The organism is Terriglobus sp. ADX1 (genome assembly GCF_036877645.1).
Taxonomy (GTDB): Bacteria; Acidobacteriota; Terriglobia; order Terriglobales; family Acidobacteriaceae; genus Terriglobus.
On record NZ_JAEDXV010000007.1, the window covers coordinates 114,538 to 172,208 of the forward strand.

Genomic DNA, 57,671 nt, shown 5'->3' on the forward strand with positions numbered 1-57,671 from the left:
CGGCATCGCCATGCTCGATCTCTCGACTGGCGAGTTCCGCACCACGGAGTTTCGAGGTGCAAACGCGGTCAATCTCGCGCTGGAAGAAGTCGCACGCAATCGTCCGCGAGAAATCCTTTTGCCTGCCGGTCTGCATCTGGGCAGTGGTCAGGCTGACCTGAACGGCGAAGACGATACCGAGGCAGACCTTCTCTCGGGTGTCCGCACACGCACTCCGGTCGAAGATTGGGTCTTCACCAGCGAGTACGCGCTGCCGTTGCTCCAGAGCCATTACCGCGCGCATTCACTGGAAGGCTTCGGGCTTGCGGGTAAAACATCCGCCGCCATTGCGGCTGGTGCGTTGCTGCATTACCTGCGCGCAACCAAGCACGAAGAGATCGAGCATCTCGACGTACCTCGTTTCTACGAACGCACGACATGCCTTGAGCTGGACGCGGTCAGCGTGCGGAATCTGGAACTCGTCGAACCTCTGTTCAGTGGAGAGAATCAGCAAACCACGCTCTGCTACGCGCTCGATGCCTGCCGCACGCCCATGGGAAAGCGACTGCTGCGTGCGGTCATTCTGCGGCCATCCATTCATGCAGAGGAGATTGAAGCAAGGCACAGCGCCGTCGCGCAGGCGAAGCATGATCTCGCTGCACGCGAGCGTCTGCGTCGCGCTCTGGAAGGCGTGCTTGATCTGGAGCGATTGCTGGCGCGTCTTGCGCTGGATTCTGCAGGCCCGCGCGAGGTTGTTGCACTTGGCCGCACGCTCGCCACACTCCCAGCGATTCACGAGGCACTACAGTATCTGCAGGACGGCCGCTGGTCGACACTGAAGAACAACTTCGATACGCTCATCGACGTTTGCACACGCATCGCGCAAGTGATTGTGGAAGAGCCACCGCTGCGGCTCGGTGAAGGCGATGCGATTCAACCCGGCGTGGATGCGGAACTGGATGAACTACGTGGCCTGTCACGCAGTGGACGCGAAGCCATCGCAGCCATTGAAGAACGCGAGCGTGCACGCACTGGCATTGGCAGCCTGAAGGTTCGTTTTAATAATGTCTTCGGTTACTACCTTGAGATCACCAAGGCGAATCTCGCCAATGTGCCCGCCGATTACGAACGCAAGCAGACGCTGGTGAATGCAGAGCGATTCACCACACCGGAGCTGAAGGATTACGAACGTAAGATACTGACAGCGCAGGAGCGGCTGGGAGAAATAGAGCGTCGTATCTTCGCAGCGTTGCGTCGTGAGGTGCTCGACGCCGCACCACGCATGCGCGACACCGCTCGCCGCCTTGCAGAGATTGACCTTCTGGCAAACTTTGCGCACCTTGCCGCATTGCGTGGATGGACACAACCGGAAGTGATTTCGGACAGCACCGTGCTTGAGTTTGCAGAGGCACGTCACCCTGTCGTTGAACTGCGACTGGAAGAAAACGGCGCAGGCCGCTTCATCCCCAACTCTGGCTATCTCGACAGTGATAACGGGCCATCCCTTGCACTCATCACCGGCCCCAACATGGGCGGTAAATCAACCTATCTGCGCATGGCCGCACTGCTCGTCATCCTGGCTCAAAGCGGTTCCTTCGTTCCTGCTGCGTCCATGAAGCTGGGTCTTGTCGACCGCATCTTCACACGCATTGGCGCAAGCGACAACGTGGCGCGTGGCCGCTCTACCTTCATGGTGGAGATGACAGAGACGGCCGCTATCCTGAACTCTGCAACGAAGCGGAGCCTTGTCCTGCTCGACGAAATGGGGCGCGGCACGGCCACGTATGACGGCCTTTCGCTAGCGTGGGCCACAGTCGAGCATTTGCATGAACGCATCGGCGCACGCACGCTGTTCGCAACGCATTATCACGAGCTCACACTGCTCGAAGAGAAGCTATCGCGGCTCAAGAACCTCCGTGTAGCCTGCCGCGAAACACCACAGGGCATTGTCTTTCTGCATCACGTGGAGAGCGGTGCAGCAGACCGCAGTTACGGCATTGAAGTTGCCAAGCTTGCGGGCCTACCGCGTGAAGTCATTGCACGCGCACGCGCCGTGTTAAAGATGCACGAGAAGGCAGAATCTGCATCCATTGCAGCGGCCGGACAAGCCGCGCAGCCAACAGCACCGCCTATGCAAATGACTATCTTCACGCCGCTTTCACAGCGCGTTGTGGATCGTGTACGGGAGCTCGATGTAGACCGCATGACGCCCATGGAGGCGCTACAACTGCTGGCCGAACTGAAGCGGGAGATTGCCGAATGAAGACACAGAAAGCGATGATCGTGGCTGGTGTTATGAGCGGCACGTCTGCCGATGGCGTAGATGTTGCACTGGTCCGCATTACACCGACAAAAAATGCCGCAAAGCCACGGCTGAAGCTACTCTCACACACGGCATTCGCTTATCCGAAGAAACTTCGTGAAGCCGTGCTTGCCTCCATGGACGCGCCCGCGATAAGCACTGCTGACTTCGCACGCCTGCACTGGCGACTCGGCGAATTCTATGGCGACTGCATCACGCAGGCACAAGAGCAGAGCGGCATCCGTGCCAAACTTGCCGGTGTACATGGACAAACGATCTACCACCAGGGCACTCCAACAATGTTCTTAGGCCAACCGATGCGCTGCACGTTGCAGATTGGTGAAGCAAGCGAAGTATCCGCGCGCACAAAACTTCCAGTAGTGAGCGACTTCCGCCCTGCGGATATGGTCGCCGGAGGACAAGCCGCACCGCTAGTACCCATGTTTGATCGTGTCTTCTTTGCGCATGCCAAGCGCAATCGTGTTTTGCAAAACCTTGGCGGCATTGCCAACATGACAGCGATCCCTGCAGGCACAGACAAACTGCTCGCCTTCGACAGCGGCCCTGCATCCATGGTGATCGACGCCTGCATACAGCAGCTCTTCGGTAAAAGCTACGACCGCAATGGTGCGACAGCAAAGCGCGGTAACGTCATCCATGAAGTGCTTGCTGATGCATTGAAGCTCCCCTACTTCCATCTACCAGCACCGAAGAGTTGTGGACGAGAAGAGTTTGGCAAAGTATATGTAGAGCGTTTTATCGCTGCCTGTCGTCAGCAGAATTCGAAGGATGAAGACATCATCGCCACCGCAACGGCACTCACAGCGGAAAGCATCCTCGCAGCGTATCGCGCCATCGTATGGCCCTTCCTTGGGCAAAACGCACCGTTGGCACAGACCACGGATTACATCGTTGCAGGCGGCGGTGCAAAGAATGCAACGCTGATGAAAATGTTGCGCGATGGCCTTGAACCTCTCGGTATCACGGTCAGCATCGCAGATGACTTCGGCGTGCCATCACAGGCAAAAGAAGCCATGGCCTTCGCGCTATTGGCGTGGTTGCGCTGGCATGAGCTTCCCGGCAATGTCCCCTCCGCAACAGGCGCATCGCGTCCCGCAATTCTCGGCAGGATCACTCTGCCATGAAGAAGCTTTTCACCACGGCAACTCTCGCATTAGTACTTCTGCCGCTCATGGCATGTCATGAAAAAGCTGACCGCGACACAGTTGTCATTGACATTGAAAGCTCGCCCACCAACCTCGATATCCGCATCGGTTCCGACGCACAGGCGGAACACATCGGCGCACTGCTCTTCGACTCCATTGTGCGCAAGGACGAGCACTACAATCTGCAACCCGCGATTGCTACCGCATGGGAGTGGCGCGATCCGCTAACACTTGTGCTCCACATTCGCGATGGCGTTCACTTCCACGACGGCAAACTGCTCGACGCTAATGATGTCGCATGGTCCATCGACTCCATGCACAACGGCGCAATCACCACGGCCAAAAGCGGCAACTTCGCCAGTGTCGATCACGCAGAAGTTACTGACGCTCACACCTGCATCGTTCATCTGAAGAAGCCTGACGCCAGCCTGCTCTTCAACATGAGCGATGAGCTCAGCGCCGTCGTGGAAAAGGACGCAGGACAAAACATGGGCGATCATCCCATTGGCACCGGCCCATTCCGTTTTGTTAGCGAAGAGCAGGACAAGGAAGTTGTTCTCGAACGCAATCCAAACTACTGGGATGGCGCTCCCACCATCCCGCGTGTGCGTTTCGAGATTGTTCCCGACGCGATCACACGCGCGCTCGAATTGCAGAAAGGATCCGCCGACGCGGCTTCCAACGCGCTCACGGGCGACATGGTTGCCGTGATGCAGAAAGATCCTCGCCTCGTTGTGGAAGCAAAGCCCGGCTCCATCGTCCTCTACATCACGTTCAACGCAACGGACCCGCAGTTACGCGATCCGCGCGTGCGGCAGGCATTCGCCTATGCAGTCGATCGACCTGCAATCATCCAGGCGCTCTATCACGGACAGGCGGAGTTGCAGGACACACTACTACCCAACCGCCACTGGGCAGCACCAAATGCAAACGATTCCCTCACCCGCTATGTGCACAACGTTGCAAAAGCGAAACAGCTTTTGGAAGAAGCGGGCTATCACCCGGACAAGAACGGTACACGCATCCATCTAACGCTGAAGAGCTCCACAGACGACACCATGCGCCTCCTGGCTGCCGTGGTACAGCAACAGGTACGCGATGCAGGGATTGACTTATCGCTGCGTCAGAATGAATTTGGCACGTTCTACTCCGATGTCACCAAAGGTGCATTCCAGATGTACGTGTTGCGCTGGGTAGGTTCCAACGAAGATCCTGACATCTTCCGATACGCCTACAGCTCCGCAATGATGCCGCCCAGAGGTTCCAACCGCGGTCACTACAGCAACCCGCGTGTGGATGCCTTAATTGCGCAGGGCGCAGCGGAAACTGACAACACAAAACGCCGTGGTATTTACCTTGAGCTGCAGCGCATTCTGTCGGAGGATGAACCGACACTGGTGCTGTGGTCCCCCGATAACATCGTGGTTCACACCAAACGTTTGCGCGGTGTCGTTCCTGCATCGGCGGGCAGCTTCGGCTGGCTTCGGACAGCCACGCTGAACTAGCCCGTCCGTTTGACTCAATCGCAAGTGTTTCGTACACTTAGAAAGTCAGTTGAGACGCGCAAGCGACTCGCTCACATAGCCATACGGAAGCTCTTCCGTATCTGTGTTGCCCTCTCGTTCAATGGTAGGACCGACGACTCTGACTCGTCTAATCGGGGTTCGAATCCCTGGGGGGCAACCAATAACTTTGCCGCCGGCCCGCGATAATCGCGGGTTTCGTGTTTCTGAGACATTTCCGATGGAGTCAGACTAAGGTACCCGCAGGTGTGGCACCTGAGCAGGTGTGCAATTTGCGAGATTTTGGCCGCCGCCCTGTAGAAGACCTAATGAGAAGGGCGCAGCATTTTGAATGCTGCGCCCCCTACTTTATAAATTTGTTTCTTGTTTAGTTCATGACAAAGGCAAACAGCTTATCGCCTGCGCCAATCAGTACATATTGATGGCCGTCCAGCATATAGGTGATCGCGCCATTCGATAGGCCCGTACCCAGTTGCACATGCCATAGTGATTTACCTGTGGTGGCATCCATCGCAATAAAGTTATTGTTCGGATCACCCGTGAACAGTAGGTTGCCCGCTGTGCTCAGCAAGCCGCCTTTACTTCCCGGAGTTTCCCAGGTGTGACTCCACTTGATCTTGCCCGTGCGGTAGTCCAATGCTTCAAGAATCGCCTCTGACCAATGTCCATTCTGTTGACCGCCCCAGCCTTCAGGTCTGTTGGTGTCGTCATAGATGTAAAACATCGAATACGAGTGCGTTGCGTTTACATAGAACAATCCCGTTGCAGGGCTGAACGATGGTGGCTCCCAGTTCACGCCGCCCGAAGCGTCCGGTGCCACAAGAACACCGGGAATCTGCGGCTCTTTTGCCGTGTCAGGAATCGGTTGTCCCTTTGCATCGAGTCCCTTCACCCAGTTCGTCTTCACAAACTCTGTGCTCACGAAGTTCTTGCCGGTTTCGCGGTCCAATACGAAGAATCGCCCGTTTCGACTCGCCTGTGCCAGCAGTTTGTGATGCTTGCCATCCATCATGCCATCGAACAAAACAGGCGTTTGAATTGCATCCCAATCGTGCGTGTCGTGTGGTGAAGGTTGAAAGTACCAGGCCATCTTGCCTGTATCGGCATGCAGAGCCACTATCGATTCCGTGAAAAGATTGGCACCCGCGCGTGAACTTGCGTTCAACACCGGTTGCGGATTCCCCGTGCCAATGTAGAGAAGATTCAACTCCGGGTCATATGTTGGAGGAATCCATGTCATACCACCGCCATGCGCCATTGCGTCTGCATTTGGCCATGTCTCTGATCCCGGCTCGCCCGGTTTCGGCACCACAGACCAGTGCCACTGCAGCTCGCCCGTCTCAGGATCGCGCGCTTCCAGATATCCAGGCCGATCCAGATCGTCACCGCTCACGCCAATGATCACATGGTTCTTCACCACCACGGGAGCGACCGACGCATAGTACATCTGATCAAGATCACAGATCGACTGGCTCCACCGCTTCGTGCCATCGGCAATATTCAGCGCAACCAGGTTGCAATCCGGGGTTTCAAGATAAAGCGTGTTGCCGGAGACTGCAGCGCCACGATTACCAAGGTGGATGCCTCCCTTGGTTGTCCACATGAAGTGCCACAATTCCTTGGAGGTGCGTGCATCCAGCGCCCAGGCGTGGTCGGCCGTGGTGATGTAGATCACTCCATTCAGCACAATGGGAGTACCGGCAAGTCGCCGGACCATACCTTCGCCAAGGTTCGGCATCTGATACAGCCATGCAAGGCTCAACGACTTCACATTTTTATCGTTGATCTGCGTCAGCGGGCTGAAGCGGCGACCGGAATAATCTCCGTTGTACGTGGGCCATGAATCTGGTGCTGGATGAACGATCGATGCCGGATCAAGTCCAGCCCCCACCTTCGCTTCCTGCGCGGTGGTATGGAGAGAGGTCAAAGCAAACAGGGTAAGCAAGAGCGTCTTAAAAAACTTCATTGCAAAGTCTCCAGGTACGACACCACGTCATGAATATCCTTGTCGGTGTAGACATCGAGAAGCGCCACATGCGCGGCGTACGGATCATTCTTCTCTACCTTGAGATCTGGACTGCGAGTGAAGCTGTAATACTGCCCTGCGGCGTCGCGCAACGAGACGTTGTAGTCGTCAATGTTTGTTGGCACGCCGGTCACCTTCGACCCCGTGTGAGTTGTCACGGTAACGGTCGGCACCTTGATCTGCCGCGAAACCGATCCCTGTTTGGTGATCGCTCGATTGTCCGGGAACACCACCTTTTGTTGCAGCGCAAACGGCGCATACTTTGAAGCAATGTGTGCCAGGTCACCCGTAACGGAATGGCACTTCGCGCAGCCCCCAGCGCCTTCAAAGTAGGCCTTACCTGCCTTCGGATCGCCTACAAGAATATTCAACGCGTGATTGTAGGGTCCTGTGCGCAACGTATCGCCAATCTGCTGATGCAGATAGTGAGATAAGTTAACGACTTCTTCCTTGGTCAACTGCACCGGCTTCACCTTTGGGTGTCCTTGGTCAAGAAACGGCCCAATGGTGCTGCCGTAGCGGTCGTGCAACACCAGAACCGAACGCACCAAATCCGGTCCGCGTTCGCTGCCGCGCGCATTGGTTCCGTGGCAGGTAATGCATTGCGCAATATAAACCTTCTTACCCAGCGCCGCGAGGTCTTCATCCACAACCTGCTTATCGTCAGATCCAGCCTGATCGATCAAGCTGCGCCTACGTGGTGGTTTGGCTTGCCCCGCCGGTATTGGCCTCGTGATGCCGGTAACGACTTCGCCCGGACCTTCAGGAAACGTCGAAGAGAGATAGGTAACAATCTGATCGAACTCGTCATCATTGATCTTTGCGCCACGCGCGATCATGTTCGATACGGTTGTGCCCCATGCCTCTTTGCTCATCCTTCGGCCGGTGAACATCTGAACCGCATGGCAGCTTGAGCAGACGCGTTGCACCGTATCGCGATGCGCCCCATTCGGCAACGGCGAGTTTGCGGCCTGGCCCTTCGCCGCCATCGGCAGCAGGCCTGATGCCAGCAGAATTGCAAGACGGATTGATTGCCTGACCGCAGTCAAGCAACCAAACTGGCCCAATGCATGTGTTGTACGTGACGACATACGACCCCAACTGTAGAACATAAATAGAGTGATGAAATCAGTGGTTCACTTGCCCTTTGCGGGCATATCTCCAGAAAGAATAAGGCCAAAACGTCGACGCATATCTTTCAGGTAATCTGCATCGCCTGAGGCGAGTTCAAGTGTTGCCGTCCCCTGATAGCCAACATCCTGCAGCGCAGAGTAAATCGCCGTCCAGTCGATATCGCCGTCTCCTGGAGATACCCAGCGAGCCACGTTACCGCCTGCGGCCTTATCGTGGTGGAACGTAAAGTCCTTAATGTGCAGCTTGGCAATGCGTTTGCCCAGCGTGCGAATCCAATCCTGCGGATAGCCGTAGAGTACGACATTACCTACATCAAAATAGGCGCGCACATGCGGCGAATTGAACTCGTCCACATAATGAGCAAACTCAAGTGGACTCAGCAGGAACTTGTTCCACACCTCTTCTACCGCAATCGTCACGTTCAACTGTTCTGCCAACGGAATCAGCTTGCGCAGTGCGATCTGTGAACGCGTGTATGCGTCCTTGTATGAAGTCTGTGGATTCACCACACCCGGTACAAGCAGCACCGTTGTTGCGCCCCAAAGATGCGCGTTACGAAGCGAAGTGCGCGCCCCTTCAAGACTCTTCTCCACCACGGCCGGATCAGCAGAAGAGAAGGGATACTTCCAGTGATCCATATTCATCACAGAATGAATCGGCAAGCCGACCTTCTCTGAGGCATCCTTCATCGCCTGCGCATCCGCATCATTCGACGTGGGGCATTCGATCTGCTCGAAGCCACAGTCCTTCGCAAGCTGAAATCGCTGCAGAATCGATAGATTATCGGGCAGCATGTTGTACTCCACTGCCATGTGAATGGGCAGTCGAGTATTCGCCCAGGCGGGCACGGAAGACATCACGGTCATTGCGGCAGCGGTCTGCAGAAAATTTCGGCGAGTCATCATGAGTGGCTACGATATTCGCATCTAGAGGCGGCTCCGGTAAACACAATTCTTTAGATGTCTTGAAAAAATGCCGTCCTGCCGATGTGGCCTTTCTTCCCCTCAAAACGCTTATGAAAGGACGCGTTGCACTATTTCTGGTGCAATTCTCTATTCCAAATATCCATTTATTTAAGAAACTGAAAAAACAAATTGATCTTTATGGCAATCCCGTATTAGATGTTCCTCATCACCGTCACAAACATCTCACCAGGACTTTTGCTTTAGAGAGGCGCCGCATGTTCTTTCTCAATCGTTCTCATAGTTCCCCCTCCTTTTGCTGTTTGGGCAGATGGTCTGCCCTACGCTTTTTACTCTTAGCCATCTTTTTATTTGCATGGGATATATCAGGGAGTGCTCAGGCAGTGAACGCGACGTTGCGCGGCACTGTCATGGACTCCAGCGGTAGCGTGGTGGCGAAAGCCAAAGTAGAGCTTTACGAGCCGTTGACCGGTCAGAAAGTTCGCGAAACCATCTCGGCTGACACAGGTGATTTTGAACTCAACGAATTGAAGCCCGGCACCTACGAGCTTCGTTGCAGTTCATCTGGTTTTAAGCAGTTTGTCGCACAAAACATCATCCTTGATAGCGGCCAGATACGCCGTGTCAATCCGACGCTTGCACTTGGTGAAGCCAGCGAAGAGGTGACTGTCTCAGCAGGCGCAGCAGTCATCAATACCGAATCCTCCACGCTCGGCGGCCTGTTTACAGCAAAGCAGCACGACGAGTCTCCGCAGGTCACGATCTATCCTTCCACCTACGCCATGCTGACGACGCTCTCTGGCGTACAGGGTGGCACGGGTTCTCCTATTGCAAATGGCATGCAGCAGCAGCAGCAGTCGCAGACCTTCGACGGTATTGCAAATGATCTGCAGGGCAATCAAAGCAATAACGCCAATCTCTTCGAGCAGGTTTCGGCTTCGCTGTTCAATGCGCCGGCAGAAAGCGCTGTCCCGGTGCAGATCAACCTCGTAACCAAGCGTGGAACCAACAAATTCCACGGCAGCGCCAGCTACCGTCTCTACGATTCGGTCTTCAATGCGCGCGGCTATTTCAACACCGTAAAGACACCTTATCTTCAACATGAATGGAACCTTGAAGGCGGTGGTTACATCTGGCGCGATCGCACCTTCTTCTATGGTGAGTGGTTCGCTCAGAAAATTCCTTTGGGTTACCAGACGCGTGCAAGCGTTCCGCTTGCTTCGTGGCGCACCGGTGTCTTCTCCACAACGATCATCGATCCGCAGACTGGGCAACCCTTCCCCAATAACACCATTCCCGCGAATCGCATCAGTTCAGTGGCTAAAGCCTTCCAGGATAACTATCTGCCGGCTCCGAACATTGGTTCCTCAAGCAGCCCGGTTAACAACTACGTCTTTAGCTTTCCTTTCAATACCGATCTATATCGCGGTGACTGGCCGATGGCCCGCATCGACCACCAGTTGACGAAGAAGAATTCGTTTTTCGTGCGTTGGCTCATGCGTCAAACTCCTTATGTGTTGAACAACGGTCTGCCTGTTCTGGTGTGGACGCGCAACCGTCGCCACCAGCAGTGGGCCGCTGGTGATACGCATCTGTTTACACCGCAGATGGTGAATGAGTTCCGCTTTGGCTACTCTACCGACTACATGGTGGACGGACAAACGAACGCAGGACAGACGCCGCCCGATGGTGCGCAGATTCTTGCCAAGACTGGCCTGCAGGGATCGAACCCCGGCAACAGCAAGGGCCAGGGATTCCCCAGCATCTCCATCACGGGACTCACCGCGATGACAGATGTTGCGGGTGGCACCAAGGCAAACAACCACATGACAACGTTTGTGGACACCTTCACATGGCAAAAGGGACGTCACGTGATCAAGGCCGGTGGATCGGTTGTTCACTTCAGCAACTATTACGGCTTCGTCAATGACTACGGCACGTTTTCGTTCACTGGTACCTACACTGGATCACCTTACGCTGACTTCCTTCTTGGTCTGCCGCAATCCAGTCAACGCACAAATCCGCTCAGCGGTCGCACGCAAACGCTGAACGAGTTTGGTTTCTTTGCGCAGGACTCGTTCAAGATTTCTCCGAAGCTAAATCTCGACTATGGTGTGCGCTGGGATATCTATGGCACGCCAAACGCAACCGATCACCTGATGTACAACTTCGATCCCGCGACAGGCAACGTCATCGTTGATCCGGGTGGAATCTCGAAGGTGAGCCCGTTCTATCCCAAGACGATTTCGGTACAGTCGGGTGACGTGCGCGCTATTGTCGATAAAACCAACATCGCTCCGCGTGTCGGTGCGGCTTACCAACTTAGCAGCCACTCGGTTGTACGCGGCGGCTATGGCATCTACATCTCGCGCCTGGGATCTTCGGGCGGCTTTAACAACTTCCTTCCCATCAATCCTCAACTTGGATCCACCGGACCGTTTGCGATCAGCGAAGTCTATAACAATGGCGTAAACGGCTGTGTGTTTTCCTTCCCGAATCCCTATCCCACAAACTGCGGGGCAACGCCTCCCAGCCAAAGTGTCTCTGGCTATCCACGTCAGACGGAGCACGGCCATATCCACCAGTTCAGTGCAACCTACGAGATCGAGCTACACCAAACAGGCTTCCGTGTCTCGTACGTTGGTTCCAGAAGCACAGGACAGAACTACTCCGTAAACATCAACAAGCCAGCCCCCAGCACAATCACCTGGACGGCATCGCGTAATCCTTATCCTCAGTTTGTATCCACAACCATGGTGCGCTACAACGGCAATGCCAACTTCAATGGCCTGCAGTTCGACGTACGTCGCCGTGTCGGCTCATTTACCTTCACAGCGAATTACGCTCTGTCCAGCAGCCAGGCAAACTACCTCAATACTGAAAATCCGTATGTCGTCCCTGGGCGTTATGCAAACGATGGACTCACACGTCGCCACTACAGCGCAAGCACGGTCACGTATGCGCTTCCGTTCGGTCACGGCAAGCGGTATCTGAATAGCGCTGGTGGAGTTACCGACCATGTGGTGGGCGGTTGGTCTACCAACGTGATCACATACCTCGCATCGGGCACATGGTTCTCCCCGTCGTACGCGGCGAACTCATCCACCCGCGCGTTGAACGATCCCTCTGGTACGAACACATTGGGCGGCCTGCCGGATCTAGTCGGCGATCCGAACAACGTCCCTGGAGGCAAGTCGAAGACCAACTGGTTCAATACAGCAGCCTTCGCAATTCCGCAGTTGGGTAACTTCGGCAATGCGCTGCCAAACAGCCTGGTGGGTCAGAAGCTGTATCAGACACACCTATCCTTCGTGAAGAGCACAAACATCACTGAGCGCGTGAAGTTCAACTTCGTCACGCAAATCTCTAACCTGTTCAATCACGCGCAGTTCGTAAACCCTGGCGGCAGTATCAATACGGCTGGCGGCAACCAATTCACCAGCCAGATTGGAACCTTTGGCGGATACGAAGTGGCCACACCTCGCAACATTACCTTCCAGGGCGCCTTCGTCTTTTAACCCGGAAGGTGAATTCAGCAGTAGTTTGAAAACTCAACAGGGCCTCGCATTCCATCGCGAGGCCCTTATTATTTATGTGGTTCTGTAGCGCACCACCGTACCGCGCAAGCTGCGTCTCGCATTCGAATCCCTGGGAGGCAACCAAGCATCTGTCTTCCTAGTACACTCACACGCGGAGTCAGCATGAAAAAGATTGGCTTTCTTTCCTTTGGCCACTGGACGCCTTCGCCTCAATCGCAAACGCGTTCCGCAGCGGATGTTCTGTTGCAATCCATTGATCTGGCGATAGAGGCCGAGCGGATTGGCATGGATGGGGCTTACTTCCGCGTGCATCATTTTGCGCGGCAACTCTCCTCGCCCTTCCCTCTTCTTGCAGCCGTTGCAGCACGCACACGCAACATCGAAATCGGCACTGCCGTCATCGACATGCGCTATGAAAATCCACACTACATGTTTGAGGACGCAGGAGCAGCCGATCTGATCTCTGGTTCGCGGCTTCAGTTAGGCATCAGCCGCGGATCACCGGAGCAGGTCATGGATGGATGGCGATACTTTGGCTATGAGCCGAAGGAAGGCGAAGACGATGCGGCCATGGGTCGACGTCACACCGAAGTCTTTCTGCAGCTTTTGCGCGGCGAAGGTTTTGCTCGCCCCAATCCGCGTCCCATGTTCCCGAATCCGCCGGGACTTCTGCGCCTGGAGCCCTTCTCAGAAACCTTGCGTGAACGCATCTGGTGGGGCGCTGCGACCAATGCCACCGCTGTATGGGCAGCCAAATTGGGGATGAATCTGCAAAGCTCAACACTGAAGTTTGACGAAACAGGCGAACCATTTCACATACAGCAGGCAAAGCAGATCCGCGCCTATCGCGATGCATGGAAGCAGGCTGGACATACTCGCACACCACGCGTCTCCGTGAGCCGCAGCATCTTTGCTCTAACCAACGATCTGGATCGCTCCTACTTCGGACATGACAGTAACTCGCAAGACAAGATCGGCTTTCTGGATGCGTCCACCCGCGCGGTATTTGGTCGCAGCTACGCAGCCGAACCAGAGAAGTTGGTGGAACAACTGCGACAGGACGAAGCGATTGCAGAGGCAGATACGCTACTACTTACCGTGCCGAATCAACTTGGCGTGGAGTACAACGTGCATGTTATGCAATCGATTCTGACTACCATCGCACCCGCACTCGGCTGGAGGTAACGCCCTACTCCTCCCGCAGAACTTCCAGCGGCTTCTGACCGAGAACGCGATAGCTTGCCAACCATCCCGTCAGCACAGTCAGCGCCATAACGGCGATAAGCGAAAGCACGTTGACCCATCCAAGGAAGTGATAATCCAGATCGAGCCGCGACAACACCACGCGCACCGTGAGGTTTGCGAACACAAGTCCGACTAAACCAGCGATCAATCCGAGCGTTGCAAACTCAATGGAGAAGATCGCGGCGATGCGTGACCGCGTTGCCCCCAGCGTCTTCAACACCACTACTTCGCGCATGCGCCGATAACGCGTGCCAGCAATGGCACTCGCAAGAATGACCAGTCCCGCGAAGATAGAGAATCCTGCAAGAAACTGAACGACCAACGACACCTGCAACAGCACGCCACGCAACGTTTCCATGGCCTGCGCAACATTGATTACAGTGACCGTGGGGTACTTCGCAAATAGCGCACGTTGCAGTTCGCCTACATGTGCAGGATCGGCATGAGCTCCGCCGTAATACACCACCGGAAGCCCAGCCAACGCAGACTTTGGCAACAAAAATTCAGAACGCGACCATGCGTGCTGACCATCGGATTTAATGATGGCCGTAACTTCGGCGTTGATGGGATGGTCTGGATCGCCCGGCGCTCCAAACAAAATGTATGAGCCAAGCTGCACATGCAAACGTTCTGACATGCGCTGCCCTATCGCCACCTGCGGATGCGGATCGCCGCTATGCCAAAACTTTCCGCCCACTACTTTCGTACCCGGCGGCATCTCGTCCACCCATGTCAACGAAATAGATTGCAGCATACGCTTCGGAAAATTCTCCAGCTTCAATTCCGAAGCCTTTACTCCATTGACAGCGATGATGCGCGAAGCCACAACAGGCAACATCTCTGGCTCTCCCTGCACACCGGGTTGAGCTTTCAGCAACGCCGTTACGCCCTCCACTTCCGTTGGCGCAACGTCAATGAGAAACACATTTGGCAACGTGGGCCGCGTAGACAACTTCAGTTCTTTCACCAGCGCCTGCGAAAGAAAGAAGACACTGGCAATCTGCATCACGCCCAATCCCACTGCAGCCAGCAACGCGGCCGAAGGATTGCCCGGACGATAGAGATTCGCTAAACCATGCCGCACCACTGGCTGTAGCGACGCACGCGTGCTCTTCAGGAATCGCCGCAGCAACGCAAGCACAACGGACGATGCGATCAGCAGCACCACCAGCACCGCTGCGAGTCCTATCGTGAAAACTCTGCCTACCACTTTTGAATCGGACAGCGTTGTCGCAATCAGCGTGATGCCCAGCAGGATCAAAGCACCTGCCACCACTTGAGCGAAAGAGGCTTTCATCCTGGCAAAAAGATTCGCCGCCGTTCCCTTCTCTTCCAAATCATCCACGTTGCGCCGCAGAATCAGAATGGGCCGAACGCCGCGAATATCCAGCAACGGCGGCATAGTGAACAGCAACGTCGTGAGCAGGCCAGTCACCAGCCCAGCAACAATGGCAGAAGCAGCGATGTGAAGCTCCGGCGTAATGCCAAGCAGCTTCGCCAGCAGCAGCGGCAACACAAGCTGCACACCAACACCAAGCGCCACGCCGACCGCACCACCAATCAATCCCAGCAACACCGTCTGCACCAGGTATATGCGAAGTACATGTGACGATCGCGCGCCCAGTGACTTCATGATCGCGATGGAATCCATGCGCTCCAGCAAATGCGTACGCATGGCCATAGCAACCCCAACGGCCCCCAGCACCAATGCCACCAACGAAACCAGAGACAGCACACCCGTTGCGCGGTCCAGCGCCATGGTGATGGCAGGATTCGTCTCACGGTAGTCCGTAATCTGCGCTTCCGGCAAAAAACCTTCCAGCGTTGTCTTTAGCTTGGCAACAGCACGATCATCGCGTTTGGGCAACATAAAGAGATAACGCTGCCCTGCACGCGATCCCGCAGCCAGAAGATGCGTTTGTTCCAGTTGATCCTGCGACAACAGGATGCGCGGGCCTGCAGCAAACGATCCGGAAAGCCTGTCCGGCTCACTCAACACAACGGCAGCAATGCGCAGCGTGGCATCGCCAAGCTGAATGCGGTCGCCCACATGCAGCTTCAAGCGAATCAGCAGATCATCACCCACAGCAACATTCTCGCCACCAATCGCCTGCCGCAACGGCATAGTTGGCTGCAGATCGACCGTGCCATAGAACGGATACTTCGAAGGATCAACAGCCTTCAACGCCACCAGCAACGGATCAAGCGAATGCTCGGCCGTGGCCATGGCCGCCATTTCCGTGACTGACGTCATCTTTGTGCCATTGGCCGTCAACGCTTCCAGTTGTTTCTGTTGTGCATCGCTTGGCTGCTGAAACATGCGGGCTGCAAGATCGCCTGCAAGAATCGAACGCGCACGCACCATCAGCGTCTGTCGAAATGCCGTGGAGAATCCGCGAACACCCGTCAATGCCGCGACGCCAATCGCTACCGACAAAATAACGAACAGAAATTTACCGCGCGAAGCACGCAATTCGCGCGAGGCGATTCGAGCGGCCGTTGTCCAGGAGAGCGCGGCCACGGATTACACCTGCTCCACGAGCTTACGTTCATCCGCAATCACTTCCCCATCGCGCACTGTCAGCACCCGCGTTGCATGCGCCGCAACCGCAGGATCATGCGTCACCAGCACCAGCGTAGTCCCTTCGCGCTGATTCAGATCCAGCAACAAATCCATCACATGGGCGCCGTTCTTTGAATCAAGATTCCCCGTAGGCTCGTCAGCCAGCACAATCGGCGGACGCAGAATAAACGCACGCGCCAACGCCACACGTTGTTGTTCTCCACCGGAAAGCTGAACAGGATAATGCTCTGCACGTTCACCAAGCCCAACAGCTTGCAGCAACTCCAGGGCGCGTGCACGGCCAGCCTTCTGCTCGTTGGCAGGTGCATTCAACTCATGCGGCAACAACACATTTTCAAGAGCAGTCAGGGTGGGAATCAGTTGATAGCTCTGAAAGACAAAGCCAATCAGCTTGCCGCGTACCTCTGCAAGTTTGTCCTCTGGCAGATAACTGATCGCAGTGCCGTTCAGAATCACATTGCCAGCAGTTGGCGTATCGAGCCCGGCCAGCAATCCAAGCAATGTACTTTTCCCGGAGCCAGACGAGCCCACAATGGCGACAAATTCGCCCGCGGCAACATCGAACGAGATGCCGCGAAGAATCTCAACCGTACGCGAACCGTTGCGAATGGATTTGCGGAGATCGTCCACGCGGATGCTGGAAGTTGCAGTCGTCGAAGTCAGGCGGTTACTCGCTTTCTGGCGGAATCTGCTATGGTGTGCAACAACGGAGAGCCGGAGTTGAGGTCGATGATACAGCGTTCCCCCTTCACACTGATGTGTACGTTTGCCGTGGCAGCAATGTTCCTATTGACGGGCTGCGAACCCAAACATCATGACTTAACGACCGGCAGCAAAAACGGCGGAGCCACGCCAACAGGCTCAATGGAAATGAAGTCCGACGCGGTTGCGAATGACGTGGATGACGGCCGTCCCGTGATCGCCTGCTTTGGCGACAGCCTGACAGCGGGCCTCGGGGTCGATGTAGACAACAGCTATCCTGCCGACCTTCAGCGCGAATTGGATAAAGCTGGCTATCGCTATCGCGTGGTCAACATGGGCATCAGTGGCGACACCACCAAGGACGCACTGGCGCGCATTGACCGCGTTCTGGCCATGAAGCCAGCAATCACGGTGGTAGAGTTCGGCGGCAACGACGGCCTTCGCGGCGTGCCTGTAGCCAACTCACGCCAGAACCTCGACGACATTCTTGGCCGCCTCACTCACACAGGCACACAGGTTGCACTTGCAGGTATCACGCTGCCGCCACAGTACAGCGCGCCTTACATCCAGCAATTCAACGAAACCTACACTGTGCTCTCAAAGAAATACTCGGTGCCGTTACTCCCCTTCGTGCTTCAGGATGTCTACGGAGTACCCGGCAGCATTCAGGCAGACGGTATCCACCCCACAGCGCAAGGCTGCAAGCAAGTGGCAAAGAACGTCTTCACCTTGATTCATCCCATGCTGAAGAAGTAACGGCAATACCTCAGGCAATGTTTACGTATGGCTGGATCAGCGTTCCAGCCACGCGCTTTCCAATACCCACCAGTTCTTTGCTGCCGTTGAAAATCCGCACCAACGGCGCATCCGAGAACTCCGGCAGATTCACCGCCATGCCGTTGCGCAGCTTCGTCTGTGAACCTTCATCCGCCGTCACCGCAGGCATCTCCGGCAGAATTGTGCGCGGATGCCGCATCAATTCCTGCACCGTGCCTGCATTTGCGGCTTCAATCAACTGCTCGCGTGTCACTGCATCGTCCAGCGTGAAGACACCCGCCTGCGTTCTGCGTAGCGACGACAAGTGCGCGCTGCAACCGGCAAGCTGCCCCAGCTCATGCGCTACCGATCGCACGTATCCGCCCGACGAAACGTGCATAGCGAAGCTCGCGGTATCGCCTTCCAATCCCGTCAACGCGAAATCATGAATCGTAATGCGCGCAGGTTTTACGGCCACTTCCTTGCCTTGCCGAGCCAACTTATGCGCCGGAACGCCACCAATCTTCTTGGCAGAAAATACCGGAGGAACCTGGTCAATCGTTCCGTGAAAACGCGTACTCAACGCACGCAGTTCCTCCAGCGAGCAGCGCAGCGGCTGCGGCTCGCCCGCTGGTTGTCCTTCAGCGTCATACGTGTCAGTGGCAAAGCCAAAACGAATTGTGCCGGTGTACTGCTTATCTGCCGCATTGAAGAACTGCGCCAGCCGCGTCCATTTGCCCAGCAACAGCGGCAAAACGCCAGTCGCCATGGGATCCAGCGTGCCAAGATGGCCAACAGAGCGTTCCCCGCTGGCACGCCGTACCAGCGAAACAACATCGTGAGAAGTAAGTCCGGAGGGTTTATCGAAGATTAGAAGGCCGTTCATTGCAACCCTCCAATTAGATCATCCTTCCACCAGGAAACCTAACGACGCGGCGGCCCACCACCGGGCCCGTGCTGTTCCTTCCATATCTCGGCAGGATCAATCACGTAAACCATGCTACCGCTCACACCAGCCTCCAGACGCTGCTTGTCCATCTGCGTCAGTTGCACAAACACATCGCCTGCGTGCCCTTCAAACACGCCATCCTCATCCAACCGCGTGCGTTGCAGATTATGCGAACGATATGGCTCCAACTTGGCCACACGATCGCTAAAAGCATCATCAAACGCCATCTGTCCGGTAAAGCAAACATGGCCGCCGCTGTACACATGCCGTTCTGGATCGCTAGCGGCTTTCTTCAATGTCTTGTCGTGTCCCAGAACGTCCTTGCCATCCACATGCACCTTCACATGAATATGCGTATCGCGCCCCTGATACCACCCCGGATACACCGTCAGAAAATCCGCGACGCCATCTCGGCCAGTGATCTGCACTCCCCGGAAGAAACGATCGTTGTCCGTAATCTCACTATGCGGAGGTCCACCAAAGCCTCCCGGCGGCGGTAGCGGCCGCCCATCCTTATCCAGCGGAGGACCAGCCGGACGGTCACCCGGACCACGCGGCGGGCCGCCATTCGGACCAGCCTCTCCCGGAGGCCCCATCGGCATCAGGCTCTGTTTCTCATAGCCGGAATAAATTCCCATGGCATCGCAATGCCAGATGTCCACCGCCGCATGCGGCAAAGGTTTGCACGTGTTCTTGTCCAGAACGGTGACGCGCAAATGCAACGGCAACCCCAGCTTGCCGTCACGAATATCGCGACGCAGCAGCTCGCTGTCGACGTAATACGGCCCCTCTTCCAACTCACGCGTCAGAGAGCAAGGCAGCGGAGCAGTCAGTGATTCCGCAATTGCCATGCCGCGTGCCAGCAACAGAGTGCCCCCGGCGGCAGCTCCGCCCAGCAGCACCTTTCTTCGTGTAAGAAACCTCAACGACGCTGAATCCAAAGCCATTACGCCAAATACTCCTGTTGCCTGTGTAAGACGTACTCCACGGCAAAAGGAGCACAGAAGAAAATACTTGAGATACATCTTGCATCTTGGAAGCGGAGAGAGTATCTAAGATATATCTCACGATATATCGTGAGAAGGAGGTATGAAATGTTTAAGTTTTCCATGCATTGCCCCGATCCTCGGGGATTCCATCGCGGAGACCGTCGTGGACGGCGCGATGACCGCTTTGCCGGAGAGTACGCAGAAGGTCACCAGGGATTCTTCCCGGGAGGCCACCACGGACGCTTTGGCGGACCTCGAGGCCCCTTCGGAGAGGGCTTCGGCCCCTTCGGCAAAGGTCGCGGAGGTTTCGGCGGCGGACGCGAGCGCCTGTTTGATAGCGGCGTCATGCGTCTGGTCATCCTGCGCGAACTGGCTCAGGAACCCGCTTACGGCTACCAGCTCATCAAGCGGCTGGAAGAGCGCATGGCGGGAGGCTATCGACCCAGTGCCGGCGTGATTTATCCCACGCTCACCATGCTTGAGGAGCAGGGTTTTACCGTCGCCACCGTCAACGAAGCAGGCAAAAAGGTCTACTCCGTCACCGACGAAGGCAAAGCATTCCTGAACGAAAATCAGGAACGCCTGAACGAGTTGGAACACCTGATGAAGGCGGCCGGACGCGGATTTGCACGCGGTCGCTCGCCGGAAATCATGGAAGCCATGGGAGCGCTGCGCGAAGCCATCGGCGACCGCATCCGCCACGAAGACAGCTCACCGGAACAGATCCGCAAGGTAGCGGAAGTGTTACAAAACGCAGCCAAGGCCATCCGCGAAATCTAGCAGCTTGAAGGAACAAACGTCCTACCAGACGTTACAAGCGACGCTCGTCATCCTGAGCGAAACGAAGTGAAGTCGAAGGACCTGCATTCTTCTCCACCACTAGAATTTCTCAGGATAGCCAAAAGAGAAAGCCCCGCACAAAGCGGGGCTTTTCTTATCGAACCACATCCAGATCAGTACGTCTGCGACTGATAAAACTCCCCAAACAACTCCGCATCCGAAGGACGATCTTCCGCAATCGGACGACTCACCCACGTCGTCTGCATGAAGTGCTTCAGCACCACATTCTCATTCGTAATGTTGCCGCCCCAAATACCGCACCCCATGCTCGACGTCATGGCCATGCCGTTGGTAAACGAACCAGAGTTGGCGCGGGACTGCGGCTGACGCACGGTAATGCGGCTCACTGGAGCCATGCGTGCAAGCTCATCAATATGCGCGTCGTTAAAGGAGTAAATGCCCACTGAATGACCGCGCCCACCCACCTTGTAAATCTGCGTCACCTTGTTCAGCGCATCATCCCATCCGCTGTACTTGAAGACAGCCAGTACAGGCGACAGCTTCTCGCTACAGAACGGATACTCCTTGCCAATGTTCGTCTCCTGCACGACGAGAAAGCGCTTGCCCTCAGGAATAGAAAAACCTGCAAGCTCCGCAATCACTTTGGCAGAACGAGCAATCGTCGGTGCCGTGCGGTGACGCTCTTCATCCCACATCACGGCCTGCAGTTTGTCTTTTTCCTCCGCCGTGCAGAGATAGCCGCCTTCGTTTTGCAGGCACTCCAGAACCTTGTCATAGACTGTCGATTCCACCACCAGATTGCCGTCGGAAGAGCAGCCGGAGCCGTTGTCATGCACCTTGCTGATGCGTGTGTTGCGTGCCGCCTCTTCCGGAATCGTGGTCTCATCAAAGACCATGGTGGCGTTGCCTGCGCCCACGCCATACGCAGGTTTTCCGCTGCTGTAGGCAGCGCGCACCATCTGCTGCCCACCAGTGGCGAGCGTCACATCGCACGACGCCATCAGTTCATTTGCCATCGGAATACAGGGCTTCTCAATCACCTGAAATACATCTTCCGGCACACCTTCGCGCTTCAACACTTCGCGCATGATGTTGACAGTTTCAATCGTTGTATTCTTGCTGGCCGGATGCGGTGCAAAGATGCAGACGTTCTTCGCCTTAATCGCAAAGATGCCCGTAACAATCTCAGTAAGCGCCGCATTCGTTACCGGAACCAGCGATGCGATCACGCCGACGGGCTTGGCATATTTAACAATGCCCTTCTCTGGAATCTCTTCAATCACGCCCATGCTCTTTTGCCGCAACACATCGCGCAGAACACCGGCCACCTTTGAGCGTTTCCCGGGACGCGTCTCCGGATCACCCAGACCGCTTTCTTCAATGCTCTTCAACGAAAGCCGCGTGAAGGTCTTCTCATTCGCCACAGCCCAGCCAAGCGCCTGGCACAGGCGATCGACCTTCGCCTGGTCATAATCCTTGATGGCGTCCAGCGCGACATTGGCACGCTTTACCATCTCCTGAATCTCAAGCTTCTGTTCTTCTGTAATAACCTTCGGTGCCATTCCACTACTCCTGCTTTTCTGAACCAGAAAGTTCGCGCGGCGCTGGGCCGTCGTATGCCACTGGCACCTTGATGCGCATCGGCTTTTCTCGTGACAGTTCTTCCGCCACCTCGGCACTCAAACCTGCAACGCGACCGACAATAAACACAAGCCGCCCCATGACCGGCGCAAATCCAAGATCGACAAGGATGGCCGCGAGAACGCCGTCAATGTTCACCGGCAAAGGCTTCACCTTCTCTGCAACCACGGCCTGCAACGCGTCCATGAACGCGACGCCTTCTTTCGCCAGGCCAAACTCGCGTGCCATGCCGAAGAGAATTTCTTTGCGCGGATCGCTGGAATGCTGACGATGCCCAAGTCCCGCCAGGCGTTCGCCCTTCGCGCGTTTCGCGTCCACAGTGCGTTCTGCTGCTTCCTTCAGCGAAATGCCCTCTGCTTTTGCCAGCGCAATGCCCTGCTGAATCATCTCCATGCATGCCATGCCCGCGCCGCCGTGCTCATCACCAATGGCCAGCACACCCGCTGCAATCGCCGACGAAACCGAACTGCGATTGCCTGAGCAAGCAAGCCGCGCCGTCGCCGCCGAGGGCGATCCCGGACCATGATCCGCAGAAGAGATCAGGATTGCATCCAGCAGCTTGCCTTCCTCTTTGGTGGGAACGCGGCCAGCATGCAGCAAAAAGATCATCTCTGCGAAGCTGAGTTTTTGCATCAGTTCGCCAATGGGATAGCCGCTGACCCAAATGTTCGATTCGTCGTATGTCGTAATGGCTGTGCGCCAAGGTTCCTGCATCGTTCTCCGCCGTCGAAGAGGGATGTCATGCAACGTGTGAAGTCGAGACTTCCGTTTCGAGGAATAAGGCTAGCACCGCAATCCTGCGAAGGCACCCTCATACCGTGGCGATACGGTTTAGAACCGCTGTAACCATCGCCTCTTCAACCCATGCGGCGCTACACTTTTGCGGGGTTGCGAACACCTTCTTCGCCACCACTCTGCATATACCGAAGAGATTCTGATTTGAGACCGCAAAATCTGACCGTACGCGAAACGTTCGTGGGTAAATGGGGAGCGCGCGAGAACACCGGGGACATGGCTCCTGTGTGGCTCTCGTGGTCCATCTGGGCCGTGGCCGCCATCTTTTACCTCAGCGGTTTCTATCAGCGCGTGTCTCCCGCCGTGATGACGGACGAGTTGATGCGCGCCTTCTCCATCAACGCGGCCAGCCTCGGCAATCTCTCCGGCTTCTACTACTACACGTACCTCGCCATGCAGATTCCCACCGGCATCCTCATCGATTCGTGGGGCGCTCGCCGCTTGCTCATCGGCGGCTCCGTTGCTGCAGCGCTTGGCACTTTCCTCTTCGCAGCAACGGATAACTTCGCCGTAGCCTGCCTAGGCCGCGCACTGATCGGAGGTTCAACAGCAGTCGCCTGGGTGACCTTACTTTCACTCACCACGCATTGGTTCCCCGCACGCAAGTTCGCCATGCTCTCCGGCCTTGGACTGCTGTTTGGCAATCTCGGCGCGCTTGCCGCCCAAGTTCCGTTACGTCTTGCCATTCAAAGCTTCGGTTGGCATCGCGTGGTGCTTGTGTCGGCAGCCATCATCCTCGGCATTGGTGTGTTGTCGTTTTTCATCGTGAAGAACGATCCCACCGACGATGGCTATGTAAGTTACGCACCGCCTGCAAAGGATGGCCCAGCCCCCAGCGGCATGGATCGCCTGCGCGGGTTCGGAAGCATCTTCCGCTATCGCAACACCTTGCTCATCTTCCTTGCGCAGGGCGGCGTCGTCGGTTCCATCCTGTCGTTTACCGGCCTGTGGGGTTCGCCCTATCTGCGCTCACGCTTCGGCTTGCAACAAACCACTGCTGCAGAAGTTTGCTCCGTCATGATCCTTTGCTGGGCCATTGCCAGCCCCATCTTCGGCGCACTATCTGACCGTATTGGACGCCGTAAGCCTTTCTATGTCGGCGGGTGTGCGGCGGCGCTCATAGGATGGGCGTGCATGTTCTATCTTCCTGGACTTACACTCCCGGCATTCATCGCAATCGCTGCATTCACAAGTGTTGCAAGCGGAACCATTGTGATCGGCTTCGCCTACGGCAAGGAATCAGTTCCCACACAATACATGGGATCTATCTCTGCGTTGGTCAATATGGGCAACATGATCGGGCCGACGCTGCTGCAGCCAGCCATCGGCTCCACGCTAGACCGCCACTGGGCTGGCGCACTGGTTAAAGGCGTCCACGTATATGACATGCACGCGTATCAGCTCGCCTTCGCGCTAATGGTGGGATGGCTTACCTGCTCCGTCGTGCTGATGAGCCTCACACGCGACACGCAGTGCAAGCAGTGCTAATAGCCTGCCGTCATTCTGAGCGAAGCGAAGAAGCCCAACACTGTCTCAACCACCGCAGATTCAACTCGCGCAAACCATTAATAAGTGAGGCCCGCTTTCGCGGGCCTCACTTATTCCGACCAAACCTTACTTCCCATTGCGATAGATATCGTTAATGTTCCAATGCCCCGGCGTGGGTGTGGGCGCATTCTCCATCGGCACCTGAATCACTGTCGGCTGATTGGAAGCAATCGCTTCTTCCAACGCTGGCCCCAGCATTTCAGCAGAAGTCACATAAATCCCACGCGCACCATAGGAACGCGCCAAGTTGGCGTAGTCAACGTTGTACGTCTCACCATTGCATTCGAACAGGCAGCCGAAGCTCCAGCCATAGTGCATCTTCTCCAGGCCAGCAATGGTTCCAAACGCCGAGTTATCCATCACCACCCAGATGCATGGCAATCCCGCTTCCATCGCCGTAGCAACCACGCCGGGATTACTACTGAACGCGCCATCACCAATCAGCGCAACCGCTACACGATCCGGCTGTGCATACTTCACACCCAGCACAGCAGCAGGACCAAAGCCCATCGTCGCAAGCCCACTCGGTGTAATGAACGTTCCCGGCACCGGAAACTTAAATTGCTGCGCCACACCGTTCTTGTTCCAACCTACATCCGTAACGATATAGCCATCGTCTGGGACAGCTTTACGCAGTTCCGCAAGAATGCGTTCCGGCCGCATCGGATATTGATTTGAGGACCACTCCTCTGCCCACAGATCGCTGAACTCCTTGCGGCCTTCCGCAATCTTCGCGCGAATATCTGAGTGATCCTTATGTTTGCGGCCCTGTGCGGCTTTCGCTAACGCAGCCAGCGCCACCTTCGCATCCGCAATCACACCAAGCTCTGTCTGATAATTGCGCCCAATCTCGGCGGCATCAATATCAATGTGAATCAAGCGAGGCTCATCGAAAGTAAACTCCGACTCCCACGAACTGCTATTCGCTTCCGCCAGACGCGTTCCCACGGCAACAATCAAATCGGACGTGCGGCACGTATCGTTCGAAACCGGAATGCCCCAGAATCCCGTCTGTCCCATCAGCAGCGGATGCTCATCCGGCATGCAGCCCTTACCCATCAGCGTGTGAGCCACCGGCACGTCCAGCGCCTCTGCCAACGCCTGCAATTCCTTCGTTGCCTTCGACGAAAGCACACCGCCACCCGCATACAAAACAGGCCGCTCCGCATTCGCAAGTGCATCCACGATGTACTCCACCGAATCCGGGTCAATGCCCTGCTTACTTAACTTCGGTGGCGTCTTGGAAAAGGAACCCTCTTTCAAATCCGCAGAGAAGATATCCATGGGAACGTCCACCAGCACCGGCCCAGGACGCCCTGACTGCGCAAGATAAAACGCACGCTCCACCGCGCGCGGAAGATCTTCCACTCGATCCACGCGATACACACGCTTGCAGAACGGCCGGTAGATCTGGCTCTGATCCGCGTCGGCGTGCAAGTTAATCTCCTGATGCGGATGGCGTCCGTAGTAATACGAAGGCACATCCCCCGCAATCACCACCATGGGGATCGAATCCAACGCGGCATTCGCAACGCCAGTCGCGGCATTGGTCAATCCCGGTCCAAGATGGCTCAGTACCACCCCCACCTTGCCCGAAGCACGCGCGTAACCATCCGCAGCGTGTGCCGCCGTCTGTTCATGCCGAGTGGTAATGAAACGCACCTTAGGATTCTTTCCCAGCGCGTCCAGCATGGCGATAACGGTATGCCCGCAAAGGCCAAAGACGACCTCTACCCCAAGCGTCTCGAGGTAATCGACAAGCTGGTAAGCCGCAATGCGGTACCCCTCCTTAGGCGGAGGAGGAACCTTGGTCAGAACGTGTCCGTAAGGCTTCGCGGGCAGAATCGGGGCGTCAGATAGGATTGGTGCCATAGCGGAAGCGATTCTACGTTCGCACAATACCCACTTCAACGCTGTTACGGTGATGCACCGTTCCGCACCGGTATTTCTGCAATACGTTACAGCCGAAACTGCACACACGTAGATATGATGTTGCGGTGCAAACCATGGCAAAGTCGAAAGAAGTGAAGGGTCAATCCGAAGAAGTGATCCGCAAGGAACTTGCAAATGTCATCCATAGCAAGTCTTTCCGGCAGGGTGAACGGCTACAACGCTTCCTCCAGTTCATCGTGGAAGAAGCCCTCTCCGGACGCGGCGATCAACTGAAGGAATATCCCATTGGCGTCGATGTCTTCGGTAAAGACACCAGCTTCGATCCGCGCATGGACCCCATCGTACGCGTGCAGGCCCGCCGTCTACGCATGCGCTTGCAGACCTATTACCGAGAAGAAGGTCAGTCCAGCGAAATTGTCATCGAACTTCCAAAAGGTGGTTACAACCCAACCTTCCGCAACGTAGGTGCAAAAGCAGAACGCCGCACACTTCCGCCAGCACTTGTCAGTCGCAACACGGCTACTGTGCTGCCGTTTGAAGACTGTTCTCCTGCCGGGACAGAACACTCCTTCTGCAACGCGCTTACTTCGGAAGTTATCTTCGCCATCTCGCGTCTCGGTTCTATCGTCGTGGTGGACAGCGCCATCGCACACGCGGAAGGTATCTCTCCCGCCGCCGTTTCTGTTGCCGGCACGGTTGCCGTTAGTAACGGTATTCGTCGCATCACCGTACGGCTTACAGACACCGTGCGCGGCCACGTCCTGTGGACAGATAAATTCGACCGCGCAATGGATAACAATTTCTCTGTACAGGAAGATGTCAGCGCACACATTGCAGAAGCCCTCAAAGCAGAACTGCTGCAGGATGTGAACCGCAGTGCGCGCGCCGAAAATCTGGCGGCACACAACATGTATCTGCAAGGCCGCTATCAACTGGCACAACGCACGGAAAGTGGCCTGAAGAAATCGCTCGAGTATTTCCAGAAGTCCATGGAAGAAGACCCCGGCTTTGCTCCCGCATACGCAGGCATGGCCGACGCACAGCTCATCATGCTGAACTACGGCGTCGCGGCTCCAGCAGAACTATGGACAAAGGTCGCATCCAACGCAGCGCATGCGGTCATGCTGGATGAAGACTCCAGTGAAGCACGCACAACTTTCGCCCACGTCAAAGCAATTCAAGACTGGGACTGGACAGCCTCCGAGCAGGAGTTCCGACGCGCCATCAGCCTAAATCCGCGCAACCCTTTCGCCCACCATTGGTACGCCATCTCCTGCTTAACACCAACGGGCCGCATGGACGAGGCATTGCAGGAAATCCAAATCGCACAAAGCCTCGATCCTATTTCGTCCATCATCGCGCGCGACATGGCGCAGATACTGCATTTCCGCCGCGAGTACGACCGTGCATTGGAACAATGCGACTACACCATCGAACAGAATCCGCACTTCTCCGCCGCTTACTGGACACTCGGTCTCGTGCAGGAGCAACGAGGCGAATTAGAAGAATCCATCGCGGCTTACCAACGTGCCATCGAACTATCACCACCGAATCCACGCGTCATGGGCTCTCTTGCCCGCACATACATCATCGTGGGACGCAAGCGAGAAGGCCTGCAAATTCTGGAAGAGTTGGAAGAGATGTCGCAGCAACGTTACATCTCACCATTCGAACTCGCGCTGATTTACTTCGCACTGCATCGCATGGACGACGGCTTCCGCGAACTCGATCTCGCCTTCCAGCATCGTTGCTTCGAACTGATCACGCTGCGAAGCGACCCGCGGTTCGATCCCGTACGCAAAGACGAGCGTTATCAGGTGCTCTTTAACAAGCTCGGCCTACCTCAGTGCTGAGCAGAAGTGCTCTCCATCAAAGGGCGCGGAGTAATATCCGCGTCCTTGATTTTTAGTGCCCACAGCAGCGCCTGGTAATACATCTCCTGCACTGCACGCTCATCCCAGTTACTGGGATCATGCCCCAGTGCCGAGTAATACACACGCCCCTTGCCATAGGTCTTCGCCCACGCCAGCGGAAAATCAGTCCCGCCGTGGTGTATCAGCGGATTACCTTGCAACTGCAAATTCGATACATCCAGCCGCAGCAGCACGCGCACATTACTCCGCGAAAACTCTTTGATCTGGTAGTACTCGTCCGTATGCGGAAACGATGCAGGTAGATGCTCCATTCCCGGAAATGCAGGATCTTCCACAAGCACCGGCGCATTCACAATGCCCCATGGATGCTCATCAAATCGACCACCAAGCATCTTTCCAAACTCCGGCCACGAGAAGAATGCCGTAGCACCCGCATGCGCAACCACAAAGCCTTTGCCATCATCATGCACAAACGACAGAAGATCTCTTCGCTGCGCTTGGGTCAGATCGATCTCGCGTACACCAAAGAAAAAGATGGCATCGAAGTCATTCAGATTCTTGCCATAGAGCAGCGGCTGGCCATCGCTACCGCGCAGAGTGTCCTTTGTAATCTCATGCGAATCGCTGCGAATAAAGGTGTCGTAAGCACCAGTCTCATAGCCCAGCCGCTCAATCACTGAGACAGCATGCGACACGGCGTCATGCTGATAACCGTTGCTGATATCAATCCACGCCAACACGCGTTTACGATGCGGCACTGCGCTGTTGTGATAGCTGTAATCGCCCGCAGCTGCAGCATTCATACCCGGACCGCTGCGCACGCCATTCTTCATACCAAGGTCAGCAGTTCCCTGTCGACTGGGCTGCTGTCCGCCTGAAGATAGCGTATACAACAAGAACCAACACACGAACAAAGTACCAAGCCGCAGTCGCCTGCACCGTCTACGATAAGTCCCGACAAAGACACTTACGGTATCCGACACAGACGACACGGCGTAACGCATCATTCACCCCATTACTTTCCAGGCAGCGCAAAAGCAGTAATCGCATCCGATGTGGCGGGTGCTTCCAGAAACGGATTGCCTCCACTCGTCACCACCACATACTGCTTGCCATCCTTGCCCTCATACGTACTCGGCACAGAACCGGCTACAGCATCCAATTTCACAGCCCACAGCTCTTTTCCCGTCTTCGCATCAAAGGCTCGGAAGCGCGCATCATCTGTTGCGCCAACAAAGACAAGTCCACCGGCAGTTGCAATGGAGCCACCAATTCCCGGCCGGCCCGTGTTTTGTTTCTCCACAGGAAGACTTTCTGTAATGCCCAGCGGCACCTTCCATGCAATGTTGCCTGTGTTCACATTCACGGCCACCAACTCACCCCATGGCGGCTGATTGCACATCATATTGGTTGAGGTGTCTTTGAAACGTCCGCCCGGATTCGTTCCACGAAACGGGCCCGAGCGAAACGCAGGAAGATTCGTACCTGCAAGTTTCGTCGTCACCGGCCCGCTTGCAGGATCGCGGAAGCCCTGAATCTGCCCCAGATTGCTGACATTGATAAAGAAGTAGCCGAGTTGCGGATTGAACGACCCGCCCGGCCAGTTCACACCACCAATCGAACTGGGAAAGTTAATGCGTCCGTGGTTGTAAGTCTCAGGAAGGAACGGCCCGCCGGACTCAAGATGATTGGTCTCAATCAGCTTGCGACAAGCAGCTTCTAACTCCGGCGTCACCGTTGCAATATCCGCCATGCTGAAACTTTGCTTCGCCAGCGGCTCCGGTTTCACAGGAAATGGTTGCGTGGGCGATGTCACTTCCTGCGGCACCTGACTCTGTGGCACTGGCTTCTCTTCCACGCCATAAATCGGCTTACCATTGACACGATCCAGCAGATATAGCAGCGAATTCTTACCAATCACCGCCACCGCAGGAATTGTCTTGCCACCCTTCTTCACATCCATCAGCAACGGCGGCGTTTCCAGATCGAAGTCCCATATATCGTGATGTACCGCCTGGAAGTGCCACAGGTATTTACCTGTGGCGGCATCCACAGCCACCACACTGTTGGCATAGAGATTATTGCCAGGACGATCGCCACCATAGGCATCGCCAGACGGCGCACCCAGCGGCATGTACGCGATGCCGCGTTTTGCATCGACGGTGATCAAACCCCACGCATTCACGCCAGAGCGCTGCTTCCAGCTATCACCTTCCCACGTGCCAAAGTTCGCTTCACCAGGCTGCGGAATCGTGTGAAAGGTCCATGCTAGCTTGCCTGTATGTACATCAAATGCACGAACATCACCCGCGGGTCCCGGTCCACCACTCTCCGTCGTACGTCCGCCCACAATGATGAAGTTTTTGTACATCACCGGCGGTGATGACAAACCATCCGAAGCATTCTTAATGCCATGCGTAATCTCTGGCGTGTTCAGATCCACAAAGCCATCCACGCCAAACGACTTGTTCAATGCTCCTGTCTTCGGATCGAGCGTGAACAGCTTCGCATCCGAAGTTCCAACTACTATCAATGCTGATGTTGTCTTATCGCCTGGGAAATACTCCACACCGCGCGTAGCCGGTTCACCGCTTGGCAAATCGTATGTCCAGATCTCTTTACCCGTAATGGGATCAAGCGCCACCACACGACCATACGGCGTACCGATGTACATCACGCCACCGATAACAATCGGAGTAACTTCAGAATTTGCGAAGTCCGTTTGCACGCGCATTGGACGCGCGCCTTCAGCAGCAGCCTGCGCGGCAACCTGATCGCCCCCCGGACGACGTGGCGGACCACCTCCACCCGGAGGCGGACCACCGGGACCACCACGCGAAGGCACACGTGCTCCTGGCTGTTTCATGTGGTACACCCATGCCACTTTCAATCCCGATACGTTCGCAGCATTGATCTGCTTCAGCGGTGAGTAACGCATGCCGCCGGAATCATGCCCAAAGGTCGGCCATTCTTTTGCTGCAGACGCCTGCTCTGCACTTCCTGCAGAACCTGTAGTATCGCGTTGTTGCGCCACGCCATGCACCGCTGGAAAAAACAGCGCACATGCCATTGCCAATGAAGTGGCGCAGAAGCGCGGAGCCTCCAACATGGATTCGTATTTCAAGCTTCCTCCAATACAGCCGTGAGCCGTCTGCACATGCAGACCAATCATTATGTTTGTGAACTACTTCGCAGGTGGTAGCGCGGCAGGTGTGGGTGGCGGCATGGGAATTGGTGTTACATCCGCATCCACCTCACCCAGCGCCCACTTGATGGCGCCAAGATAAATATCCTGAATCCGCGGGTCATCCCACGTAGACGGAGCATGCGCGAACGACGCATAAAACACGCGGCCCTTGCCATACATCTTGGCCCACGCCAACGCATACGGATAATCTGCTGCCTGCATGCCGCGCGCCGTTGCGTTGTTCAATTTCGTGGTATCAAGCCGCAACAACACACGACTCTTCTCCGGCGAAAAACCACTGCTCTGATAAAACTCGTCGTGAATCTTGAAGTCTGTGCCCAGATTCGTCATACCCGGAAACTTCGGATCGGTCACGATAACATCGCCATCTACAGAGCCCCATGGATGCTGATCAAAACGCCCACCCAGCATCTCGCCAAATTCAGGCCATCCCAGGAACGCCGTATCGCCCGTGTGTGCTGCCACAAATCCCTTGCCTGCGTCATGAATGAACCACATCAGATCAGTGCGCTGTTGTGCATCCAATTCAATCTCACGATGCCCAAGAAAGAAGATTGCATCCACATTGCAAAGACTGGGGCCACCACTTGCGGGCTCACCAGTCGTCATCTTCGGGTTTCTGGAAATGATGTTTGAGTCCGTTCGTATCCAAGACTCATACGCGCCGGACTTATAACCCAACTCCTCAATCACGGCAATGGCATGACCAATGTCATGTTGCGCAATGCCGTTGCGTGTATCGGCCCAAATCAGCAAACGCTTCTTACGCGGCCCTGTAGGCGCTTCTGCACCCGGCGGAGGTCCAGCAGGACGCATCGCTCCCGGAGGCGGCCCACCCGCTGCATTCGGTCCACCCGGACGAGGCCCGCGCACGCCTGGCGCAGGACAACCTTCTGGCACGTTCGGCGCTGCGGCCTGTGCATTGCAGTTACCTGCAACAGCAAACATGCTGATGGCCATAACGAATGTTGCTACGGACTGCTTCAACATCACTTTCTCCTTCAACACAGCAGTCGCGTCTGTAACCAACATTTTCACTGCTGAGGAACGGAGGTGATGCTAGCACGCAGGCTACGTAACAAGCCCGCCATGAACGGTATCAACACGGTAATTCCATTGACTCTAAATTCTCGCGAACCTAGCATCCCGTGCGATCGAACAAGTGCACTTCGGCCGTCTGTTTACGCCGGGATGCGTGGTTCGTTGAAGTGAGGATCAATGACAATGAAACGATACGTGAGCGCTCTTGCAATGGCGCCGCTGATGATAACCCCGGTTGCGTATTCGCAATCGTTGAATACCTCCCAAATCGTGGGAACTGTGCAGGACCAGATGGGCGCCGGTATTCCCGATGCGACGGTTATCGTCACACAAACGGAAACCGGATTCACGCGCACCGTGAAAACCAGCGGTTCCGGTTCTTACACTGAATCCGATCTGCCGTTGGGTCCGTACAAAGTTCAAATCACTGCGAGCAACTTCAAGGCCTTCACCGTCACGGGCATCACGTTGCAGGTAGGCAGCAACGCCACAGTCAATGCAAAGCTTGAGATCGGCAGCGTGAATGACACCGTGACCGTGGAAGCCACCGGCGTGCAGGTGGAGACTGTCAGCAACGGCATTGGCCAGGTCATTGATCAAACACAAGTGGTCGAGCTTCCATTGAACGGCCGTGACCCAACACAGCTCATCGCACTTGCAGGCGCAACCACAACGGCACCTGCAGGCGACCTCAACTCCAACAAGAACTTTCCCACCATCACCATCGCAGTCGCGGGCGGTCTCCCCAACGGCGTTGCTTATGTTCTGGACGGTGGCAATCACAACGATGTGTTCAACAACTTGAATCTGCCGCTCCCCTTCCCAGATGCATTGCAGGAATTCAAATCAGAAACCAGTTCATTGCCTGCGCAGTACGGCAATCACGCATCTGCCGCCATCAATGCGGTAACCAAGAGCGGCACCAACAGCTTTCACGGCGATGTCTTCTGGTTCGTCCGCAATTACATGTTCAACGCGGCGAACTTCTTCAACTACAACTCAACCACCGGTCAGAAGACGCGCGACAGCTTGAAGCGTAATCAATTCGGCGGGGTCATCGGCGGCCCTATCAAGAAGGACAAACTCTTCTTCTTCGCGGGTTATCAGGGCACGATCATCCGCTCCAACCCCGCCACCACGCTCACACACGTTCCCACGCAAGCCATGCTGAATGGCGACTTCACGCAAGCCATCAACTACAGCAATCCTGCCACCGGCAAAAACTGTTTCAGCGCAACACCAGGTTCCACCAAGCTGACAGGCCCCTTCACCAACAATCAGACCAATCCATCCAACTACAGCGCACAAGCATTGGCCATCGTCAAAGCCGGCATCCCCGTCATCTCTGACCCCAGCAACCCCTGCGGCAACTTCTACGCACCAAGCTCTGCAAACTCCACAGCGCATCACATCGTAGGTCGCGTCGATGACACGTTGAACGACAAGCAATCCATGTTTGTTCGTTACCTCTTCGCGCGTTACAACTCGCCCGTAACGGTCGATCCGAAAGACTTGCTCACAGCAAACCAGGTAGGTCAGCTTAACCAGGATCAGGCAGTTACCATCGGCCACACGTACATCATCACGCCGAACATCGTGAACTCACTGCGCATCACCGGCGATCGCACGTTGGGTTTACGTTTCCTTGCACCATTCTTTGATCCATCCTCCGTTGGTATCAACGCATACACCAACCCCGGCCTCAAAGGCTTTATGGGTATCAGCGTCACCAACGGCTTTTCGCTCGGCCAGGGTGGCAACAACCCCGGCTACTTCAACACCGTAAAGTACCAACTTGGCGATGACGTCAGCGTCGTTCGTGGAAGCCACTCCATCGCCTTCGGTGGCCAGTATCTCTTCGCATACATGAACACCGTAAACAACCGCCCAACGAACGGCGCTTACACCTTCGCAGGCACAGTCTACGGTGGCAACTCCGTTGGCTTTGCTGACTTCCTTACCGGCAACGTCAGCAGCTTCAGCCAGGGCGCAGCCGACTACGAGAACGACCGCTGGCATTACGTCGCAGCCTATGGCCAGGATTCATGGAAGGCAACCAAGCACCTCACGCTGAACTACGGTCTGCGCTGGGAACCCTACATCCCGTTCTTCAACGTCAATTCACACGCTGAAAACTTCGACATCAACCGCTTCACCGCTGGCCAAAAGAGCAGCGTCTACAACAACGCCCCTGCAGGTCTCATCTTTCCTGGCGACAAGGGGTATCCCGGCCGCTCTTACAACCAGGGCAAAATCTTCAGCGGCTTCCAGCCTCGCGTTGGTTTCGTGTGGGATCCCTCACATGACGGCACCATGAGCGTGCGCGGCGGCTATGGCATGTTCTACGACACGCCACAGATGTTCTTCGATACACGCTATTCAAACTCGCCGCCGTGGGGACAAACCGTATCGCTCACGAATGTCCCGCTCGCAAATCCGTGGTCAAACTACGCCGGCGGCAACCCCTTCCCGGGTCTGCTGACGCTGAACAGTAACACCACCTTCGTCTCCGCGGGTGTTTACGTCAACACACCACTCAACCTGAAGCCCATGTATCTGCAGCAGTGGAACCTCAGCGTGCAGAAGCAATACAAGACATGGCTCTTCGGCGCCACATACATCGGCAATAAAACCACGCATCTAACAACGTCCTATGAGCAGGACCCCGCCATCTACATTCCGGGGAACTCAACCGGTGCAGCAGGATCCTGCGGAGCAATGCCTGTTGGTTCATTGCCCAAGGCTGGAACAGCATGTTCCACCACGGGCAACACTAACGCACGTCGCGTTCTGTTCCTTGCGAACAACACACAGGGCGCTTACTACTCCACCATCGGCATGCTCGATGACGGCGGCATGGCCAACTACAACGGCATGCTGCTCTCGGTAAATCGCCGCGCCAAACTCATGAACATGGTGGCAAATTACACTTGGGCACACTGCCTCTCGGAAGCAGAGACGACCGAACTTACCGGGCCGTCCTACGTTATCCCGGGCAACCGTCACGCCAGCTACTCCAACTGCGATTCCGATCGCCGCCACGTAGCAAACGTCTCGCTCATCCTGAATGCGCCGCAGTTTAAGCAACGCATGACCAACGTAATCGCTGGCGGATGGGGACTTTCCACCATCTTCACTGCACGCAGCGGTGGCTACTTCACCGTGACCACCGGCGTCGATAACGCACTCAGCGGCATCGGCAACCAGATCGCCATTCGCAATGGCAATCCTTACTCCGCACGCACCGTCTTCGGCACGCAGAATTATCTAAACGCCTCAGTGTTCTCATCGCCTGCTACCGGAACCTACACCACAACACCGCCACTCACACTCATCGGCCCGCCGAGCTACCAACTCGACATGGCGCTAACCCGTATGTTCCCTGTCTATGAAGACACGAAGATACAGTTCCGCTGGGAAGTGTTCAACGTACCCAACGAAGCTATCTTCTCTAATCCAACGTCTTCACTAACCAGCAGCACCTTCGGTCAAATCACCAGCACCGCAGGCGATCCACGCATCATGCAGTTCGCCCTGAAGTACCTTTTCTAAACAAACGAGAAGCAAGAAAGCATAAGGCCCGCAAAACGTGCGGGCCTTATGCTTTGGTTAAGAAACTGAACTAAACCGCTGACCGCCGGATCAACGAAAGAAACTCATTCCGCGTCTGCGCGCTTTGTCGGAAGCATCCCAACATCGTCGAAGTGGACGTCATGCTTCCCTGCTTCTCCACACCCCGCATCATCATGCACAGATGCTGCGCTTCCAGGATCACCGCCACACCCTGCGGATTGATGGCGTCCACAATCGCATCGGCAATCTCGCGTGTCATGCGTTCCTGCACCTGCAAACGTCGCGCATACACGTCCACCAGCCTTGCCACCTTGCTCAGGCCGATAACCTTACCCTTGGGAATGTACGCAACATGTGCCTTACCGAAAAACGGCAGCATGTGATGCTCACACAGCGAATAAAACTCAATGTCGCGAACGATGACCATCTCGTCATAGTCCACATCAAACAGCGCACCACGCAGAATCTCCGTTGCGCTCTGTTCATATCCCTGTGTCAGGTAAGCCATCGCCTTCGTGATGCGTTCTGGTGTTTTCAGCAATCCATCGCGCGCAGGGTTCTCACCAAGCCGACGCAGCAATTCGCGATGAATATCTTCTGTGCTCGCCGCATGCAACTCCAGCGTTGGATCAGCAATGGCGGTATGTGTCTCCAAACGGCTATCTTCCATCGTTTTCAAAACTCTTTCACGCGCAGCTACGAAAGCACCGGCTGCGTCCTGTTATCTGACGGCAGATCAAAACTGTTATTCGCCGTCTCCTCAATCCGTATCGCATGAAGCCGCAACTTCCCCGCTGCATCCAACTTCGGCACTTCGTTACGGAAGATACGTTCCACTTCAATCGTCAGGTTCTCCGTGGAAGGCACAAACTCCCCGGAAAATACCAAATCGTCATTCATCGAAACCTGATCGAACCTGTCGATCAACTCGCGCTTCGCCAGCGCATCCAGCTTCGGCATATCCACCACAAAGCCCGTCACCGGATCAATCGGCCCAGCCACTGTCACTTCTACAAAGTAGTTGTGACCGTGCCCAAACGGGTTGTTGCACTTCCCATAGGTCTCGCGATTCTGTTCCACGGAAAGCGAAGGAGCGTTTAAACGATGCATCGCCGAAAAACAATAGCGCCGCGAGAAGTAAGCCAGAGGAGCCATCAGGCCTCCTCGCCGTAGTAATCGGCAAACAGGTCGTCCATCTCATACACGCGCACGCGGTGCAGCTTCGCATTCGGTATCTTCCCCTCCAACCGACGCCAGATAGCAACCGCGATGTTCTCCGTGGTGGGCACCGTCGAAGCAAACTCCGACACTTCGTGATTCAGGTGGCGATGGTCATACACGCTGACCACCTGCTCTTCCAGAATGTCTTTCAGCAGCTTCAGATCCACCACAAACCCGGTGACCGGATCCACCTCGCCACCCACCGTCACTTCCAGCGTGTAGTTATGCCCATGGCCGTTCGCATTGGCACATTTGCCAAAGACGGCACGGTTCTTCTCCTCGCTCCAATCCGGATTGCGATAGAAGTGCGCAGAAGAAAATTCGGCTTTGCGTGTCAGGTAAATCATCGTCTGTCAGTGTATTGGATGTTGGAACACTCAGAACCGTTTCACGGAATAACATCAGCCCTGACAGGCAGTTAAGTCGTGTACTCCCGCCCCTTCCAAACCACCGCCCGAGCAATCTTCACCTTTTGCCACGACCGAAACAGCAACAGCGCAAACATTGGCAACGCCACAATGCTCAGCACGCGATCCATAAACGGAACGTTCGACCGCCCCACGCGACCGAAGTACCGCACCAGCACCCGCAGCCACAGAATCGCAATGGCCAGCACCTGCCAATACACCAGATTCGGCCACACAAACGGCAGCAGCGGCAGCCCCAGCAGCAACACAAAATTAAGCAGCGCAATCAGCGCCATGAACAGCGGATTACGAAACAGCAGAGCCAGATTCTTCGTCCAGCCTTCCACCATCTCCGCCGTCGTCCGATACATCCGTGCCGACACCGCCTCCGCCGCATAACGAAAACGAATCGTATGCCGACGCTTCACCTTCTGCGCCAGTGCAACGTCTTCCAGCACCTCAGCCGCAACCGCCTTATGCCCGCCGACATCGAAATACACCTGCCGCCGCACCAGCAGAAACTGCCCATTCGCCGCCGCAATCGGGCTCGAAGGATCACTTACCTTCTTCGGCGGATACGTACTGGCAAGCTCTGAAAAGATCAGCGGCATCACCGCCCGCTGGGCCAAATTCGCATTGATCTGCTTCGGCGAATAGCTCAGCAAAGCCACGTCATGCCGCTCCGCCTCCACAATGGCCCTGTGCAGCGAGTTCGGCTCATGCAGCGTGTCCGCATCCGTAAACAGCAGCCACTTCGCCGTCTGCGCTACTTGCTGCTGCGCCCCAAGCCACAACGCCGCATTCTTTCCGGTAAACCCCTTACGCTGCGACTTCAACGGCTCCGCGCGCAGCACCTGCACCCCGTCGCGCCCCTCAGCCAGCTTCGACGCAATGGCAAACGTCTCGTCCGTGGAACTGTCGTCGATTACCAGCAGGTACCAGTGCCGCCCCAGCTCAAACCCCGGTTCGGTCTGCCGCAGCAGCGATTCCATGCAGCCGCCAATGTTAAGTTCTTCATTCCGCGCCGGAATCAGCACCGTCAGCGCGTGCGTGGAAGGCTCGTCCTCCACAATCTTTGAAGACGCAGCCACATCCCGCCGCACCGAAGCGGCCGAGGGGCTACCGTCAAAGCGAAACTCAAAATCCGGGGCCGGTTTGGTCAAATCCGGCGTCTTGTCCTGATCGTCACTCATGCGCCTTCGTATTATAGGAAGCGTGAGATTCCGCGTCGCGTCCCGTTCCCTGATTCTGTCCGCCAGCCTGCTGGCCCCTGCCCTTTTTGCGGGCTGTAACCGGGGCGACCACCCGCAACAAATCGCACAAGTCGCGCCCGATTTCACCGTCCACAACGGCGCCCAGACCATCCAGCTGAGCCAGTTCCGCGGCAAAGTCGTGCTGCTCAACTTCTGGGCCACATGGTGCGCGCCCTGCATCGACGAACTGCCCAGCCTGCAGCGCCTCCAGGCCCTGCGCCCGGACATCCAGGTAGTCGCCGTCTCCATTGACGACGACACAGACGCTTACAACAAGTTCCTGCAGCAATACAGCATCAACCTGCTCAGCGCCCGCGACGGCACGCAGGGAGCCAACCTGAAGTACGGTTCCGTCCGCGTGCCGGAGACGTTCCTGATCGACCGCCAGGGCAATATCCGCCGCAAATTCATCGGCCCGCAGGAGTGGACGAACTCCGAGATCATGAACTATCTCGACAAAATCTAGATCCGAGCCGAACAATTTTCTTACGAAGCGAAGGTTCTACGACCGAAGATCGTCATCCTGAGCGAAACGAAGTGAAGCCGAAGGACCTGCATTCTTCCCAAGCGTCTACAACGTTTCGCTGAAACCAGCGGTTCCCACGTCCCCTGGGAGACGTGGGAGCCCACCACTACTTCTCGCTCGGCGCGTCATTCGCAGGCAGGTCACCCAGCGTGTACTGAATACCCGCCAGCACATGCGTCATAATCGGCGTCATGGCATAGATGTGTTCGCTATGGCCCAGCGCCTCATAGAACACGCGGCCCTTACCCTCGCGATGAATCCAGCTCAGCGCATAGTCGCCATCCGTGCGCTTCGTCGCGGCTGGCTCCTTCGCCTTGTCCTCTGCGGACATCTTCGAGTAGTCCACGCTGGTCAGCACGTGCACATTCTTCCGGCTGAATGACTCCTGCAGGAAGGTGTAAATCTCGTCGTGCACTTCAAACTCGCGGCCATGGAACATCGCCGTCAGCGGGCTCTTGGGATCGTCAATCTTCACCCACACCGGCTGCGGATACACCCAGTGGAACTTGAAGAAGCCGCCAATCATCTTGTTGAACTCAGGCCACGTCCCCTGCGGCTTGTCGTTGGAACCGCGCGCCGGCACCGTGTGGTACGTGTCTCCCGCAGCGTGAATGCCTGCAATGCCATGACCGCTGCGTACAAAGTCCATCAGAGCTTTCTTCCGTGCATCCGTTGCCGGGTCTTTGGGATCGCCCAGGAATTCCAGCGTGGTGCTGTCGAGGAAGATGCCGTCATAGTTGGCAAGATTCGCCGCGTTGATATCAGCAGAATCGTAAGTGATGGTCGCGGTATACGCGCCCGTCTTCTCGCCCATCGCCTTCACCGTCTCCGCAGCCAGCGGAATCGATGAATGGAAGAACCCCGCAGCCTTGCACAGGATCAGCAGCTTGCGTGGCTGCTTCGGCTTTGCCGGAGCCGTCAGCGGCAGGTTATCCAGCATGGCCACATAGTCTTCCAACTGCGGCTTCTGAATCTGGACGCCATCCTTGATCGATTGCGGACGCCCCGGGCTGGGCAGCGTCTTCTCTTTCAACAGCGCAGTGGAATCCTGCGCAACGGCACAGGTAGCAAATAACAGACAGGCAACAGCAGCAAGCGGACGGATCACGGTTCCTCCAGGGATTTCGGTAACGTTCTGAACCGTATCAATGCGAAAAGCGGCGCGTCAACGCCGCTTCTCCATATCACCGCAAGATGGCGCTATTGCAGCTTCGGTCGGCCATCGCAGAATACACGGAACGAACGCCCGCCCAGGATCACCTTGTCGCCGATATCCGACTCGGCAAAAGGATCATCCACATTCTGCGTATCCAACACCTGGTGCCACGGCGTATCGCCCGGAGGCGGCGGCAACGTAAACTCCACCCCATCCGCGGCAGCATTCACCATAAACAGGAAGCTGTTGTCTTTCAGCGGCACACCATCTTCATCCGTCACGCCCAACGTATTGCCATTCAACATAAAGCCCAGCGAACGCTGCCATCCGGCGCTCCAGTCTTCTTCATGGAACTCTTCGCCGTTCGAGTTGAACCACGCAATGTCACGCACCACAGAGCCACGAATTGTGCGGTCCTGAAAGAACTTTCTGCGCCGCAGGTTCGGATGATTCTTGCGCAACTGAATCAGCTTCGCCGTGAAATCCATCAACCGTTTTCGCGGAGCATCCAGCTTCCAGTCGTACCAGGTGATCTCGTTGTCCTGGCAGTAGCCATTGTTATTGCCACGCTGCGAACGGCCCACTTCATCGCCACCGCAAATCATCGGAACGCCCTGCGATAACACCAGCGTCGTCAGGAAATTACGCACCTGCCGCTCACGCAATTCGTTAATGCCCGGATCGTCCGTTGGCCCTTCCGCGCCCATATTCCAGCTATCGTTGTTGTCGGCCCCGTCGGTATTGTTATCGCCATTCGCTTCGTTATGCTTGCCGTTGAAGCTCACAAGGTCGGTCAGTGTGAATCCATCATGCGCGGTAATAAAGTTGATCGACGCATATGGCCTGCGCCCATCCTGCTGATACAGATCGCTCGACCCGGTAATGCGATACGCGAAGTCCGACAACAGTCCCTCATCGCCCTTCCAGAATCTGCGTACCGTGTCGCGATAGCGACCATTCCACTCCGCCCACAGCACAGGGAAATTGCCCACCTGGTAGCCGCCTTCACCCACATCCCAAGGCTCTGCGATCAGCTTCACGCCCTGCAACACCGGGTCCTGATGAATCACGTTGAAGAAGCTGGACAACTTCGACACACCATCCTGATCACGTGCAAGCGTCGCCGCAAGATCAAAGCGGAAACCATCCACGTGCATCTCCGTCACCCAGTAGCGCAGTGAATCCATCACCAGCATCAACACCTGCGGGTGCATCAAGTTCAGCGTATTTCCCGTACCGGTGTAATCCATGTAATACCGAGGATTATCCGCAACCTGGCGGTAATAGGTGGTGTTGTCAATTCCTTTCATGCTCAGTGAGGGCCCCAGTCGGTTCCCTTCACACGTATGGTTGTAGACCACGTCCAGGATCACTTCGATACCTGCGGCATGCAGCGCTTTTACCATCTCCTTAAATTCACGCACCTGCGCGCCGGTATCACCGGAAGAACTGTAGCGTGCCATAGGAGCGAAATAGCTAAGCGTGTTGTATCCCCAATAATCCCGCAGTCCGCGATCTATCAGGTGCCCTTCATCAATGAAGTGATGCACCGGTAGCAGTTCCACCGCCGTAACACCCAACATCTTGAAATAGTTAATGCTTGCGTCCGACGCCAACGCCGCATACGTCCCGCGCAGCTTCTCTTCCACCATCGGATTCTGTTTTGAAAATCCGCGGACATTCACCTCGTAGATCACAGAGTCCGCCAGCAAAGTCTGCGGAGGACAGTCATCTCCCCAGTCGAACTTCGAATCAATCACGACAGACTTCGGTACACCTGCTGCAGAATCCTGATCATCCTTCTTAAGATCGTCGCCGCTGATCACGTCATACGGAAAGATCGGTGCCTTCCAATCCACATCACCCGTGAGCGCCTTGGCATACGGATCGCACAGCAGCTTCGCGGCGTTAAACCGAAGTCCTTTCTCAGGCTCCCAGGGGCCATCCACACGATAGCCATAACGCTGACCAGGCTTAATCCCTTTCACCAGCCCATGCCATACAAACGCCGTACGCTCCTTCAGCTCAACGCAATCGGTCTGGTTACCTGCCTCATCAAAAAAACAAACAGTAACAGCCGTTGCATTTTCTGAATACAACGCAAAATTTGTGCCACGCAACGATGGTGTGGCTCCCAATGGATAAGGTGTTCCAGGTAATACAGTTCGGCTCATCAACGTTCTAACTTCCTTTTTTGTCTGCGAATCCCCCTATGGGATGCAGCTTTGCGCCGAGGAGCCGTCTCCACGCTTTCCACAACAAGTCATCCGCGCGTACAGTGGTGTCGCGTCATAAACCTTCACTGCAAGGAACCCTCTCAATGCGTTGTGTTTATGTGTCTCTGCTCCTTCTCGCCTGCACTTCCCTCGCGGCACAAACAGCCGCAACAACACGCCCATCAGGAGGACCAAAACCACAAGCCATTCCAACCGATTGGAACAATCACGATGGCTACACGTCACTCTTCGACGGAACCACACTCAACGGTTGGGCGGGCGACACAAAAGTGTGGAGCGTAGAAGACAATGCCATCACCGGCCAATATCGATCACCCGAAGGCGCACGCAATCCAGAAACGTTCCTCATCCTGCAAGGCAAGGAACCCGCAGACTTTGACCTCCGACTTGAGATTCGCCTGCAAGGCATCACCGCCGACAGCGGCATCCAGTACCGCAGTTACATCGCATCACCAACGCCACCGCGACCTGGCGCACCGGCCATGCCTCAAGCCGATCCGCGTTACATCGTCGCCGGTTATCAATGCGATGCCAACTTCATAGGCAACTACACCGGACAGGTCGTCGACGGTCACGGTCGCATCATCGTTGCATCACGCAGCGAAGTCGTTCATGCAGAAACAGGCAAGCCGATGGAGCGAATCGCTGTCGTGGGCAACAAGGAAGAACTCGGCGGCTACTGGCATCCGAACGAATGGAACCAGATGGAGATCGTCGCACGCGGTCACGTTCTTACACACATTCTCAACGGCCACGTCATGGCCATCTTCATCGACGACGACACAACAAAGCTCCGCGACAAGGGCCTCATCGCACTGCAAACCGCAGGCTCCGGCACAGTCAAAATATCCTTCCGCAACCTATGGCTCAAAGATCTGCAATAAAAAAAGAGGCTGCCGGCAGGGCAGCCTCCGCTCAACATTGAATGCACACTTAGTCCGAGTAATACTCCAACCCAAGATGCGTGATCAGATCCTCGCCCATGATGTGGCGCAGCGTGTTCTTCAGCTTCATACTCTGAATGAACAAGTCATGCTCAGGATGAATGCCAGGAGCAGCATCAGGAGCCTTGAAGTAAAAACTCAACCACTCTTGAATGCCAAGATGCTTCAGGCTCGGCGTACGCGCAGCTAAGTCCATGAACAGGCAAAGATCAAGTGCCAGCGGCGCAGCCAGAATCGAATCGCGGCACAGAAAGTCCACCTTCAACTGCATGGGATATCCCATCCATCCAAAGATGTCGATGTTATCCCAGCCTTCCTTGTTATCCCCGCGCGGCGGATAGTAGTTAATCCTTACCTTGTGGAAGATATCGCCGTACAAGTCAGGATGTTTATCTGGCTGCAGGATATATTCCAGCACGCCCAGCTTCGACTCTTCCTTCGTCTTGAAGTTATCCGGATCATCCAACACTTCGCCATCACGATTGCCCAGGATGTTCGTCGAATACCATCCATTCAATCCCAGGTAACGAACCTTCAACGCAGGCGCTAGTACCGTCTTCATAAACGTCTGCCCTGTTTTGAAATCCTTACCTGCAATCGGAGCACCCACCTGCTTGGACAACTCACGCAATGCAGGAATATCGCACGTCAAGTTCGGCGCACCATTGATGAACGGCACACCCTCCTTCAAACACGCCCACGCATACAGCATCGACGGTGCAATGTCTTCATCGTCTTCAACCAATCCTTTTTCAAACGCAGCCAGCGTCTGATGCACCGGCTTCTCCGTCAGAAAAATTTCGGTCGATCCAGTCCAGATCATCACCTGTCGATCGGTCTTGCTCTTGAACTCTGCAATGTCATTGCGAATCTGGTTCGCAAGATCGCACTTATTCTTTCCCGTTTTGATCTTCTTAGGATCCAGTCGCTTTACATAGCGCTGATCAAACGCAGCAGGCATCGGTTCAATGCCTTCCAGGAACGGACGCATCTCCTCCAACTGATCGCGATCCAATACCGACGCAGTCTTCGCAGCATCGAACAGGTTGCCACCAAAGATGTCCCATCCCGTGAACACAAGATCATCCAATCCCGCCAGCGGTACAAAATCCTTGATAAGCGGCGAATGATCTTCCGTGCGCTTCCCCAACCGAATCGTGCCCATCTCCGCCATGGATCCCACGGGCTTCGCCATACCGCGCCGCACGGCTTCCACACCGGCGATCATCGTGGTGGCCACCGCGCCCATCCCCGGCATCATCACGCCCAGTTTGCCCTTCGCGGGTGCAATATCCTTCGCATTCGGCTGCGTTGCTGCCTGCTCCATCTGCTTCTCCTCAATGCTCTTCAGCAACGCGCCAAACCGCGTGCCTTCAACACCAACCTGAAGCATCTCTCCGCATTACGCAACACCGTCACAGCCCGATTTCGCTCAATAAACACAAGGGTTATCGTTAACGTCCCGTTAAGTTATCGGTATCTCATTTTCTTGAAAATTCTTTTCAGCAAGCCTCGCAAAACCCGCATGAGAAGATCATCTAAGTTTCCGAACCGGACGGCAGCGCAACCCATGATTCTGTATGTAGCGACATCCAACGCAGGCAAGCTTCGCGATTTCCGCACCGCTGCCACCGACACACCGGACTTCGATATTCAACCTCTTCCCGGCCTCGCAGACATCCCCGCACCACCGGAAGGTGAACCCACCTTCGAAGGCAACGCCCGCATCAAGGCTTCTTACTACTCAAAGTTCGCACCCGGCCACTGGGTCATCGCAGACGACTCCGGCCTGGAAGTCGATGCGCTCAACGGCCTGCCCGGAGTACGCTCCGCGCGTTACGCAGCCGACCTCGACTTCCCATCCACAGGCAGCGGCATCGACGCAGACAACAACGCTGCTCTACTGCACAACCTGAAAGACATAACCAATCGCGAAGGCCGCTATCGCTGCGCACTCGCACTTGCAATGGATGGTGCAGTCGAAACTGTTGCCTTTGGCAAACTCGACGGCAACATCCTCACCGCACCGCAGGGCGAACGCGGCTTTGGCTACGATCCATACTTCTTCGCGCCGGAACTCAACGGCACCATGGCAGAAGCCAGCGACGAACATCGCCTCCGGGTCAGTCATCGTGGTCGCGCTCTTCGCGCTCTCTTACGGCAATGGCGAGCCTGCTGAATATCTCGCGTCTACGCCAATAGCGACCAAACCAGTCCAATTTCGTTTACCGCCCGAGTTATTCGATAACCGAACATCGCTCCAAGCGAATCATTGACGGGTGTTTTCCATACGCCGGATACTGTGCGTGCCTTTCTTCCGCAGTGAGGCGTCTTCTCATGCGCGGAAGCAATATCTGTACGGAAGCAGGGAGCGCAAGAACATGGGCTCAATCGCAGGGGTTGCACCACCCGATAACGCACACCGCAAGGGCGTGAAGCCGCTGCGCGCTGGTCAGGGACACTCCTTCCTGCTGCGCAAACTGCATTCGCTGACCGGCATCATCCCCATTGGCGCGTTCCTGATCGAGCACATCATCTCGAATCTTGAGATCGTGCACGGCCCCGTCGCCTACGCCAAGCAGGTGCTCTTCCTCAACAGCCTGCCGCTCGTCCGCGTACTGGAGTGGGCCTTCATCTTTATTCCGTTGCTCTTCCACGCAGGCTACGGCGTCTTCATCGCCGTCCGTGGTCGCTCCAACGTGAATGTCTATCCCTGGGCCGGCAACTGGATGTACCTGATGCAGCGCGTCTCGGGCATCATCGCCCTGCTCTACATCATTCAGCACCTCTGGTTCCAGCGCTTCTCTGGCGTCAGCCTGCCGGAACATCCCGGCCTCGCCTACTGGAAGGTGCAGTACGAACTTTCCAATCCGTGGATGGTTGCGGTCTATGTCATCGGCATGATCGCCACCTGCTTCCACTTCTCGTACGGCATCTGGCTCTTCTGCGCCAAGTGGGGTATCACGCCCGGCGATGACGCTCGCCGCAAGCTCGGCTATGCCACCACTGCATTCGGCATCATCCTTTGCGGACTGGGTCTCTGGAGCATCGCTGCGATCGTCGCCGCGCCCATGGTTCCCGCAGTAGAAGTGATCCCGGCCCCCGCAGACGACTCAGCACCAGCAGTCGTGCCCACATATCAGGTTCCGACCGTGCAGCAGCAACAGTACGACAGCAACGGCCAGCCGATCCAGCAGAACGCGGTGCCGCAGCAGTACGCGCCACAACAGTAACTAAGCAATGTTTTCGGAAGGGCAGGACTTTAGTCCTGCCGTCACATCACGCGAAACCATGGGGCTTTAGCCCCTGAGGGAAAGTTCGCAATGGCAACAACACCACGCATCATCGTTGTAGGCGGCGGTCTCGCCGGACTCTCCGCGGTCATGAAGATCGCCGAAGCCGGCGGCAAAGTCGACCTCTTCTCCATCGTCCCGGTCAAGCGCTCGCACTCCGTCTGCGCGCAGGGTGGCATCAACGCCGCCAAGAACCTCAAGGGCGAGGGCGACGACGTCTTCAAGCACTTCGACGACACCATCTACGGCGGCGACTTCCTCGCCAACCAGACGCCCGTCAAGAACATGACGGCGCAGGGCCCGGCCATCATCGACCTGCTCGATCGTATGGGTGTCCCGTTCAATCGCACGCCCGAAGGCCTGCTCGACTTCCGTCGCTTCGGCGGCACTCTCTATCACCGCACCGCCTTCGCCGGAGCCACCACAGGCCAGCAGCTTCTCTACGCGCTGGACGAGCAAGTGCGCCGCTACGAATCCGAAGGCAAGGTCACCAAGTACGAAGGCTGGGAATTCCTCTCCGCAGTTCTCGACTCGCAGGGCGTATGCCGCGGCATCTGCGCCATGGACCTGCGCAGCATGGAAGTCCGCACCTTCCCCGCCGACGCCATCATCATCGCCACCGGCGGCAACGGAGCCATCTTCGGCAAGTCCACCAACTCCGTCGTCTGCACCGGCTCCGCGCAGTCCGCGCTGTATCAGCAGGGTGCGTATTACTCCAACGGCGAATTTATCCAGGTGCACCCCACCGCCATCCCCGGTGAAGACAAGCTGCGCCTCATGTCAGAATCCGCACGCGGCGAAGGTGGCCGCGTATGGGTGCCGCGTAAGAAGAACGATCCGCGCCCGGCCAAGACCATCCCTGAGAACGAGCGCTGGTACTTCCTCGAAGAGAAGTATCCAAAATACGGCAACCTCGTCCCGCGCGACATCGCCACCCGCGAAATTCACAAGGTCGTCTACCAGGACGACATGGGCATTGACGGCCAGCCGATGGTCTACCTCGACGTCTCGCACATCGACCGCGCCACGCTCGAAAAGAAGATCGAAGGCATCCTCGAAATCTACGAGAAGTTCGTCGGCGAAGACCCGCACGAAGTTCCCATGAAGATCTTCCCGGGCGTCCACTACACCATGGGCGGCCTCTGGGTGGACTTCAACCAGCAGACCAACATCCCCGGCGTCTTCGCCGCGGGTGAAGCGGACTACTCCATCCACGGCGCAAACCGCCTCGGCGCAAACTCGCTTCTCTCCTGCATCTACGGTGGATTCGTCGCCGGACCGCAGGCCATGACCTACGCAAAGAACCTGCCCGCGCAGACCGGCGACGGTGGCCACGCGGCCGAAAAGGTTCGCCAGATGGAGTACAACAACATCCTTCTGCAGAACCAGGGCACGGAGAATCCGTTCAAGCTCTGGCGCGAACTCGGCGACACCATGACGCGCCACGCCACCATCGTCCGCTACAACGCGGGCCTGAAGGAAGCGGACGCCAAAATCGTCGAACTGCTGGAGCGCTACCGCAACATCAACCTGACGGACAAGAGCCAGTGGGCCAACACATCGTTCGCCTTCTCCCGCCAGCTCTACAACATGCTGCAACTCGCACGCGTGATCGTGCAGGGCGCAGAGAAGCGCGACGAAAGCCGCGGCGCACACTACAAGCCGGACTTCCCGGACCGCAACGACGAGCAGTTCCTGAAGTCCACCATGGCCGCCTACGACGCAAAGGCAGACGCACCGGTCATCACCTACGAAGAAGTCGACACGCAGTGGATCAAACCACGCCCACGCGTGTACACGAGTTCGTAAACGATAGATAGAAACCAGAAAGGGGCGAGATGATTCCTACATTCATTTTTATACTTCTCGTTATTTCTGCTGGTCTCTATCTGGAGTTTCTTGGCGGTGCATTGATTTGGTCACCTGATACTTGGGCGAGGATACCCAAAGTCTTGAGATTCGCACCTAAGCTTCCGGTTAGTTTTGCGTGGTCGGAATCAAGGTCAAGTGTTCTCATGCGATTAACCATCGGCGCTATGTATATGGCAGCAGGTGTCGGTCTACATTCCGTTATCGCGATAGAACTTTTTAGGCATTGAAGCGAGGATTTATGGCAAAGAAGTCAGCACATGTCGAAAAGCCAAAGCCCTACACGGGCTCGACCTTCAAGGTGTCCATCAAGCGGCAGGCGTCGCCGGACGCTCCGGCCCACACGGAAGAGTTCACGCTTCCCTATCGCAGTGGCCTGAACATCACCAGCGTCCTCGTCGATATCGCAGCGAACCCCGTCAACGCCGCAGGCGCGACGACCACCGCCATCTCCTACGACAGCAACTGTCTCGAAGAGATCTGCGGCTCCTGCGCCATGCTCATCAACGGCAAGGCGCGCATGGCATGCTCCGCTCTGGTCGACGCACTGCTGCATGAGAACGGCAAAGGCGAAATCACCCTGGCGCCACTGTCCAAGTTCCCCGTCGTACGCGACCTCGCCGTGGACCGCAGCGTTCTCTTTGAGAACCTGAAGGCCGTCAAGGCGTGGGTACCCATCGACGGCACCTACGATCTCGGCGCTGGCCCCAAGCAGTTCCCGCAGATTCAGGAAGAGCGTTACCCGCTCTCCAACTGCATCTCCTGCACCATCTGCATGGAAGTCTGCCCACAGTTCAACGACTCCACCAACTTCGTCGGCGCAGCCACCATCGCACAGGCCCGTCTCTTCAACCTCGACCCATCAGGCTCAGTGCTGAAGGAAGAGCGTCTCCGCGCTCTCGCAGGCGACGGTGGTGTGCAGGAATGCGGCTATGCACAAAACTGCGTACAAGCCTGCCCCAAGCAGCTACCGCTCACCGAAGCCATCAGCGATATGGGTCGCGACGTAGCAGTCCAACAGGTCAAGGACTTCTTCACCCGCTAAGAGTTACATCAGCTACAACAGAAGGGCCCGCACAGGCGGGCCCTTTCTCATGTTCGAAACCGAATCTCAACGCGCGAACGGTGAAGCATCAAAATTGCGTACCAAATCCGCAACATCGACATACACAGCAATCGCCCCGGCCTCTTCCAGTTCCTCTTTACGCCACCCGCCGGACTGCACGGCCACCGTGCGAACGCCAGCTTTCTTCGCAGCCTCCACATCCCACGGTGTATCGCCTAGAGCCAAAGCCCCCGATGCGTCTACCTTCAGCGTCTTCAACGCAGCCTCAAAGATATCGGGTTCCGGCTTCGGTCGCTCCGCATCATCCGCGGTCACATCCTCTTCCACCAGGTCATGGATTTTCAGCAGAGTCTTGAAAGCTTCCAGGTCATCCTTCTCGCCGGACGTGGCCACTGCAATGCGCAATCCCCTTGTACGCATCATCTCCAACAGCCGCCGCGCATCGGCAAATGGCACAATGCGGTCAATGTACTCGCGGTGAAAGAGACGCTTGCGATACGCGTTGATCTCTTTCTCCATCCTCTTCAGCTTGTCTTCGGGAACAAACATCGGCAGCAGGTACTCGCCACCCTTGCCAATCTGCTTCACCACGGCCTCAAACGTCGCCGCAAAGCCAAAGTGGTTCAGCGTCCGCACCCACGATTCCGCATGGAAGCTATTGCTATCCAGCAGCGTCCCATCCATGTCCAGCAGAACGGCCTTCAGTGCCATGTCCGCCTCCGTGCACCTTGGGATGCTCCACTGGAAAGCAGGATTGCCTGAGCCTACTTCTGTTCTGCAGGAAGATGCACGGTGAACTCAGTCTTCCCGGGTACCGATTCCAGCGTCAGGCGGCCACCGTAGCCTTCCAGCACGCGGCGCACAATGCCAAGGCCAAGTCCCGTTCCCACACCCGCCGCCTTCGTCGTAAAGAACGGATCAAAGATGCGGTCACGGTCTTCCGCAGAAATACCGGAACCGTTATCGCCAATCATCACCTGGATCTCATCGCCCACACGCTGGGTGCGGATCGTAATCAATCCACCTTCCTGCGGCACGGCATCAATCGCATTATCCAGCAGGTTGGTCCACACTTGGTTCAAGCCGCTGCAGATGCAATGCACTTTCGGCATATTTGCGCCGAACTCCTTGTGCATACTGATGTTCTTCTCACGCAGCTTATGCTTCATCATCACAGCCGTTGCATGAATACTTTCATTCACATCCACATCCTGCTCACCCGTCTGTCCTTCGTGCGCGTAACTCTTCACAGACTGCGCCAGCTCCGTGACGCGAGCAACTGATTCCTCAACCAGCGTGACCATCTGCATGGACGACGCAGTGGCTTCAAGCCATTCCAGCGGCGCGGCCAGTTCGCTGCTCTGAAACACATCCGCCAGGCAATCCAGTTCGTGCGTGCCAATGTTGCTGGCCACCATCACCGGCGCAATGTCCCACGCCTTTGCAATGTTGTGCGACTCCAGCCACTCGCCCATCTCTTCTTCCGCATCCGACTGCTCCAGCGAGCTCAGGCAGCGGTCCTTGCGTACAGAGAGTGCTCTCTCCTGCAATGCCGTAAGGCAGGCGCGTTGCTCATCGGTGTGGCCATGCTCTGAAAATGCGCGAGCAATCTCATGCATGTGACGCAGGTTGTCTCGCAACTGCGCTGCAGCACGGCGCGCGGCGGCACCGGGGTTATTCAACTCATGCATTAACCCCGCCGTCATGGTGCCCAGCATCGCCAGCTTTGCCTGCTGCGTCTGCTGAGTCTGCATGCCCATCAGCCGCATACGCATTTCGCCAACAATCACGGAGCGCAGATGCGGGCAATGTGACATGCCGGACCAAAACGATTCCTCGTCCAGGCGAAGACCACGAATGTCTGTTTGCGCAATGACCGTAACATTCGAATGCAGACCGCTCAGCAGCGGCACCTCACCCATAAAGGCAGGCGCCTCCATGATCTTGCTGAAGAAGTAATTGCCTTGCACATCCTTGCGAGAAACGTGAGCTCTTCCCTCAAGAAAAACGGTGAAGTATTGAAGATCATCTTCCTGGTCGACGATCTTTGTACCCGCAGGAACATACATGTCCTGCGCGGCCGCCACCAGGCAGGCCAGTTCGTCTTCCGGCACGTTTTCACCAAATGGCTTCACACGCTGCAGCTCATCCAGAGCTTTGCGCTGCCATTCCACACTGTTTGCAAGGCAATCTGTTGCTGTTGCCATAACCCTTAGAACCCCGCCAGATACTGATGCACAAATTGAATTGCGATGGACCCTTCGCCAACCGCGGAGGCCGCACGTTTTACCGAACCATGCCGCACATCACCCGCCACAAAAATGCCGGGGACACTTGTCTCCAGCAGATAAGGATTGCGATCTCCCACGCGATCTACTCCCACACGCTTCAGGTCCGGTCCGGCCAGCACAAAGCCGCGATCGTCACATGCCACTTCCTTCGGCAGCCACTCCGTCTTCGGCGCCGCGCCAATGAAGATGAACACGGAAGTCGCCGCACGATTCTCCGTACCGTTCGGCGTGCGCAGTTCAATGCCCTGCAAATGGTCCGTGCCGCAGAAGCGCGTAATCTCAGTTCCTGTTTCGACCGTAATGTTCGGAGTCCCCGCAATCTGGTCTATCAGGTACTGCGACATGCTCTGCGCCAATCCCTTGCCCCGCACCAGCATCGTCACCTTGCGCGCGTAACGGGCAAAGTTCATCGCAGCCTGCCCGGCAGAGTTCGCACCACCCACCACAAAGACCTCTTCGTCCTTGCACGACTGTGCTTCACTCTGCGCCGCACCGTAGTACACGCCTGCGCCAATCAACTCATCGCCGCCCGGAACATCCAGCTTGCACCAGCTAACACCGGTCGCCAGCAACACGGCAGAGCAGCTTACATCGCGCCCATCGCCCATCGTCACAAAGCGGTACTGATCTTCTACGCGAATCTTCGTCACTCGCTGCGTCAGGAACTCTGCACCCAGCCGCTGCGCCTGCACAAATCCACGACGCGCCAGTTCATCGCCACTCACGCCATCCGGGAAGCCCAGGTAGTTCTCAATGCGCGAACTCGATCCAGCCTGTCCACCCACTGCATCTGGCTCCACGACCAGCGTGCGTAAGCCTTCTGAAGCGCCATACACCGCACCAGCCAGGCCAGCAGGTCCAGCGCCCACCACTACCAGGTCGTAGTGCTCTTTTTCCGCCTGCACACGCAGGCCAATCTTCTCTGCCAACTCCATCTGCGTGGGCTGCACAGTCGAAGTGCCATCCGAGAACACCACCACCGGCAACTTCGCATCGTCCAGACCGCGCGACTTCAGCAGCTCCAGCGCCTCCGGTTGAGAATCAGGATTCAGCCAACGAAAAGAAACGTGATTGCGTGAAAGGAAGTCGCGCACAGCATGATCCTTCGATCCCCAGCGCGTTCCCACCACCTGCAATCCTTCATAAGGCGGCTTATACCCCTGGTGCCAACTGAACAGCAGATCGTCCAGTACCGGGTACAGCTTGTCCTCCGGCGGATCCCAGGGCTTGTTCAGGTAGTAGTGAATCCGCGCTGTGTTGATCGCACGAATCGCAGCTTCCGTATCGGCGTACGCGGTCAGCAGAACACGCTTCGCGTCAGGATAAAGCCCCATCGCCTGGCTTAGGAAGTCCACACCGGTCATGCCCGGCATACGCTGATCGCTCAGGAACAGCGCTACGGCGTCCCCGCGATTCTTCAACTGATCGCATGTATCCAGCGCAGCCTGCCCTGAGGCGGCGCGCACAATGCGATATTCCTGCGCATACTTGCGGCGCAAATCGCCAACGACGGCTTCCAGAACGCTGACGTCGTCATCCACCGCGAACAAAATCGGTCGTGCCATGTGCCTTCCTGTTCCACCGCCTGCGGCGTCTTCTCCGCCTGCCGTGCTTTAGATTCCCGAATACTGTGCTCTGATGCAATTATTTCGCGTCGAAAGGCACAACGTGTTGCATACTCATGGCAACACAGTTTTTAGCTCTCCAGACACGAAAAATTCCCCCACGCTGTTCTACTGTTCGAAACGCCGCGCTTACGCCATGATTCGTATTCTGCTCGCCGATAATCAAGCCATTTTCCGTTCAGGAATGGCACGCGTCCTCTCCTCCCAGGACGATATGACCGTTCTGGGCCAATGTGGTACCCCGGACGAACTCCTGCCCCTAATCGCTCCCGCACGCAACGCCATCCTTCTGCTCGCAGCCTCACTCGACGCAGACTTCGACAGAACGTTTGCAGCCGCTTCTGCCAACGGCGTTCGCATCATCCTGCTACACGACAACGGCAACGAACCGGAAGCAACCGTCGTTCGCAAGATGGATGGCCTGCTCTCGCGCCACGTCTCCACAGACGATCTACTGCTCTGCGTCCGTCGCGTCTTCAACGGCGAACGCAGCGTCAAAGCACCGGTCGCCGAACCAGACGACAGCGCCGGACGTCGCATTCGCGACGCGCTCACCACCCGCGAACTGCAAATCGTGGGCTTCATTGTGCAGGGTTGGAAGAACCGCCAGATTGCCGATGAGATTGGAACCAAGGAGCAGGTCGTTAAAAACTATCTCCGTTCCATCTACGACAAGACCGGAGCCAGCGATCGCCTCGAACTGGCGCTCTTCACGCTGCATCACCGCCCGCTGGCAGAAGCCGCAGCAAAAGCAGCCGCTCCCGCCGCCGCGCTACCCGCCTGAAAAGCATTCAGTACCTCAAATTGCTCATCTAGACCGAATGAATAAGGTGCTGGATCCTCTAATCCAGCTCCGGCTTCTTTGCCGCCTTTACAATCACCACCGGTACATCGCCTTCATCCTTCACCAGCTTCAGGCCCAGCTGCTGCCGCACCATCTCCAGCAGCCCGGGCAATGTCGCATTGGGCGAAATCCCCATCCCGCTATCCGGTGCAAACTCGATCTTGAAGCTGAAGTAGCCCGGCACGCCCGTCTTGTCCACAACAACACGTCGGCCCACCTCCGTGCGCCCGGAAAGGATCTTCGCAATGTCCTCCATTGATGCACCGGAGACGTCCATCGTCACCAGCGCGGAACTCCCATGCGACGACACATTCCTGCCGCCAGCCGGTCTTCCGTCCGGCCCCGTTGGCGTCGGCTTCAAACCCGGCCCCATCGCCGCATTCGAAACGCGTTCCATCGTGAATCGAGGCATCCGCCGCATGCTCTTCTCCACCTGCAGCCCAAACCGCTCCGCCAGCATTGACTGCAGCATCTCGCGGTACTCCGCGCTGCTTTCTTCCGGCTTCAACTTGCCAAGCCGATCGAACTCCTGCTCAGAAGACTTGGCCACAATGTCATAACGATCCTTGTCAGCCCACTCCGGCGCATCCACCACCTGCGTCGACGACTTCAGGTCATACGCACGCATGATCAGATCCTGCAGCGGGTAGTTCTCAATGCTCGTGGAATTTCTATCCGAGTCCCAGCCTCTGCCCGTCTCCTCCGGCTTTGCTGGCTTAATCAGTGTCACTTCAAAGCTCGCCGGCTTTGCACCCTGAGCCCAAACCGCCAGGGACGGCATCGCTACCAAATTCAAAGCCACAGCCAGCAACACTCTCCGCACAAACCCTCCCCAAACTCCGTGCCGATACGACCGCCACAGAAACACTCACCCGCTGAAGATACGTAAACAAACCACCGAACCGATGCACAAACTAACAAGCAACTGTTACCAACAGAGCTTTTGGCCTCCAAAGCGCCACTCGGTCATCCACCACGCCTTCCGCTGACTTGCTGAGTCCCTCGCCTCGCTGCTTCAATAAACAACGTGCGCGTCTCCGATTTCGATTTCCATCTCCCCACAGAACTGATCGCGCAGCATCCGCCCGCCGAACGCGGCGACAGCCGCATGCTCCTCGTCGACCGCCAAACCGGCGACTACACTGACGCCCACTTCCGCGACTTCCCTTCGCAGCTCCACCAAGGCGATCTGCTCATCCTCAACAACAGCCGCGTCATCCCCGCACGCCTCTTCGCGCGCCGCGCCGGCCTCCGCACACAGCACAACAGCCCCGCACCCACCGGCCAGGTGGAAGTCCTGCTCACGCAGCCTCTCGGCAACGACCGTTGGCGAGCCCTCGTGAAACCCGGTCGCAAAGTCCCCACCGGCGAACGCCTCATCTTCGAAGCCTCAAATGCGGGTGCCCCACGTCTCGATTCTGAGACGTGGGATCCCAACACCAACTGGGTGCCCCAGGTTCGCGAAGCTAACCTGGGTATTCGCGCGGAAGCGCGAACCGCACCTGCACAAATCATCCTCCAAGCCGAAGTCATCGAATCCGGCGACTTCGGCGAACGCACCCTCCAGTTCGCTCCCACACCAGACTTCTTCGGCGCATTAGAGCAGTTAGGCCACATGCCACTGCCGCCCTACATCCATCGCAGCGAAGAAGACGAAGAGGAAGACCGCACCCGCTACCAGACGGTCTACGCCGGAGCCAACACTCACGGCTCCGCCGCAGCCCCAACAGCAGGCCTGCACTTCACCCCCCAAGTCCTGGAACAGATCAAAGCAAAAGGCGTGCAGATCGAATACGTCACCCTGCACGTAGGCCTCGGCACCTTCCAGCCTGTGCGAGTTGAAGACCTCGCAGACATCCGTCTCCACGAAGAGCCCTACACGCTCCCTGCAGCCACCGCAGAAGCCATCAACAAAGCCAGGTCCGAAGGTCGACGCATCATCGCCGTGGGCACCACCACCACGCGCACGCTCGAACACATCGCCGCCATCAACCGCATTGAACCGCACAGCGGCACCACCAGCATCTTCCTGCAACCGGGCCATCGCTTTCAGTTAGTCAACGCGCTACTGACGAACTTTCATCTGCCCAAATCCACACTCCTGATGCTTGTCAGTGCATTAGCCGAAACAGAAAACCAAACCATCACGGGCCGCGAAAAAATCCTCCTCGCCTATGCCCACGCCGTCGAAGCACACTACCGCTTCTTCTCCTACGGCGACTGCATGTTCCTGAGTTAAGTCGGAACATTACACGCGAAGCTCATACGGCTGAAGTCGGGGTATGTCACAAGCGAATCTCATACGGCGGAAGTCGGGGTACATCACAAGCGAAGCTCATACGGCCCGAAAGGCCGTCATCCTGAGCAAAGCGAAGGATCCCAACACCTTCTCACCATCCACCGCATCCAACCCCTTCCAACTCCAAATCCCGGGTGCCCCATGTTCCGCGAAGCGAACCAGGGCTATCGCGCAAAGCGCGATCATACGAACGAAGTTCGTCATCCTGAGCGAAGCCGAAGGACCTGCATTCTTCTCACTCCACTCCAGTGCAGCGGGAAGCCTCAAATGGCAGGATGACTGCAAAGCGCGACGACCAGTCTCCTGCATCTCAAATGAGCAGGAGGCTCGCCCATGCCCCGAACCACCAAATCCCCCAAGCCAGATTTCCGTACTGAACCCCGCGGCCCACTCCCCGGCAGCAACAAACCCGCAATCGCCACCAGCCACATCACCGCAGCTGCAAGCAC

General features: G+C 56.4%; 43 protein-coding genes and 1 tRNA gene (2 of these 44 only partly in view). 20 read left to right on the top strand and 24 right to left on the bottom strand.

Annotation, left to right across the window (positions count from 1 at the left end):
- From mutS to JAO32_RS06810, 4 genes are all read left to right on the top strand, one after another.
- Nucleotides 1-2,242: the 3' portion of a DNA mismatch repair protein MutS gene (mutS, locus tag JAO32_RS06795; RefSeq protein WP_334238795.1), read on the top strand. It extends 434 nt beyond the left edge of the window; 2,242 of the gene's 2,676 nt are visible here — the last part of the coding sequence; its start codon lies off the left edge, out of view; its stop codon occupies nt 2,240-2,242.
- Nucleotides 2,239-3,426 carry an anhydro-N-acetylmuramic acid kinase gene (locus JAO32_RS06800; RefSeq protein ID WP_334238797.1) on the top strand — a complete coding sequence of 396 codons (1,188 nt, stop codon included), beginning with the start codon at nt 2,239-2,241 and terminating at the stop codon, nt 3,424-3,426. The genes mutS and JAO32_RS06800 overlap by 4 nt, the downstream gene beginning before the upstream one ends.
- Nucleotides 3,423-4,952 (top strand): ABC transporter substrate-binding protein, encoded by a 1,530-nt coding sequence (locus JAO32_RS06805; RefSeq protein WP_334238798.1) that lies wholly within the window; start codon nt 3,423-3,425, stop codon nt 4,950-4,952. Before JAO32_RS06800 ends, JAO32_RS06805 begins: the two co-directional genes overlap by 4 nt.
- Before the next feature lie 107 nt (nt 4,953-5,059).
- A tRNA-Gln gene (locus JAO32_RS06810) sits at nt 5,060-5,133 on the top strand.
- A gap of 204 nt (nt 5,134-5,337) precedes the next feature.
- Here the strand turns inward: JAO32_RS06810 and JAO32_RS06815 are convergent.
- The 3 genes from JAO32_RS06815 to JAO32_RS06825 are packed head-to-tail and all read right to left on the bottom strand — an operon-like array spanning nt 5,338 to nt 9,035.
- The gene (locus tag JAO32_RS06815; RefSeq protein ID WP_334238800.1) at nt 5,338-6,936 is read right to left on the bottom strand and encodes an acido-empty-quinoprotein group A; all 1,599 of its coding nucleotides are present in this window, start codon (nt 6,934-6,936) and stop codon (nt 5,338-5,340) included.
- Nucleotides 6,933-8,087, bottom strand: coding sequence for a c-type cytochrome (locus tag JAO32_RS06820; protein ID WP_334238802.1), 1,155 nt, complete (start codon nt 8,085-8,087; stop codon nt 6,933-6,935). Before JAO32_RS06820 ends, JAO32_RS06815 begins: the two co-directional genes overlap by 4 nt.
- A 45-nt stretch (nt 8,088-8,132) precedes the next feature.
- Nucleotides 8,133-9,035, bottom strand: coding sequence for a sugar phosphate isomerase/epimerase family protein (locus JAO32_RS06825; protein ID WP_334238804.1), 903 nt, complete (start codon nt 9,033-9,035; stop codon nt 8,133-8,135).
- Between the two features lie 401 nt (nt 9,036-9,436).
- Here JAO32_RS06825 and JAO32_RS06830 point away from each other — a divergent pair, with 401 nt between their 5' ends.
- A complete protein-coding gene (locus tag JAO32_RS06830; RefSeq protein ID WP_334238805.1) occupies nt 9,437-12,571 on the top strand; it encodes a carboxypeptidase-like regulatory domain-containing protein in 3,135 nt (1,044 codons plus the stop codon).
- 183 nt (nt 12,572-12,754) lie between these two features.
- Nucleotides 12,755-13,777: an LLM class flavin-dependent oxidoreductase gene (locus tag JAO32_RS06835; protein ID WP_334238807.1), complete on the top strand. Its 1,023-nt coding sequence runs from the start codon at nt 12,755-12,757 to the stop codon at nt 13,775-13,777.
- A gap of 4 nt (nt 13,778-13,781) precedes the next feature.
- On the opposite strand, the gene JAO32_RS06840 is transcribed toward JAO32_RS06835, so the two are convergent.
- On the bottom strand, nt 13,782-16,358 hold the full coding sequence (locus JAO32_RS06840) for an ABC transporter permease (protein WP_334238810.1): 2,577 nt from the start codon (nt 16,356-16,358) through the stop codon (nt 13,782-13,784).
- A 3-nt stretch (nt 16,359-16,361) separates the two neighbouring features.
- The gene (locus JAO32_RS06845; RefSeq protein WP_334238812.1) at nt 16,362-17,051 is read right to left on the bottom strand and encodes an ABC transporter ATP-binding protein; all 690 of its coding nucleotides are present in this window, start codon (nt 17,049-17,051) and stop codon (nt 16,362-16,364) included.
- Nucleotides 17,052-17,150: 99 nt separating this feature from the next.
- Here JAO32_RS06845 and JAO32_RS06850 point away from each other — a divergent pair, with 99 nt between their 5' ends.
- Nucleotides 17,151-17,879 (top strand): arylesterase, encoded by a 729-nt coding sequence (locus JAO32_RS06850; RefSeq protein ID WP_334238815.1) that lies wholly within the window; start codon nt 17,151-17,153, stop codon nt 17,877-17,879.
- A gap of 10 nt (nt 17,880-17,889) precedes the next feature.
- On the opposite strand, the gene truB is transcribed toward JAO32_RS06850, so the two are convergent.
- Nucleotides 17,890-18,765, bottom strand: coding sequence for a tRNA pseudouridine(55) synthase TruB (truB, locus tag JAO32_RS06855; protein ID WP_334238817.1), 876 nt, complete (start codon nt 18,763-18,765; stop codon nt 17,890-17,892).
- 38 nt (nt 18,766-18,803) lie between these two features.
- Nucleotides 18,804-19,775 (bottom strand): intradiol ring-cleavage dioxygenase, encoded by a 972-nt coding sequence (locus tag JAO32_RS06860; RefSeq protein ID WP_334238819.1) that lies wholly within the window; start codon nt 19,773-19,775, stop codon nt 18,804-18,806.
- 147 nt (nt 19,776-19,922) lie between these two features.
- Here JAO32_RS06860 and JAO32_RS06865 point away from each other — a divergent pair, with 147 nt between their 5' ends.
- Entirely contained in the window at nt 19,923-20,597 is a 675-nt protein-coding gene (locus tag JAO32_RS06865; protein WP_334238820.1) for a PadR family transcriptional regulator, read from the top strand.
- Between the two features lie 173 nt (nt 20,598-20,770).
- Here the strand turns inward: JAO32_RS06865 and JAO32_RS06870 are convergent, their stop codons facing one another.
- Together JAO32_RS06870 and JAO32_RS06875 are read right to left on the bottom strand one after the other, a co-directional pair.
- Nucleotides 20,771-22,180, bottom strand: a complete 1,410-nt coding sequence (locus JAO32_RS06870; RefSeq protein WP_334238822.1) for an aldehyde dehydrogenase family protein — start codon at nt 22,178-22,180, stop codon at nt 20,771-20,773.
- Nucleotides 22,181-22,184: 4 nt separating this feature from the next.
- Nucleotides 22,185-22,973 carry a citryl-CoA lyase gene (locus JAO32_RS06875; RefSeq protein WP_334238824.1) on the bottom strand — a complete coding sequence of 263 codons (789 nt, stop codon included), beginning with the start codon at nt 22,971-22,973 and terminating at the stop codon, nt 22,185-22,187.
- 225 nt (nt 22,974-23,198) lie between these two features.
- On the opposite strand from JAO32_RS06875, the gene JAO32_RS06880 reads away from it, so the two are divergent.
- A complete protein-coding gene (locus tag JAO32_RS06880) occupies nt 23,199-24,542 on the top strand; it encodes an MFS transporter (protein ID WP_334238826.1) in 1,344 nt (447 codons plus the stop codon).
- Between the two features lie 126 nt (nt 24,543-24,668).
- Here JAO32_RS06880 and JAO32_RS06885 read toward each other — a convergent pair whose 3' ends face one another.
- On the bottom strand, nt 24,669-26,474 hold the full coding sequence (locus JAO32_RS06885; protein WP_334238828.1) for a thiamine pyrophosphate-binding protein: 1,806 nt from the start codon (nt 26,472-26,474) through the stop codon (nt 24,669-24,671).
- 134 nt (nt 26,475-26,608) lie between these two features.
- On the opposite strand from JAO32_RS06885, the gene JAO32_RS06890 reads away from it, so the two are divergent.
- The gene (locus JAO32_RS06890; RefSeq protein ID WP_334238830.1) at nt 26,609-28,348 is read left to right on the top strand and encodes a tetratricopeptide repeat protein; all 1,740 of its coding nucleotides are present in this window, start codon (nt 26,609-26,611) and stop codon (nt 28,346-28,348) included.
- Here the strand turns inward: JAO32_RS06890 and JAO32_RS06895 are convergent.
- The 3 genes from JAO32_RS06895 to JAO32_RS06905 all read right to left on the bottom strand — a co-directional run bounded on the left by JAO32_RS06895 (nt 28,339) and on the right by JAO32_RS06905 (nt 32,567).
- Entirely contained in the window at nt 28,339-29,202 is an 864-nt protein-coding gene (locus JAO32_RS06895; protein WP_334238832.1) for a ThuA domain-containing protein, read from the bottom strand. The two genes, JAO32_RS06890 and JAO32_RS06895, sit on opposite strands and share 10 nt — an antisense overlap.
- 182 nt (nt 29,203-29,384) lie before the next feature.
- On the bottom strand, nt 29,385-31,493 hold the full coding sequence (locus JAO32_RS06900) for a pyrroloquinoline quinone-dependent dehydrogenase (protein ID WP_334238834.1): 2,109 nt from the start codon (nt 31,491-31,493) through the stop codon (nt 29,385-29,387).
- A gap of 60 nt (nt 31,494-31,553) precedes the next feature.
- Nucleotides 31,554-32,567, bottom strand: a complete 1,014-nt coding sequence (locus tag JAO32_RS06905) for a ThuA domain-containing protein (RefSeq protein WP_334238836.1) — start codon at nt 32,565-32,567, stop codon at nt 31,554-31,556.
- Between the two features lie 246 nt (nt 32,568-32,813).
- On the opposite strand from JAO32_RS06905, the gene JAO32_RS06910 reads away from it, so the two are divergent.
- Entirely contained in the window at nt 32,814-36,170 is a 3,357-nt protein-coding gene (locus JAO32_RS06910; protein ID WP_334238838.1) for a TonB-dependent receptor, read from the top strand.
- A 70-nt stretch (nt 36,171-36,240) separates the two neighbouring features.
- Here the strand turns inward: JAO32_RS06910 and folE are convergent, their stop codons facing one another.
- The 4 genes from folE to JAO32_RS06930 form a co-directional block, all read right to left on the bottom strand.
- Complete coding sequence (gene folE / locus JAO32_RS06915) at nt 36,241-36,861, bottom strand: GTP cyclohydrolase I FolE (protein WP_334238840.1); 621 nt, start codon at nt 36,859-36,861, stop codon at nt 36,241-36,243.
- Nucleotides 36,862-36,887: 26 nt separating this feature from the next.
- The gene (locus JAO32_RS06920) at nt 36,888-37,346 is read right to left on the bottom strand and encodes a 6-carboxytetrahydropterin synthase (RefSeq protein WP_334238841.1); all 459 of its coding nucleotides are present in this window, start codon (nt 37,344-37,346) and stop codon (nt 36,888-36,890) included.
- The gene (locus tag JAO32_RS06925) at nt 37,346-37,759 is read right to left on the bottom strand and encodes a 6-pyruvoyl trahydropterin synthase family protein (protein ID WP_334238843.1); all 414 of its coding nucleotides are present in this window, start codon (nt 37,757-37,759) and stop codon (nt 37,346-37,348) included. The genes JAO32_RS06920 and JAO32_RS06925 overlap by 1 nt, the downstream gene beginning before the upstream one ends.
- 71 nt (nt 37,760-37,830) lie before the next feature.
- Nucleotides 37,831-39,012 (bottom strand): glycosyltransferase, encoded by a 1,182-nt coding sequence (locus tag JAO32_RS06930; protein ID WP_334238845.1) that lies wholly within the window; start codon nt 39,010-39,012, stop codon nt 37,831-37,833.
- 22 nt (nt 39,013-39,034) lie between these two features.
- Here JAO32_RS06930 and JAO32_RS06935 point away from each other — a divergent pair, with 22 nt between their 5' ends.
- The gene (locus tag JAO32_RS06935; protein WP_334238847.1) at nt 39,035-39,538 is read left to right on the top strand and encodes a TlpA family protein disulfide reductase; all 504 of its coding nucleotides are present in this window, start codon (nt 39,035-39,037) and stop codon (nt 39,536-39,538) included.
- 166 nt (nt 39,539-39,704) lie between these two features.
- Here JAO32_RS06935 and JAO32_RS06940 read toward each other — a convergent pair whose 3' ends face one another.
- Nucleotides 39,705-40,706, bottom strand: coding sequence for a ThuA domain-containing protein (locus JAO32_RS06940; RefSeq protein WP_334238850.1), 1,002 nt, complete (start codon nt 40,704-40,706; stop codon nt 39,705-39,707).
- Between the two features lie 92 nt (nt 40,707-40,798).
- Nucleotides 40,799-42,928 (bottom strand): glycogen debranching protein GlgX, encoded by a 2,130-nt coding sequence (glgX, locus tag JAO32_RS06945; RefSeq protein WP_334238852.1) that lies wholly within the window; start codon nt 42,926-42,928, stop codon nt 40,799-40,801.
- Between the two features lie 146 nt (nt 42,929-43,074).
- Here glgX and JAO32_RS06950 point away from each other — a divergent pair, with 146 nt between their 5' ends.
- Entirely contained in the window at nt 43,075-43,875 is an 801-nt protein-coding gene (locus tag JAO32_RS06950; protein WP_334238854.1) for a 3-keto-disaccharide hydrolase, read from the top strand.
- A 49-nt stretch (nt 43,876-43,924) separates the two neighbouring features.
- Here the strand turns inward: JAO32_RS06950 and JAO32_RS06955 are convergent, their stop codons facing one another.
- Entirely contained in the window at nt 43,925-45,262 is a 1,338-nt protein-coding gene (locus JAO32_RS06955) for an inositol-3-phosphate synthase (protein WP_334238889.1), read from the bottom strand.
- 243 nt (nt 45,263-45,505) lie between these two features.
- Here JAO32_RS06955 and JAO32_RS06960 point away from each other — a divergent pair, with 243 nt between their 5' ends.
- The 4 genes from JAO32_RS06960 (at nt 45,506) to sdhB (ending at nt 50,142) form a co-directional block, all read left to right on the top strand.
- Entirely contained in the window at nt 45,506-46,114 is a 609-nt protein-coding gene (locus JAO32_RS06960; protein ID WP_334238856.1) for a non-canonical purine NTP pyrophosphatase, read from the top strand.
- Nucleotides 46,115-46,316: 202 nt separating this feature from the next.
- Complete coding sequence (locus tag JAO32_RS06965) at nt 46,317-47,168, top strand: succinate dehydrogenase (RefSeq protein ID WP_334238858.1); 852 nt, start codon at nt 46,317-46,319, stop codon at nt 47,166-47,168.
- Nucleotides 47,169-47,258: 90 nt separating this feature from the next.
- Nucleotides 47,259-49,037, top strand: coding sequence for a succinate dehydrogenase flavoprotein subunit (gene sdhA / locus JAO32_RS06970; RefSeq protein WP_334238859.1), 1,779 nt, complete (start codon nt 47,259-47,261; stop codon nt 49,035-49,037).
- A gap of 301 nt (nt 49,038-49,338) precedes the next feature.
- Nucleotides 49,339-50,142: a succinate dehydrogenase iron-sulfur subunit gene (gene sdhB, locus JAO32_RS06975; protein WP_334238860.1), complete on the top strand. Its 804-nt coding sequence runs from the start codon at nt 49,339-49,341 to the stop codon at nt 50,140-50,142.
- Between the two features lie 66 nt (nt 50,143-50,208).
- Here the strand turns inward: sdhB and JAO32_RS06980 are convergent, their stop codons facing one another.
- Genes JAO32_RS06980 through JAO32_RS06990 form a run of 3 tightly spaced genes read right to left on the bottom strand, consistent with a single transcriptional unit; the run spans nt 50,209 to nt 54,019 of the window.
- Nucleotides 50,209-50,874, bottom strand: a complete 666-nt coding sequence (locus JAO32_RS06980; RefSeq protein ID WP_334238861.1) for an HAD family hydrolase — start codon at nt 50,872-50,874, stop codon at nt 50,209-50,211.
- 53 nt (nt 50,875-50,927) lie between these two features.
- Nucleotides 50,928-52,370, bottom strand: a complete 1,443-nt coding sequence (locus tag JAO32_RS06985; RefSeq protein WP_334238863.1) for an ATP-binding protein — start codon at nt 52,368-52,370, stop codon at nt 50,928-50,930.
- Between the two features lie 5 nt (nt 52,371-52,375).
- Nucleotides 52,376-54,019, bottom strand: coding sequence for an FAD-dependent oxidoreductase (locus tag JAO32_RS06990; RefSeq protein WP_334238865.1), 1,644 nt, complete (start codon nt 54,017-54,019; stop codon nt 52,376-52,378).
- Between the two features lie 196 nt (nt 54,020-54,215).
- Here JAO32_RS06990 and JAO32_RS06995 point away from each other — a divergent pair, with 196 nt between their 5' ends.
- Complete coding sequence (locus JAO32_RS06995; protein ID WP_334238867.1) at nt 54,216-54,863, top strand: response regulator transcription factor; 648 nt, start codon at nt 54,216-54,218, stop codon at nt 54,861-54,863.
- 58 nt (nt 54,864-54,921) lie between these two features.
- On the opposite strand, the gene JAO32_RS07000 is transcribed toward JAO32_RS06995, so the two are convergent.
- Entirely contained in the window at nt 54,922-55,725 is an 804-nt protein-coding gene (locus JAO32_RS07000) for a TIGR03435 family protein (protein WP_334238869.1), read from the bottom strand.
- Between the two features lie 225 nt (nt 55,726-55,950).
- On the opposite strand from JAO32_RS07000, the gene queA reads away from it, so the two are divergent.
- Both queA and JAO32_RS07010 read left to right on the top strand, forming a co-directional pair.
- Nucleotides 55,951-57,162, top strand: coding sequence for a tRNA preQ1(34) S-adenosylmethionine ribosyltransferase-isomerase QueA (queA, locus tag JAO32_RS07005; RefSeq protein WP_334238870.1), 1,212 nt, complete (start codon nt 55,951-55,953; stop codon nt 57,160-57,162).
- Between the two features lie 393 nt (nt 57,163-57,555).
- A protein-coding gene (locus JAO32_RS07010) for a S53 family peptidase (RefSeq protein ID WP_334238872.1) crosses the window boundary here: on the top strand, nt 57,556-57,671 show its start. The gene runs 1,483 nt beyond the window's last position; 116 of the gene's 1,599 nt are visible here — the first part of the coding sequence; the start codon lies at nt 57,556-57,558; its stop codon lies beyond the right edge, outside the window.

What these genes read in the sequence shown, in the direction of transcription:
- JAO32_RS06965 (WP_334238858.1), top strand. Translation starts at nt 46,317, where the DNA reads ATGGGCTCAATCGCAGGGGTTGCACCACCCGATAACGCACACCGCAAG.
- JAO32_RS06925 (WP_334238843.1), bottom strand. Translation starts at nt 37,759, where the DNA reads ATGATTTACCTGACACGCAAAGCCGAATTTTCTTCTGCGCACTTCTAT.
- JAO32_RS06860 (WP_334238819.1), bottom strand. Translation starts at nt 19,775, where the DNA reads ATGGCTTTGGATTCAGCGTCGTTGAGGTTTCTTACACGAAGAAAGGTG.
- JAO32_RS06980 (WP_334238861.1), bottom strand. Translation starts at nt 50,874, where the DNA reads ATGGCACTGAAGGCCGTTCTGCTGGACATGGATGGGACGCTGCTGGAT.
- JAO32_RS06800 (WP_334238797.1), top strand. Translation starts at nt 2,239, where the DNA reads ATGAAGACACAGAAAGCGATGATCGTGGCTGGTGTTATGAGCGGCACG.
- sdhB (WP_334238860.1), top strand. Translation starts at nt 49,339, where the DNA reads ATGGCAAAGAAGTCAGCACATGTCGAAAAGCCAAAGCCCTACACGGGC.
- sdhA (WP_334238859.1), top strand. Translation starts at nt 47,259, where the DNA reads ATGGCAACAACACCACGCATCATCGTTGTAGGCGGCGGTCTCGCCGGA.
- glgX (WP_334238852.1), bottom strand. Translation starts at nt 42,928, where the DNA reads ATGAGCCGAACTGTATTACCTGGAACACCTTATCCATTGGGAGCCACA.
- JAO32_RS06870 (WP_334238822.1), bottom strand. Translation starts at nt 22,180, where the DNA reads ATGGCACCGAAGGTTATTACAGAAGAACAGAAGCTTGAGATTCAGGAG.
- JAO32_RS06875 (WP_334238824.1), bottom strand. Translation starts at nt 22,973, where the DNA reads ATGCAGGAACCTTGGCGCACAGCCATTACGACATACGACGAATCGAAC.
- JAO32_RS06990 (WP_334238865.1), bottom strand. Translation starts at nt 54,019, where the DNA reads ATGGCACGACCGATTTTGTTCGCGGTGGATGACGACGTCAGCGTTCTG.
- JAO32_RS06850 (WP_334238815.1), top strand. Translation starts at nt 17,151, where the DNA reads ATGATACAGCGTTCCCCCTTCACACTGATGTGTACGTTTGCCGTGGCA.
- JAO32_RS06985 (WP_334238863.1), bottom strand. Translation starts at nt 52,370, where the DNA reads ATGGCAACAGCAACAGATTGCCTTGCAAACAGTGTGGAATGGCAGCGC.
- JAO32_RS06955 (WP_334238889.1), bottom strand. Translation starts at nt 45,262, where the DNA reads ATGGAGCAGGCAGCAACGCAGCCGAATGCGAAGGATATTGCACCCGCG.
- folE (WP_334238840.1), bottom strand. Translation starts at nt 36,861, where the DNA reads ATGGAAGATAGCCGTTTGGAGACACATACCGCCATTGCTGATCCAACG.
- JAO32_RS06815 (WP_334238800.1), bottom strand. Translation starts at nt 6,936, where the DNA reads ATGAAGTTTTTTAAGACGCTCTTGCTTACCCTGTTTGCTTTGACCTCT.
- JAO32_RS06950 (WP_334238854.1), top strand. Translation starts at nt 43,075, where the DNA reads ATGCGTTGTGTTTATGTGTCTCTGCTCCTTCTCGCCTGCACTTCCCTC.
- JAO32_RS06890 (WP_334238830.1), top strand. Translation starts at nt 26,609, where the DNA reads ATGGCAAAGTCGAAAGAAGTGAAGGGTCAATCCGAAGAAGTGATCCGC.
- JAO32_RS06895 (WP_334238832.1), bottom strand. Translation starts at nt 29,202, where the DNA reads ATGAAGAATGGCGTGCGCAGCGGTCCGGGTATGAATGCTGCAGCTGCG.
- JAO32_RS06835 (WP_334238807.1), top strand. Translation starts at nt 12,755, where the DNA reads ATGAAAAAGATTGGCTTTCTTTCCTTTGGCCACTGGACGCCTTCGCCT.
- JAO32_RS06825 (WP_334238804.1), bottom strand. Translation starts at nt 9,035, where the DNA reads ATGATGACTCGCCGAAATTTTCTGCAGACCGCTGCCGCAATGACCGTG.
- JAO32_RS06960 (WP_334238856.1), top strand. Translation starts at nt 45,506, where the DNA reads ATGATTCTGTATGTAGCGACATCCAACGCAGGCAAGCTTCGCGATTTC.
- JAO32_RS06905 (WP_334238836.1), bottom strand. Translation starts at nt 32,567, where the DNA reads ATGTTGAAGCAGTCCGTAGCAACATTCGTTATGGCCATCAGCATGTTT.
- JAO32_RS06865 (WP_334238820.1), top strand. Translation starts at nt 19,923, where the DNA reads ATGTTTAAGTTTTCCATGCATTGCCCCGATCCTCGGGGATTCCATCGC.
- JAO32_RS06930 (WP_334238845.1), bottom strand. Translation starts at nt 39,012, where the DNA reads ATGAGTGACGATCAGGACAAGACGCCGGATTTGACCAAACCGGCCCCG.
- JAO32_RS06820 (WP_334238802.1), bottom strand. Translation starts at nt 8,087, where the DNA reads ATGTCGTCACGTACAACACATGCATTGGGCCAGTTTGGTTGCTTGACT.
- JAO32_RS06885 (WP_334238828.1), bottom strand. Translation starts at nt 26,474, where the DNA reads ATGGCACCAATCCTATCTGACGCCCCGATTCTGCCCGCGAAGCCTTAC.
- JAO32_RS06805 (WP_334238798.1), top strand. Translation starts at nt 3,423, where the DNA reads ATGAAGAAGCTTTTCACCACGGCAACTCTCGCATTAGTACTTCTGCCG.
- truB (WP_334238817.1), bottom strand. Translation starts at nt 18,765, where the DNA reads ATGAACGGCCTTCTAATCTTCGATAAACCCTCCGGACTTACTTCTCAC.
- JAO32_RS06920 (WP_334238841.1), bottom strand. Translation starts at nt 37,346, where the DNA reads ATGGCTCCTCTGGCTTACTTCTCGCGGCGCTATTGTTTTTCGGCGATG.
- JAO32_RS06995 (WP_334238867.1), top strand. Translation starts at nt 54,216, where the DNA reads ATGATTCGTATTCTGCTCGCCGATAATCAAGCCATTTTCCGTTCAGGA.